This is a genomic window from Micromonospora palomenae, from assembly GCF_007829925.1.
GTDB lineage: Bacteria > Actinomycetota > Actinomycetes > Mycobacteriales > Micromonosporaceae > Micromonospora > Micromonospora purpureochromogenes.
In genome coordinates this window covers 1-57,198 of record NZ_VIXA01000001.1, presented here as the reverse complement: position 1 = coordinate 57,198, position 57,198 = coordinate 1, and the positions used below count along the sequence as shown (strand labels likewise).

The 57,198-nt window shown below is 73.4% G+C and carries 51 protein-coding genes (1 of these 51 only partly in view); 21 read left to right on the top strand and 30 right to left on the bottom strand.

Features of this window, described 5'->3' with window-relative positions; translation table 11 throughout:
• The 6 genes from FHX75_RS00255 to FHX75_RS00225 all read right to left on the bottom strand — a co-directional run.
• A protein-coding gene (locus FHX75_RS00255; RefSeq protein WP_154936083.1) for a ferrochelatase crosses the window boundary here: on the bottom strand, positions 1-519 show its 5' portion. It extends 513 nt beyond the left edge of the window; 519 of the gene's 1,032 nt are visible here — the first part of the coding sequence; its start codon is at positions 517-519; the stop codon falls past the left edge of the window.
• 70 nt (positions 520-589) lie between these two features.
• Positions 590-1,357 (bottom strand): enoyl-ACP reductase FabI, encoded by a 768-nt coding sequence (gene fabI, locus FHX75_RS00250; RefSeq protein ID WP_154936082.1) that lies wholly within the window; start codon positions 1,355-1,357, stop codon positions 590-592.
• Positions 1,358-1,397: 40 nt separating this feature from the next.
• Entirely contained in the window at positions 1,398-2,102 is a 705-nt protein-coding gene (fabG, locus tag FHX75_RS00245) for a beta-ketoacyl-ACP reductase (protein WP_154936081.1), read from the bottom strand.
• 667 nt (positions 2,103-2,769) lie between these two features.
• A complete protein-coding gene (locus FHX75_RS00235) occupies positions 2,770-3,720 on the bottom strand; it encodes a VWA domain-containing protein (RefSeq protein ID WP_154936079.1) in 951 nt (316 codons plus the stop codon).
• A complete protein-coding gene (locus FHX75_RS00230) occupies positions 3,717-4,721 on the bottom strand; it encodes a DUF58 domain-containing protein (protein WP_154938627.1) in 1,005 nt (334 codons plus the stop codon). Before FHX75_RS00230 ends, FHX75_RS00235 begins: the two co-directional genes overlap by 4 nt.
• Positions 4,700-5,821 carry an AAA family ATPase gene (locus FHX75_RS00225; RefSeq protein ID WP_154936078.1) on the bottom strand — a complete coding sequence of 374 codons (1,122 nt, stop codon included), beginning with the start codon at positions 5,819-5,821 and terminating at the stop codon, positions 4,700-4,702. Before FHX75_RS00225 ends, FHX75_RS00230 begins: the two co-directional genes overlap by 22 nt.
• A 238-nt stretch (positions 5,822-6,059) precedes the next feature.
• On the opposite strand from FHX75_RS00225, the gene FHX75_RS00220 reads away from it, so the two are divergent.
• From FHX75_RS00220 to FHX75_RS00210, 3 genes are all read left to right on the top strand, one after another.
• Complete coding sequence (locus tag FHX75_RS00220) at positions 6,060-6,290, top strand: hypothetical protein (protein ID WP_088961310.1); 231 nt, start codon at positions 6,060-6,062, stop codon at positions 6,288-6,290.
• Between the two features lie 13 nt (positions 6,291-6,303).
• Complete coding sequence (locus FHX75_RS00215) at positions 6,304-6,831, top strand: PH domain-containing protein (RefSeq protein WP_154938625.1); 528 nt, start codon at positions 6,304-6,306, stop codon at positions 6,829-6,831.
• Between the two features lie 464 nt (positions 6,832-7,295).
• Positions 7,296-8,615, top strand: a complete 1,320-nt coding sequence (locus tag FHX75_RS00210; RefSeq protein WP_154938623.1) for a PH domain-containing protein — start codon at positions 7,296-7,298, stop codon at positions 8,613-8,615.
• Between the two features lie 105 nt (positions 8,616-8,720).
• On the opposite strand, the gene FHX75_RS00205 is transcribed toward FHX75_RS00210, so the two are convergent.
• The gene (locus tag FHX75_RS00205) at positions 8,721-9,830 is read right to left on the bottom strand and encodes a phosphatase PAP2 family protein (protein ID WP_154936077.1); all 1,110 of its coding nucleotides are present in this window, start codon (positions 9,828-9,830) and stop codon (positions 8,721-8,723) included.
• 159 nt (positions 9,831-9,989) lie between these two features.
• Here FHX75_RS00205 and FHX75_RS00200 point away from each other — a divergent pair, with 159 nt between their 5' ends.
• Positions 9,990-10,394, top strand: a complete 405-nt coding sequence (locus FHX75_RS00200) for a thioesterase family protein (protein ID WP_154936076.1) — start codon at positions 9,990-9,992, stop codon at positions 10,392-10,394.
• Entirely contained in the window at positions 10,391-11,221 is an 831-nt protein-coding gene (locus tag FHX75_RS00195) for an MBL fold metallo-hydrolase (RefSeq protein WP_154936075.1), read from the top strand. The genes FHX75_RS00200 and FHX75_RS00195 overlap by 4 nt, the downstream gene beginning before the upstream one ends.
• Before the next feature lie 7 nt (positions 11,222-11,228).
• On the opposite strand, the gene FHX75_RS00190 is transcribed toward FHX75_RS00195, so the two are convergent.
• A complete protein-coding gene (locus FHX75_RS00190) occupies positions 11,229-12,161 on the bottom strand; it encodes a carbohydrate kinase family protein (protein WP_154936074.1) in 933 nt (310 codons plus the stop codon).
• Between the two features lie 337 nt (positions 12,162-12,498).
• Here FHX75_RS00190 and FHX75_RS00185 point away from each other — a divergent pair, with 337 nt between their 5' ends.
• Complete coding sequence (locus FHX75_RS00185) at positions 12,499-13,620, top strand: lytic polysaccharide monooxygenase auxiliary activity family 9 protein (RefSeq protein WP_154936073.1); 1,122 nt, start codon at positions 12,499-12,501, stop codon at positions 13,618-13,620.
• A gap of 116 nt (positions 13,621-13,736) precedes the next feature.
• Here the strand turns inward: FHX75_RS00185 and asnB are convergent, their stop codons facing one another.
• Positions 13,737-15,698: an asparagine synthase (glutamine-hydrolyzing) gene (asnB, locus tag FHX75_RS00180; protein ID WP_154936072.1), complete on the bottom strand. Its 1,962-nt coding sequence runs from the start codon at positions 15,696-15,698 to the stop codon at positions 13,737-13,739.
• A 110-nt stretch (positions 15,699-15,808) separates the two neighbouring features.
• Here asnB and FHX75_RS00175 point away from each other — a divergent pair, with 110 nt between their 5' ends.
• The 3 genes from FHX75_RS00175 (at position 15,809) to FHX75_RS30490 (ending at position 22,327) form a co-directional block, all read left to right on the top strand.
• Positions 15,809-17,290 (top strand): aminopeptidase P family protein, encoded by a 1,482-nt coding sequence (locus tag FHX75_RS00175; RefSeq protein WP_154936071.1) that lies wholly within the window; start codon positions 15,809-15,811, stop codon positions 17,288-17,290.
• Positions 17,291-17,583: 293 nt separating this feature from the next.
• Positions 17,584-19,827 (top strand): hypothetical protein, encoded by a 2,244-nt coding sequence (locus FHX75_RS31880; RefSeq protein ID WP_281290780.1) that lies wholly within the window; start codon positions 17,584-17,586, stop codon positions 19,825-19,827.
• Between the two features lie 331 nt (positions 19,828-20,158).
• On the top strand, positions 20,159-22,327 hold the full coding sequence (locus FHX75_RS30490; protein WP_170285255.1) for a hypothetical protein: 2,169 nt from the start codon (positions 20,159-20,161) through the stop codon (positions 22,325-22,327).
• A gap of 77 nt (positions 22,328-22,404) precedes the next feature.
• Here FHX75_RS30490 and pulA read toward each other — a convergent pair whose 3' ends face one another.
• From pulA to FHX75_RS00140, 5 genes are all read right to left on the bottom strand, one after another.
• A complete protein-coding gene (pulA, locus tag FHX75_RS00160) occupies positions 22,405-27,903 on the bottom strand; it encodes a pullulanase-type alpha-1,6-glucosidase (RefSeq protein WP_154936069.1) in 5,499 nt (1,832 codons plus the stop codon).
• A 162-nt stretch (positions 27,904-28,065) separates the two neighbouring features.
• Positions 28,066-28,749 (bottom strand): cellulose binding domain-containing protein, encoded by a 684-nt coding sequence (locus tag FHX75_RS00155; protein ID WP_154936068.1) that lies wholly within the window; start codon positions 28,747-28,749, stop codon positions 28,066-28,068.
• Positions 28,750-28,851: 102 nt separating this feature from the next.
• Positions 28,852-29,520, bottom strand: a complete 669-nt coding sequence (locus FHX75_RS00150; RefSeq protein WP_154936067.1) for a cellulose binding domain-containing protein — start codon at positions 29,518-29,520, stop codon at positions 28,852-28,854.
• 187 nt (positions 29,521-29,707) lie between these two features.
• Positions 29,708-30,097 carry a hypothetical protein gene (locus FHX75_RS00145; protein WP_154936066.1) on the bottom strand — a complete coding sequence of 130 codons (390 nt, stop codon included), beginning with the start codon at positions 30,095-30,097 and terminating at the stop codon, positions 29,708-29,710.
• Between the two features lie 37 nt (positions 30,098-30,134).
• Positions 30,135-30,791 (bottom strand): hypothetical protein, encoded by a 657-nt coding sequence (locus tag FHX75_RS00140; RefSeq protein ID WP_154936065.1) that lies wholly within the window; start codon positions 30,789-30,791, stop codon positions 30,135-30,137.
• A gap of 69 nt (positions 30,792-30,860) precedes the next feature.
• Between FHX75_RS00140 and FHX75_RS00135 the strand changes: the two genes are divergently transcribed.
• On the top strand, positions 30,861-31,040 hold the full coding sequence (locus FHX75_RS00135; protein WP_179806561.1) for a hypothetical protein: 180 nt from the start codon (positions 30,861-30,863) through the stop codon (positions 31,038-31,040).
• 15 nt (positions 31,041-31,055) lie between these two features.
• Here FHX75_RS00135 and FHX75_RS00130 read toward each other — a convergent pair whose 3' ends face one another.
• Complete coding sequence (locus FHX75_RS00130) at positions 31,056-31,436, bottom strand: ArsC/Spx/MgsR family protein (protein ID WP_154936063.1); 381 nt, start codon at positions 31,434-31,436, stop codon at positions 31,056-31,058.
• A 101-nt stretch (positions 31,437-31,537) separates the two neighbouring features.
• Here FHX75_RS00130 and FHX75_RS00125 point away from each other — a divergent pair, with 101 nt between their 5' ends.
• From FHX75_RS00125 to FHX75_RS00115, 3 genes are all read left to right on the top strand, one after another.
• A complete protein-coding gene (locus FHX75_RS00125; RefSeq protein ID WP_154936062.1) occupies positions 31,538-32,260 on the top strand; it encodes a dienelactone hydrolase family protein in 723 nt (240 codons plus the stop codon).
• Positions 32,261-32,452: 192 nt separating this feature from the next.
• On the top strand, positions 32,453-33,001 hold the full coding sequence (locus tag FHX75_RS00120; RefSeq protein ID WP_154936061.1) for a DUF1062 domain-containing protein: 549 nt from the start codon (positions 32,453-32,455) through the stop codon (positions 32,999-33,001).
• A 524-nt stretch (positions 33,002-33,525) separates the two neighbouring features.
• Positions 33,526-34,197, top strand: a complete 672-nt coding sequence (locus FHX75_RS00115) for a C39 family peptidase (protein WP_154936060.1) — start codon at positions 33,526-33,528, stop codon at positions 34,195-34,197.
• Between the two features lie 73 nt (positions 34,198-34,270).
• On the opposite strand, the gene FHX75_RS00110 is transcribed toward FHX75_RS00115, so the two are convergent.
• Both FHX75_RS00110 and FHX75_RS00105 read right to left on the bottom strand, forming a co-directional pair.
• Positions 34,271-34,927 (bottom strand): DedA family protein, encoded by a 657-nt coding sequence (locus tag FHX75_RS00110; RefSeq protein ID WP_154936059.1) that lies wholly within the window; start codon positions 34,925-34,927, stop codon positions 34,271-34,273.
• A gap of 125 nt (positions 34,928-35,052) precedes the next feature.
• Positions 35,053-35,412, bottom strand: coding sequence for a VOC family protein (locus FHX75_RS00105; protein ID WP_154936058.1), 360 nt, complete (start codon positions 35,410-35,412; stop codon positions 35,053-35,055).
• A gap of 160 nt (positions 35,413-35,572) precedes the next feature.
• Between FHX75_RS00105 and FHX75_RS00100 the strand changes: the two genes are divergently transcribed.
• Positions 35,573-38,425, top strand: a complete 2,853-nt coding sequence (locus tag FHX75_RS00100) for an aconitate hydratase (RefSeq protein ID WP_154936057.1) — start codon at positions 35,573-35,575, stop codon at positions 38,423-38,425.
• A 91-nt stretch (positions 38,426-38,516) separates the two neighbouring features.
• Here the strand turns inward: FHX75_RS00100 and FHX75_RS00095 are convergent, their stop codons facing one another.
• The 8 genes from FHX75_RS00095 to FHX75_RS00065 form a co-directional block, all read right to left on the bottom strand.
• Positions 38,517-39,119: a GTP-binding protein gene (locus FHX75_RS00095; protein ID WP_088961285.1), complete on the bottom strand. Its 603-nt coding sequence runs from the start codon at positions 39,117-39,119 to the stop codon at positions 38,517-38,519.
• Entirely contained in the window at positions 39,100-39,483 is a 384-nt protein-coding gene (locus tag FHX75_RS00090) for a DUF742 domain-containing protein (RefSeq protein WP_154936056.1), read from the bottom strand. The genes FHX75_RS00095 and FHX75_RS00090 overlap by 20 nt, the downstream gene beginning before the upstream one ends.
• A gap of 5 nt (positions 39,484-39,488) precedes the next feature.
• Positions 39,489-39,911 (bottom strand): roadblock/LC7 domain-containing protein, encoded by a 423-nt coding sequence (locus tag FHX75_RS00085; protein WP_088961283.1) that lies wholly within the window; start codon positions 39,909-39,911, stop codon positions 39,489-39,491.
• Positions 39,912-39,997: 86 nt separating this feature from the next.
• Positions 39,998-42,577 carry a sensor histidine kinase gene (locus FHX75_RS00080; RefSeq protein ID WP_154936055.1) on the bottom strand — a complete coding sequence of 860 codons (2,580 nt, stop codon included), beginning with the start codon at positions 42,575-42,577 and terminating at the stop codon, positions 39,998-40,000.
• Between the two features lie 91 nt (positions 42,578-42,668).
• Positions 42,669-44,282, bottom strand: coding sequence for a prenyltransferase/squalene oxidase repeat-containing protein (locus FHX75_RS00075; RefSeq protein WP_246157467.1), 1,614 nt, complete (start codon positions 44,280-44,282; stop codon positions 42,669-42,671).
• Complete coding sequence (locus FHX75_RS31330; RefSeq protein WP_246157465.1) at positions 44,279-45,181, bottom strand: terpene synthase family protein; 903 nt, start codon at positions 45,179-45,181, stop codon at positions 44,279-44,281. The genes FHX75_RS00075 and FHX75_RS31330 overlap by 4 nt, the downstream gene beginning before the upstream one ends.
• A gap of 5 nt (positions 45,182-45,186) precedes the next feature.
• A complete protein-coding gene (locus FHX75_RS00070) occupies positions 45,187-46,569 on the bottom strand; it encodes a cytochrome P450 (RefSeq protein WP_154936053.1) in 1,383 nt (460 codons plus the stop codon).
• 181 nt (positions 46,570-46,750) lie between these two features.
• Positions 46,751-47,671, bottom strand: coding sequence for a GNAT family N-acetyltransferase (locus FHX75_RS00065; RefSeq protein WP_154936052.1), 921 nt, complete (start codon positions 47,669-47,671; stop codon positions 46,751-46,753).
• Between the two features lie 84 nt (positions 47,672-47,755).
• On the opposite strand from FHX75_RS00065, the gene FHX75_RS00060 reads away from it, so the two are divergent.
• The gene (locus FHX75_RS00060; protein WP_154936051.1) at positions 47,756-48,004 is read left to right on the top strand and encodes a DUF2630 family protein; all 249 of its coding nucleotides are present in this window, start codon (positions 47,756-47,758) and stop codon (positions 48,002-48,004) included.
• 81 nt (positions 48,005-48,085) lie between these two features.
• On the opposite strand, the gene FHX75_RS00055 is transcribed toward FHX75_RS00060, so the two are convergent.
• The 4 genes from FHX75_RS00055 to FHX75_RS00040 form a co-directional block, all read right to left on the bottom strand.
• The gene (locus tag FHX75_RS00055; protein ID WP_154936050.1) at positions 48,086-49,015 is read right to left on the bottom strand and encodes a serine protein kinase RIO; all 930 of its coding nucleotides are present in this window, start codon (positions 49,013-49,015) and stop codon (positions 48,086-48,088) included.
• Between the two features lie 178 nt (positions 49,016-49,193).
• Positions 49,194-49,616, bottom strand: coding sequence for a DUF6086 family protein (locus tag FHX75_RS00050; RefSeq protein WP_246157463.1), 423 nt, complete (start codon positions 49,614-49,616; stop codon positions 49,194-49,196).
• A gap of 80 nt (positions 49,617-49,696) precedes the next feature.
• Positions 49,697-50,341 (bottom strand): HAD family hydrolase, encoded by a 645-nt coding sequence (locus FHX75_RS00045; protein WP_154936049.1) that lies wholly within the window; start codon positions 50,339-50,341, stop codon positions 49,697-49,699.
• 60 nt (positions 50,342-50,401) lie between these two features.
• The gene (locus tag FHX75_RS00040; protein WP_154936048.1) at positions 50,402-51,274 is read right to left on the bottom strand and encodes a carbon-nitrogen hydrolase family protein; all 873 of its coding nucleotides are present in this window, start codon (positions 51,272-51,274) and stop codon (positions 50,402-50,404) included.
• Between the two features lie 105 nt (positions 51,275-51,379).
• Between FHX75_RS00040 and FHX75_RS00035 the strand changes: the two genes are divergently transcribed.
• The 6 genes from FHX75_RS00035 (at position 51,380) to mug (ending at position 55,800) form a co-directional block, all read left to right on the top strand.
• A complete protein-coding gene (locus FHX75_RS00035) occupies positions 51,380-51,952 on the top strand; it encodes a TetR/AcrR family transcriptional regulator (protein ID WP_154936047.1) in 573 nt (190 codons plus the stop codon).
• Between the two features lie 108 nt (positions 51,953-52,060).
• Positions 52,061-52,975, top strand: a complete 915-nt coding sequence (locus FHX75_RS00030; protein ID WP_154938611.1) for a TIGR04222 domain-containing membrane protein — start codon at positions 52,061-52,063, stop codon at positions 52,973-52,975.
• Positions 52,972-53,790 carry an MbnB/TglH/ChrH family RiPP precursor modification enzyme gene (locus FHX75_RS00025; RefSeq protein ID WP_154936046.1) on the top strand — a complete coding sequence of 273 codons (819 nt, stop codon included), beginning with the start codon at positions 52,972-52,974 and terminating at the stop codon, positions 53,788-53,790. Before FHX75_RS00030 ends, FHX75_RS00025 begins: the two co-directional genes overlap by 4 nt.
• Entirely contained in the window at positions 53,787-54,260 is a 474-nt protein-coding gene (locus tag FHX75_RS00020; protein WP_154936045.1) for an SCO6045 C-terminal-like domain-containing protein, read from the top strand. Before FHX75_RS00025 ends, FHX75_RS00020 begins: the two co-directional genes overlap by 4 nt.
• A 47-nt stretch (positions 54,261-54,307) precedes the next feature.
• The gene (locus FHX75_RS00015; RefSeq protein WP_154936044.1) at positions 54,308-55,069 is read left to right on the top strand and encodes an SDR family oxidoreductase; all 762 of its coding nucleotides are present in this window, start codon (positions 54,308-54,310) and stop codon (positions 55,067-55,069) included.
• A gap of 167 nt (positions 55,070-55,236) precedes the next feature.
• Positions 55,237-55,800, top strand: coding sequence for a G/U mismatch-specific DNA glycosylase (mug, locus tag FHX75_RS00010; RefSeq protein WP_246157461.1), 564 nt, complete (start codon positions 55,237-55,239; stop codon positions 55,798-55,800).
• A 32-nt stretch (positions 55,801-55,832) separates the two neighbouring features.
• Here mug and FHX75_RS00005 read toward each other — a convergent pair.
• Positions 55,833-57,198: ABC transporter ATP-binding protein (locus tag FHX75_RS00005; protein ID WP_154936042.1), on the bottom strand; the 1,366-nt coding region annotated here is incomplete at its 5' end.

The window sequence follows — 57,198 nt, the reverse complement described above, 5'->3', positions numbered from 1 at the left end:
GGTGTCCCGCTTCGCCGGGTCGAGCTGGGCCAGCGCCGCCCGCACCGCGTCGACGTGCGGCTCGACGAAGCCGGGGTGGTCCCAGAACTGGCGCAGCTTCTCGATCACCGGGGCGTCCGCGCCGACGGCGGCCCGGGCCGCGGCGATGTCCTCCTGGTACTGCCTGCAGGACGAGTAGCCGCCGTACGCGCTGGTGACGAAGGCCAGCGCCCGGGTGACCCCGTCGTCGCGCATCCGCGCCACCGTGTCGGCGAGCATCGGATCCCAGTTGCGGTTACCCCAGTAGACCGGCAGGTCGACGCCGTTCGCGGCGAAGTCCGCCCGGATCGCGGCGAGCAGCTCGCGGCACTGCTGGTTGATCGGGGAGACCCCGCCGAAGTGCAGGTAGTGCTGGACGACCTCGTCGAGCCGCTCCGGCGGCACGCCCCGGCCCCGGGTCACGTTCTGCAGGAAGGGCAGCACGTCCTCGGGGCGCTCCGGGCCGCCGAAGGAGACCAACACCAATGCGTCGTACGCCATGGTCCCATTCTCCCCCGACGGCCGTGCCGGCCCGGCGGCCACCCCGCGGGCACCGGCCTGCGCCGGTGGCTCAGGCGCCGATCGCGTGGTAGCCGCCGTCGACGTGGACGATCTCGCCGGTGGTGGCCGGGAACCAGTCGGACAGCAGCGCCAGGCAGGCCCGGGCGGCCGGCTCCTGGTCGGTCAGGCTCCAGCCGAGCGGCGCGCGCTCGGTCCAGGCGTCCTCGAACTGGTCGAAGCCGGGGATCGACTTGGCGGCGATGGTACGCAGCGGGCCCGCGGCGACCAGGTTGCTGCGGATGCCCTGCTTGCCCAGGTGCAGGGCGAGGTAGCGGGAGGCGGACTCCAGGCCGGCCTTGGCCACGCCCATCCAGTCGTAGACCGGCCACGCCTTGGTGGCGTCGAAGGTGAGCCCGACCACGGCGCCGCCGGAGGACATCAGCGGCAGCGCCGCCATGGCCAGCGACTTGTACGAGTACGTGGAGACCTGCAGCGCCGTGGCCACGTCCTCCCAGGGGGCGTCGAGGAAGCCGCCGCCGAGGCAGCTCTGCGGGGCGAACCCGATCGAGTGCACCACCCCGTCCAGGCCGTCGACGTGCTCGCGCACCTTGTCGGCCAGGCCGGCCAGGTGCTCCGGGTTCGTCACGTCCAGCTCGATCACCGGGGCCGGCTCGGGCAGCCGCTTGGCGATCCGCTCGACCAGGGAGAGCCGGCCGTAGCCGGTGAGCACGACCTGCGCGCCGTTCTCCTGGGCGAGCTTCGCCACCGAGAAGGCGATCGAGGCGTCGGTGATGACACCGGTGACCAGCAGCCGCTTACCGGCGAGCAGTCCGGACATTCGGGGGTTCCTCCGTACGTTTTCTCGGGTGGGGCGGTCGTCAGTGGCCCATGCCCAGGCCGCCGTCGACCGGGATGACGGCGCCGGAGATGTAGCCGGCGGCGTCCGAGGCCAGCCAGGTGACCACACCCGCGACCTCGTCCGGCTCGGCGAACCGGCCGGCCGGGATGGCCTTGCGGTACTCGGCGCGACGCTCGTCGGGCAGCTTGGCGGTCATGTCGGTGTCGATGAAGCCGGGGGCGACCACGTTGGCGGTGATGTTGCGGCTGCCCAGCTCGCGGGTGATCGAGCGGGCCACGCCCACCAGGCCGGCCTTGCTGGCCGCGTAGTTGACCTGACCGACGCCGCCGTAGAGGCCGACCACCGAGGAGATGAAGATCATCCGGCCCCACTTCGCCCGGAGCATCTTCGTCGACGCCCGCTTGGCGCAGCGGAAGGTGCCGGTGAGGTTGGTGTCCAGCACGCCGGTGAACTGCTCCTCGGACATCCGCATCAGCAGCGTGTCGTCGGTGATGCCGGCGTTGGCGACCAGCACCTCCACCGGCCCCAGCTCCGCCTCGACGGCGGTGAAGGCCGCGTCCACCGACGCGGCGTCGGTGACGTCACACCGGACGCCGAAGAGCCCGGCCGGGGCGTCGCCGCTGCGGTGGGTCACCGCCACCCGGTCGCCCTGCTTGGCGAACGCCTGCGCGATGGCCAGGCCGATCCCCCGGTTGCCGCCGGTCACCAGCACGGTACGGGCCACGGGTCCCCCTCTGCTCAACTGATCTCTGCGTCGGTCGGAGCCTAGGCGTTACCGACAGGTAAGCGCTAACGCCCGGACCGCCCGGGACCCTGCCCGAGGGGTCCGGACGCCCTGCACGGCCCCTCCTCGCCGACCCTTCGGCCGGGTCGGTCCGGACGCTCGGCCGGGTGCGCGGCGGCAGCGTCCCCGTTGTACGATGATCGGCGTTTGCGGGTCGGCATCCGGCCCGCGTTCCGGGCCCCGCCGACCGCAGGAGGTGATCGCTGTGCGAGATAGCGATCCTCCCAGTCGTGGCCGGGCCCTCCGTCAGCCCCGCTGAGCCACGACTCAGTTGGTGAGCTGACCCAGCTCCCGCTCCCCACACCGCCCGCTCCGGCCACCGCCGGGGTGGCCGGCCCGCGCCGTCCCGCTCCAGGAACGGCCCACGGTGGAGCCGCCCGGTCACGACTTCGTGTGCGCGTCCTGCTCAACCCCTGCGGTCCGCCCCCGCACGCGCGGACCGTCCAGCCGCCACCCGGAGCCGTCCATGAGCCGTTACGTCGCCCCGCTGGGCTTCACCCTCGCCGCCGTCTGGGTGGCCGTCGTCTTCGTCCTGGCCGGCGGCGGTCACTGACCACCGCCGGCCGGTACGGCCACCCGTCCCGCCCGCTCGCACCCCGAACGGGTCTCAGAGCATCCGGGACGACCAGAGCAGGCTCAGCCCGCCGGCGCAGAGCGCGAGCAGCAGGGCCACCCCCGCGTACCACTGGGTGATCTCGCGCGGCTCGGTGCGGAACCCGATCGAGCTGCCCATGTCCTGGTAGACCTGCTTCAGCTCGGAGACCGAGGCCGCCTCGTAGAAGTAGCCCTCGGTGGTCTCGGCAAGCTGCGCCAGCGCCAGCCGGTCCACCGGCACCCGCTGCGGCTGGCCGTTGATGTCGACCTGCCCCGAGTCGGTGCCGAAGGCGATGGTCGAGACCGGCACGTTGGCCGCCTGCGCCGCCGCGGCGGCCTCCTCCACCGACCGGCCCGACGTGCGGAAGCCGTCGGAGAGCAGCACGATCCGGGCCGGCGGAATGCCGGCCGTGCCGTCGGCCGGGACCGAGCGGATCGCCTCCAGGCAGGTGAAGACCGCCTCGCCGGTGGCGGTCGCCTCGGCCAGGGTCAGCCCGTCGATCGCCGCCGTCACCGCCTCCCGGTCCTTGGTGGGGGCGACCAGCACGTTCGCCGACTTGGCGAAGGAGACCAGCCCGAGGTTGTAGCTCTCCGGCAGCTCCCCGACGAACTGCTTCGCCGCCTCCTGCGCGGCCTCCAACCGGTTCGGCGCCACGTCGTCGGCCTGCATGGACAGTGAGACGTCGATCGCCAGCATGACGGTGGCCCGCTCCAGGGGCTCCCGGGTGTCCACCGCCGGCCGGGCCATTCCCGCGGCCAGCGCCACCAGGGCGAGCAGGAACGCGGTGGCCGCGGCGTGCCGCCGCCAGCCCAGGCCCTTCGGCGCCAGGGTCCGCAACAGGTCCACGTTGGTGAACCGCATCGCGTACGCCCGGCGGTGGCGCTGCCGCCAGACGTAGAGCGCGGCGAGGGCCAGCACCGGCAGCAGGGCCAGCAGCCACCACGGTTGCAGAAAACGGATCATCGCGTCGTCCCCCGGGTGCGGGCGTGCCGCTGCGCGGCCACGAATCGCACCATGTCCAGCAGCCAGTCTCGATCGGTACGCAGGCGCAGGTGCCCGGCGCCGGCGGCGCGCAGCTCGGTGGCGATCGCCTCGCGCTGGGCGGCCGCCGCCTCGGCGTACCGCCGGCGCAGCCGGGGATCGGCGGTCTGCACCTCGTGCAGCTCCCCGGTCTCCGGGTCGACCACCGGCAGCACCCCCACGTCCGGCAGCTCCAACTCGCGCGGGTCGACCACCTCGATCGCCAGCACGTCGTGCCGGACCCGCAGCTTACGCAGCGGCCGGCCCCACTGCTGCGGCGGCGCGAGGAAGTCCGAGATCACCACCGCCAGGCCCCGCCGTCGTGGCGGGCGGTTGAGCAGGTCGATCAGCGCGCCCAGGTCGCTGCGCCCGGGTCGGACCGGGGTGTGCGCGACGGCCCGCAGCAACGCGTGCGCCTCCCGGCGACCCGAGCGGGCCGGCACCCGGGTGAGCACGCCCGGCCCGACGGGCGGCGGCGGGGCGGCGCGCCAACGGCCGGCGGGCGCCGCGGTCTCCGCGCCGGTGCCGATCACCGCGCCGATCCGGTTGCCGCCGCGCACGGTCAGGTGGGTCAGGGCGGCGGTCGCGGCGATCACCACCTCCCGCTTGAGCCAGCGCCCGGTGCCGAAGTCGAGGCTCGCCGACAGGTCCACCGCGAGCCAGGTCTCCAGCTCCCGGTCGGCCACCGTCCGCCGCACGTGCGGCATGGTGGTCCGGGCGGTGACCGGCCAGTCCATCCGGCGTACGTCGTCGCCGGGCCGGTACTCCCGCGACTCCCCCGCCTCGCTGCCCGGGCCGGGCAGCAGTCCGGCGTAGTCGCCCTGGAGCAGGCCGTCGAGCTTGCGGGTGACCAGCAGCTGCAACCGGGACAGCACCGCCTCGGTCCGCTCGCCGCCGGCGTCGGGCGGGCGCACGGGTGAGGTCACGGCCGCTGCCCGGGCCAGCCGGCGCCGGGCGGCGCGCTGACCGGCGGCACCGGGGTCGCCTGCTGGCGGGGCGCCACCGAGGGCAGCGGGATCGTCGACATGACCCGGTGCACCACATGGTCGGCGGGCACGTCGTCGGCGAGCGCGTCGTAGCTGAGCACCAGCCGGTGCCGGAGGATGTCCGGCGCGATGTCCTGCACGTCCTGGGGCAGCGCGTAGTCGCGGCCGCGCAGCAGGGCCAGCGCCCGGGTGGCCCGGACCAGGCCGAGCGAGGCGCGCGGGCTGGCGCCGTACTGGATGAGCCGGGCGACGTCGGGCATCCCGTGCTCGGCCGGGGTACGGGTGGCCAGCACCAGCCGGACCGCGTAGTCGACCAGCGCGTTGTGCACGAAGACCTGGTCGGCCTTCTGCTGCAGGGCGATCAGGTCGTCGGAGGTGAAGACCTGCGCCGGCTCCGGCGGGGCGACGCCCATCCGGTAGACGATCTCGCGCTCCTCGGCGTCGGTCGGGTAGCCGACCACGATCTTCATCAGGAAGCGGTCCCGCTGCGCCTCCGGCAGCGGGTAGACGCCCTCCTGCTCGATCGGGTTCTGGGTGGCCATCACCAGGAACGGGTTCGGCACCCGGTGCGTCTCGCCGCCGATGGAGACCTGCCGCTCGCTCATCACCTCCAGCAGCGCGGACTGCACCTTCGCCGGGGCCCGGTTGATCTCGTCGGCGAGGAGGAAGTTGACGAAGACCGGGCCCAGCTCCACGTCGAACTTCTCGCTGGACTGCCGGTAGATCCGGGTGCCCATGATGTCGGCGGGGACCAGGTCCGGGGTGAACTGCACCCGGGCGAAGTCGCCGCCGACCACCTTGGCCAGGGTCTCCACCGCCAGCGTCTTGGCCACCCCGGGTACGCCCTCCAGCAGGCAGTGACCCCGGGCGAGGAGCGCGACGAACATCCGCTCCACCATCCGGTCCTGGCCGACGATGACCCGTTTGATCTCGAACAGCGCCCGTTCCAGCAGGCTGGCATCCTCCGCCGGCGTGCTCACCGGTGTGCTCACCGGCGTGGGCGTCTCGGGGGCCGACCCGTTCGGGGTCGGGGCGTCGGGCGTGGTCGGCTGGGCCACCGGTCCTCCACAGCATGATCGGTCGTCGCGGCGTGGTGCGTACCAAGACTCCCATGCCTGGCTGAGAGCCGATGGAGGGAGAAGCCGATTTCCGCCGCGCCGTCCCGTTCGCCGAATCGCTGAACGAGGGTGGACACACAGGGGTCCGGCGCGTGTACGATTCACCCCGTCGCCGGGCGGCTCCCCCCGTGGTCGCCCGGCGCTCAAACTTCCGGCACCCCGGCCTAGACTGCCCCGGGTGACCGACTCCAGCACCGCCGACGAGGCACCGATCTGTTCGGCCCGTGGCTGTCGCGCTCCCGCCGTCTGGGCGCTGCGCTGGAACAATCCCCGCCTGCACGACCCCGAGCGGCGCAAGACCTGGTTGGCCTGCCCGCAGCACCGGACGTCCCTCGGCGACTTCCTCGACGCGCGCGGCTTCCTGCGCGAGGTCGCACCACTGCCGGGATCGCATACGCTCGAACGGTGAGCGCGCAGAGCGGATCGTCCCGGTGAACGGCGCCGAGCCACCTCAGCGTCCGGTCAGCGCCCTGGAACCCTGGCCGGACACCGTCCGGTGGCAGCGGATCTCCGGCGACCTGATCTGGGTGGAACTGCTCCGGCTCGCGATGGTGCTGGCCGTGGTGCTGGCCGGTCTCGGCCTCGGCTGGGCGCTCAGCGGTCACTGGGCCTTCGGCGTCGCGATCGGGCTGGTGCTGCTGCTCGGCACCTGGCGGGCGGTGGCGATCGTCCGGGCCGTCCACGCCTGGGGCTACGCCGAGCGCGAGAACGACCTGCTGGTCCGGCACGGGCTGCTGGTCCGGCGGCTCTCCATCGTGCCGTACTCGCGGATGCAGTTCGTCGACGTCAGCGCCGGGCCGCTGGAGCGGGCGTTCCGCCTGGCCACCGTGCAGCTGCACACCGCCGCCGCAGCCAGCGACGCCCGGGTGCCCGGCCTGCGGCCGGAGGAGGCGGCCCGGCTGCGCGACCGGCTCACCGCGCTGGGCGAAGACCGCGCGGAGGGGCTGTGAACGACGGGCCGCGCGGGCCGGAACCGGTCCGGCCCGACACCGGCCCCGCGCCGGCCCCGTCGGAGCCGTCCGCACCGGCCGGCCCACCCGGACCCGAGCCGGTCTCCAACCCACCCGGACACACCCCCGTCTCCGGCCCACCGGCGCACAGCCCGACGTCCGGCCCGCCGCTGCACGGTGCGGTCTCCGGCCCGCCGGCACACAGCCCGACGTCCGGCCCGCCGGTCCACGGCCCTACGTCCGGCCCACCGGAGCACGGTCCGACATCGGGCCACCCCGAATACGGCTCCACCTCCGGCCGACCGACGCCCGGCCCGGCACCCGGACCACCCGGACCCGGCCCGGCGCCCGCGCCGCCCGGATACGGTTCGCCGCCCGGATACGGTCCCGTGCCCGTGGGCAACGGCCCCGCGCCCGGCTCGCCCGCCCACGCCCCGCCGCCCGGCACACCCGGGTACGCCCCCGTGCCCGGCCCGGCCGGGGAGGAGCCGCGGCAGCGACTGCACCCGCTCAGCCCGGTGCTGCACGGCGCGAAGTCGCTGGTCGTGGTGATCGCGGGCCTGTCCTGGTCGACCCTGTCCCGGGTGGGCTTCGGGGTGTTCGCCGTGATGGTGGTGGTGCTGGCGCTGGGCGCGACGGTGCTGGCGGTGATCAGCTGGTGGAACACCGGCTACCACATCGTCGGGCGGGAACTGCGGGTGCACGAGGGGCTGCTCTGGCGGCGTACCCGGGCGATCCCGCTGGAGCGGTTGCAGGCCGTGGAGGTGGTACGGCCGCTGCTCGCCCAGCTCACCGGCCTGGCCGAGCTGCGGCTGGAGGTGGTGGGCGGCGGCAAGACCGAGGCGCCGCTGGCGTACCTCGGCGTGGCCGAGGCGGCGGCGTTGCGGCAGCGGCTGCTCGCCGTGGCGGGTCGGGCCGCCGGCGGGGAGGTCGCGCCGGCCGCCGAACGCGCCGGGGTGCCACCGGAGCCGGCCGGCCGGCCGCTGCACGCCGTCCGCAACACCGACCTGCTGGTCAGCCAGCTGCTCACCCCGCAGGCGTTCCTGCTCCCGTTCGGCCTGGTCTTCGTGGCGGCCCAGTTCCTCTCCGAGGGCTCCTGGTCGTTCATCGCGGTGGCCAGCACGCTGACCGCGATGGCCGGCGTGATCCTGCAACCGGTCCGCCGGGTGCTCGACGACTGGAGCTTCCGGCTGGACCGTGAGGAGGACCGCCTGCGCGTCCGCAACGGCCTGCTGGAGACCCGGGTGCAGACCGTGCCGCTGGACCGGGTGCAGACGGTCGGGGTGACCTGGCCGCTGCTCTGGCGGATGAAGGGCTGGCTGCGGCTGCGGCTGGAGGTGGCCGGCTACTCCGGTGGCGAGCAGGACGACCGGAACCGGCCGGACCGGCTGCTGCCCGTCGGCGACCTGCGTACCGGCGAGGAGATCGTCGCCGAGGTGCTGCCCGGGGTGCGGCTGACCGCCCTGCCGCTGACGCCCCCGCCGGCCCGGGCCCGCTGGCTGCGACCGCTCAGCGTGCGGGCGCTCGGCGCCGGGTTGGGCGAGCGCGTCTTCGCCGTCCGCTCCGGTCTGCTGACCCGGCAGCTGGCGATCGTGCCGTACGCCCGGATCCAGAGCGTGCGGGTGGTGCAGGGGCCGGCGCAGCGGCGGCTGCGGCTGGCGACGGTGCACGCCGACACCGCGGGCGGTTCGGGCGCCGCGGCGCACGACCGGGACCTGACCGAGGCGTGGGCGCTCGCCGCGGAGCTGATCGCCCGGGCGCACGCCGCACGGCGCCCCCGCTGACGATCCGGCGAGTGCCGCGGCCCGTTCCCCGCTGACGATCCGGCGAGTGGCGCGGCGCGTCCCCGCTGACGGTCCGGCGAGAGGCGCGCCGCGTTCGCTGCCGCCTCAGCGGGCGGCGCGCTGCTCCGCTGGCTGCCCGGCCGGCGCGCCGGCGGGCTCGGCGACGGTCGACTCGACGGCGACCGGCTCGACGGCGACCGGCTCGGCCGTGGCCGAGGAGACCGCCGCCGGGGAGGCCGTGGTCGGCGGGGCCGCCAGCTGGCGGCGGGCCCGGTGGGCCGCCCACCAGCGCTCGGCGAGCCCGACCACCAGGAAGGTCATCCCCACGTACGCCCAGCCGACCAGCACGTCGATCACGTAGTGCTCGCCGCAGTAGACCAGGGTGAAGGTCATCGCCAGCGGGTACGCCAGCAGCAGCGGCCACCACCGCTTCCGGGTGGCCCGGAGGAAGAACAGCACGACGAACAGGGCGAACGCGGTGTGCAGCGACGGCATCGCGGCGACCGGGTTGCTGGCGATCTGCCCGGCGTTGAGCAGGTTGCCGGCGCCGTGCATGCCGAACGCCTTCCAGCCCCGGGTGGAGATCCGGGCGACCTCGGTGAGCAGGCCGTTCTGCGCCGCCCACCAGGGCGGAGCGGCCGGGTAGACGAAGTAGGTGACCAGCCCGGAGGCGCAGAGGAACCCCCAGCGCCGCATGAACGCCGCCCACCGGCCCCGGTCGCGCAACCAGAGCACCGCGGCGGCGGCCAGCGCCACCACGAAGTGGGAGAAGTAGACCCAGCTGGCCAGGACGTCCCACCAGTGCACGTCGGGCCGGTAGAGGTGCTCCTGGAGCCAGACCGTCGGCACCTCGCCGCCGGTGGCCCAGCCGAACATCACCCGGTCGGCGACGATCAACTCGTAGGCGTGCGGGGTCGCCCCGTTGTCGGCGAAGCCCCGGGAGAGGTTGTACGCGGCCAGCAGCAGCACCACCGGCACCCAGTCCCGGGCGAAGTGCAGGTGGCTGCGCCACGGGCGGGACGAGTTCCAGGCGATCGTCGCCGCCCAGATCCAGACGAACGCGTACGCCGGGTCGGTCGGCAGGCCGATGGCCAGCCAGGCGACGACGAAGGCGGCGCCCCAGACCGCCATCGCGATCACGCGGCGACGCCCGCCGTCGGCGGACGCGGTCGGTCCGGTGGGGGCGGGGGGCTGGGGGTCAGTCACGACGGCCATCGCGGTCAAGGTTAACGGCGGCTCACGGGGACCACCGGGCCGGCTGCCTCCCATGCCCCGCCCGGCCACCGCGGGCCGCCGCGCCGGCCGCCCGGCGGCGGGTGGTCCGGTTCGCCGTCGTCGTGGCCGGGGCACCCGCCGAACACCTACGCTGAGCCCATGCAGGAGCAGTCGGACACCCCCTTCCCGACCGGGCTGACCGCCCGGGTCGAGCTGACCGTCACCGACGCCGACACCGCGCAGGCGGTGGGCTCCGGCGACGTGCCGGTGCTCGGCACGCCCCGGTTGCTCGCCCTCGCCGAGGCGGCCACCGTCGCGGCCACCGCCACCCACCTGCCGGCCGGCTCGACGACCGTGGGCAGCCGGGTGGAGCTGGAGCACCGCGCGGCGACGCCGGTCGGGCGGACGGTGGTGGCGCAGGCCCGGCTGGCCGAGGTCGCCGGGCGGCGGCTGGTGTTCGAGGTGACGGTCACCGACGGTGGCGAGACGGTGGCGGAGGGTCGGGTGGAGCGGGCGCTGGTCGACCGGCAGCGCTTCGTGGCGCGTGCGGCGCGGGTGTCATGACCCTCCGGTTCGTGGAGGTCGCCGACCGGGTCCACGTGCTGCGCGAGCCGGTGCTCGACGTCAACGTCACCCTGGTCGTCGGTGACGGGGAGGCGTTGCTGGTGGACAGCCTCTCCACCGCCGGGCAGGCCACCGAGCTGGCCGCGGCGGCCCGGGCGGTCACCGGCCACCCGTGGACGCTGGTCAACACCCACCACCACTACGACCACTGCTTCGGCAACGCCACCCTCGCCGCCGACCCGCCCCGCCCGGTGTACGCCCACGAGCTGGCCGCCGCCGCGCTGCGCGAGCGGCCGGACGCGCTGCGCCGGGAGGCGTACGAGGAGCTGCGGGGCGAGCGGCCGGAGTTCGCCGCCGAGGTGGCCGGAACGGAGCTGCTCGCCCCGACGCACACCGTGCTCACCGAGGCGGTGCTCGACGTCGGGGGCCGCCGGGTGGTGCTGCGTCACCCGGGGCGCGGGCACACCGACGCCGACCTGGTGGTGCACGTGCCCGACGCCGACGTGCTGGTCGCCGGGGACCTGGTGGAGCAGAGCGGGCCGCCCGCCTTCGAGGACTCGTACCCGTTGCAGTGGCCGGACGCGGTGGCCGAGCTGCTGCGGCTCACCACGCCCGCGACGGTGGTCGTGCCCGGGCACGGCGACCCGGTCGACGCCGAGTTCGTCCGGGCCCAGCACCGCCAGCTGGTCGACCTGGCCTGGCTGATCCGCGCCGCCCACACCGGCAGTGCCCCGCCGGAGCGGGTCGCCGCCGAGGCGCCCTTCGGCGCCCGACCCGCCCTGATCGCCGCCCGCCGCGGGTACGCCGAACTCAACGGCACCCCCTGACGCCGGCTCAGTCGACGAAGCGGGCCAGCACCTCGGCGCGGGTGGGCATCGACACCGCGCCGCCGGGCGACTCGCAGACCAGGCCGGCGACCCGCAGCGCGAACGCCACCCGCTGGTGCCACTCGGTCGGCTCGGCCGGCTCCCCGTCGACCAGCAGGTCGGCGATGAGCGCCGCCATCACCGAGTCGCCCGCGCCGGTGGCGTCGACCGCGCGCACCTTCGGCGCGGGCACGCGTACCGGGTCGGGGCCGGCCGCGACGATCGCGCCGTCCGCGCCGAGGGTGACCACGACGGTGCCCGCCCCCAGCTCGCGCAGGTACGCCGCGACCCCCTCGACCGGCTCGCGCGGGTAGAGCAGCGCGGCGTCGGCCTCGCTCAGCTTGACCAGGTGCGCCCCGGCGGCGAACTCCGCGACCACCTCCCGCAGCCCGTCCAGCGTCGACGGCCCGTCCAGCAGCCGGGGCCGCACGTTGGGGTCGAACACCCGCAGGCCGGTGGCGAGCGACCACGCATGCCGCGCGGCGGCGAGCACCGGCGGGCAGAGCAGCACGATCGACCCGCAGTAGAGCACGTCGGCGCCCTCGATCAGGGCCAGGTCCAGACTGTCGGCGGTGAGCAGGCCGTACGAGGGCGGCTCGCCGTAGAAGCGGAAGTCGGGCTCGGCCCCGGCATGCGTGGTGACCGCGAGGGTGGTGGGCACCCCGACGGCGACGGCGCCGGCCAGCCCAACGCCGGCGTCGGCGAGGAAGGCGCGGATCCGGCCGGCCAGCACGTCGTCGCCGAACGACCCGACGAACTCGGCCGCGCCGCCGAGCCGGGACACCCCGACGGCGACGTTGAGCGGGCCACCGCCGATCTCCTGCCGGAAGACCGGCCGGCCCTCGCACTCGGCGTCGAGCAGGTCGACCAACGCCTCACCGAGCACCACCGCGTATCCCACGTCGCCTCCCAGCGTCCGTCGCTTCGTACCAGGCTGGCACAGTGCCCGCCACGGCGGGCGCGAAGCCCCGTCTCCACGTATCGAGCAACGACTATTGCGCGGGGTCGCCGGGGCGTGGTGGGATGACGCGTGCCGGGTCGGTGCGGGGGCTGCCGCACCACCGGCGCCGAGCTGGAGCCGACGCGAGGGCACCGGTCCGCGGGACGCGGACCGAGGGCGGTGCGCGGCCATCCGGCCCTCCCGACTCCCGGGCCGCCGGCCGTGGCGCCGCGATCGTCGCATCCGCTCGTCACAGCGGGGCCGGCCGTCGCGCCGCCCCGCGGGTCAGGAGAACCTCGTGATCCGTTCCCGTACGGCCGCGCTGCTCACCGCGGCCGCCACCCTCGCCCTGGGCGCCGTCGCCCTGACCTCCGGTCCAGATCCGGCCGCCGCGCACGGCGCGGCGATGACTCCGGGCAGCCGGACCTACCTGTGCTGGAAGGACGGCCTCAGCCCGACCGGCGAGATCAGGCCGGTCAACCCGGCCTGCTCGGCGGCGGTCGCGCAGAGCGGCGCCAACTCCCTCTACAACTGGTTCAGCGTGCTCCGCTCGGACGCCGGCGGCCGGACCGTCGGCTTCATCCCCGACGGCAAGCTGTGCAGCGGCGGCAACCCCGGTTTCGCCGGGTACGACCTGGCCCGCACCGACTGGCCGGTGACCCACCTGACCGCCGGGGCGCGGCTGGACTTCCGCTACAGCAACTGGGCCCACCACCCGGGCACGTTCTACTTCTACGTCACGAAGGACAGTTGGAGCCCGACCCGACCGCTGGCCTGGAGCGACCTGGAGGAGCAGCCCTTCCTGACGGTGACCAACCCGCCGCAGCGCGGCGCGGTCGGCACCAACGACGGGCACTACTACTTCAGCGGCAACCTGCCCTCCGGCAAGAGCGGGCGGCACATCGTCTACTCCCGCTGGGTCCGCTCGGACAGCCAGGAGAACTTCTTCGGCTGCTCGGACGTCACCTTCGACGGGGGCAACGGCGAGGTGACCGGGGTCGGTTCCGGCGGTGGCACGACGCCTCCGCCGAGCCCCACCACGCCGCCGCCCGGCCCGACCACTCCCCCGCCCTCGCCCACCACCCCGCCGCCCAGTCCGACCACGCCGCCGCCGGGCGGCGACTGCATGGCGGTCTACAAGGTGCTCAACTCCTGGCCCGGCGGGTTCCAGGGCGAGGTCATGATCATGAATCACAGCGCCCGGACGTACGGCGGCTGGGTGGCCAGCTGGACGTGGCCCAGCGGTCAGTCGATCAGCAGCCTCTGGAACGGCACGGTGAGCTCCTCCGGATCGGCGGTGACGGTCGCCAACGCGGCCTGGAACGGCACGATCGCCCCCGAGGGCACCACCACGTTCGGCTTCACCGCGACCACCACCGGCGCCAACACCCTGCCCACCCTCACCTGCTCCGGCCGCTGACACCCTGACGGGCCGCTGAAACGATCAAGAGGTTTGCGTCGCCGGAGCGGACTCCGGTCGACGCAAACCTCTTGATCAACGGCGGTGGCGTGCTCGGGGCGCGCCGGGCCCGGCCGTCAGCGGACCATGGAGCCGACCACGGGCTTGGTGAGCAGGGCGGACTGGTTGCGCTGGATGCCGGGGTCGAGGGTCTTGGCCACGAAGATGGCGTGCCAGATGCAGAAGATCAGCACGGTCCACACCTTGCGGGAGTGGTCCGCCTCCTCCCGCTTGTGCTCGTCCAGCAGCCGCATCGCGTACGACAGGTCGATCAGGTCGCCCGCGCCGGAGGTGGCCAGCACGTGCCGGGCCCACTCGTACATCTCGCCGCGCAGCCAGACCCGGGTCGGGGTCGGGAAGCCCAGCTTCTTCCGGTTGACGATGGCCGGCGGCACCACGCCCTGCAACGCCTGGCGCATGGCGTACTTGGTGGCGTCCGAGCGGGGCGGGAGCTTCAGGTCGACCGGAATGCCGGCGGCCACGTCGAAGACCGCCCGGTCGAGGAAGGGCACCCGCACCTCCAGCGAGTGGGCCATCGAGATCCGGTCGGCCTTGACCAGGATGTCGCCGCGCAGCCAGGTGTAGAGGTCGACGTACTGCATCTTGGTGACGTCGTCGAGCTCGGTGCACTCGGCGTAGATCGGCGCGGTCACGTCGGTGTAGCGGACCGAGGGGTCGTAGCGGCGCAGCAGGTGCTGCTTCTCCTCCTCGGTGAACATCCGGGCGTTGCCGTAGTAGCGCTGCTCGATCGGGGTGGTGCCGCGCTCCAGGAAGCTCTTGCCCTTGACCCCCTGCGGGATCGCCTTGGAGACCGCGCGCAGGCCCTTCTGCACCCCGCCCGGCAGGCCGTTGACCGCGCCGAGGGAGAGCGGCTCCCGGTAGATCGTGTACCCGCCGAAGAACTCGTCGGCGCCCTCGCCGGAGAGGACCACCGTGACGTGCTCGGCGGCCTTCTTGGCCACGAAGTAGAGCGGCACCAGCGCCGGGTCGGCCACCGGGTCGTCCAGGTGCCAGACGATCTTCGGCAGGGCGTCGATCATGTCCTGCGGCCCGATCTTGGTCGGGATGGTGGTCACGTCGAGGTGCCGGGCCGACTCCTGGGCCACGTCGATCTCGGAGTAGCCGGGCACGTCGTACCCGACGGTGAAGGTGAGGATGTTCGGGTTGAACTCCCGGGCCAGGGCCACCACGGCGGTCGAGTCGATCCCGCTGGACAGGAACGAGCCGACCGGCACGTCCGAGCGCATGTGCATCCGGACGCTCTCCCGCAGCGTCTCCCGGATCTCCTGGTAGAGCCGCTGCTCATCGGCGACCGGGGCGGGGTGGAACACCGGCCGGTACCACCGGCGCACGTCGATGCGCCCGCCCGGGCTCCAGGTCAGGTACTCCCCCGAGCCGATCCGCCGGATCCCCTTGTGCAGGGTGCCGGGCTCCGGCACGTACTGGAGGGTCAGGTAGTGGCTCAGGTTGGCCGTGTCGATGCCGGCGTCGCCCTCGTAGTTCGAGTGCGCGAAGGGCAGCAGCGCCTTCTTCTCCGAGGCGAGGTAGAGCCCGTCGGCGGTCTCCAGGTAGTGCAGCGGCTTGATGCCGAAGTAGTCGCGGGCGCCGAAGGCACGCCGCTCCTGCCGGTCCCAGATGACGAAGGCGAACATGCCGCGCAGCCGGGTGAGCACCTGCTCGCCCCAGTAGTGGTAGCCGGCGACGATCACCTCGCCGTCGCCGGCGGTGGCGAACTGGGCCCCGTAGGTGCGCACCAGCTCGTCGCGCAGCTCGATGTAGTTGTAGATCTCACCGTTGAAGGTGAGCAGGTAGCGGCCGTCGGCGTACGGCAGCGGTTCGTGGCTGGAGGCCACGTCGATGATCGCCAGGCGCTTGTGCGCGAACACCCCGTCCGCGTACCGGCCGGAGGCGTCCCCGACCACCTCGACACCGGTCTCGTCCGGGCCGCGGTGGTGCAGGCATTCCAACGCCCCGGCGATGTTGTCGCGGTGAGCGGCGGCGTCGCCGCGCGCACTGAAGAAGGCCAGGAGTCCGCACATGGTGGTCATCTTTCCACGCGCGTGAAGCGGCCGTCGCGGCACCGCAGGCTCTTCCGGCCGGGACCGGGCGGGTACCGTCTGGACCAGCAACGAGGCGAAGGGAGCGGACCATGACCGAGGACCGGACGAGCGGAAAGCCGGCGGACGGCACCGAATCGCACGACCCGGACTTCCCGCAGGCGTTCCTGGACTTCATGCGCCAGGGCTGGCGGGACACCACGCTGCCGGTCGGCCCGCGTCCCGAGGTGCCCAACCACGCCAAGCGCCGGGCCGCGCTCTCGGCGGCCTTCCCGGGCGAGACGCTGGTCATCCCGACCGGCACCGAGAAGGCACGCGCCAACGACACCGACCACCCGTTCCGGCCGGGCAGCGACTTCGTCTACCTGACCGGCGACCACGACCCGGACAGCGTGCTCGTGCTGCGCCCGAACGGCTCCGGGCACGACGCCACGCTGTACATGCGTCCCCGCTCCTCGCGGAAGACCGACGAGTTCTTCCGCAGCCGGCACGGCGAGCTGTGGGTGGGCCGGCGACACACCCTGACGGAGAAGTCGACCGAGCTGGGCCTGCCGACCGAGGACCTCACCGGGCTGGACGCGGCGCTGGCCGGGCTGGCGCCGGGGCGTACCCGGGTGTTGCGCGGTTTTGACCCGCGGGTGGACGCGGCCGTGCGGCCCTGGGACGGCCCCCGCGCCGACGGCCAGCCGGCCCGCGACCGCGAGCTGGCCATCGCCATCTCCGAGCTGAAGCTGGTCAAGGACGAGTGGGAGATCGCCCAGCTCCAGGACGCCGTCGACGCGACCGTACGCGGCTTCGAGGACGTGGCCCGGGGGCTGCCGGCCGACCGCGGGGTCTCCGAGCGGCTGCTGGAGGGGATCTTCGCGCTGCGCGCCCGGCACGACGGCAACGACGTCGGGTACGGCTCGATCGTCGGCGCCGGCGAGCACGCCACGATCCTGCACTGGGTGCACAACCACGGCGCCACCCGCCCGGGTGAGCTGCTGCTGATGGACATGGGCGTGGAGAACCGCAACCTCTACACCGCCGACGTCACCCGGGTGCTGCCGGTCGACGGCCGGTTCACCCCGCTGCAGCGCCAGGTCTACGACGCGGTGTACGCCGCCCAGCAGGCCGGCATCGACATCATCAAGCCCGGGGTGGCGTTCCGGGAGGTCCACCTGACCGCGATGCGGGTCCTCGCCGAGGCACTCAAGGACCTCGGCCTGCTCCCGGTGAGCGTGGACGAGGCGATGGACCCGGCGTCAACGGTCTACCGCCGGTGGACGCTGCACGGCACCAGCCACATGCTCGGCATCGACGTGCACGACTGCGCCAACGCGCGCAAGGAGCACTACCGCGACGGCCCGCTCGGCGAGGGCTACGTGCTGACCGTCGAGCCGGGGCTGTACTTCCAGCCCGAGGACGAGCTGGTCCCCGAGGAGCTGCGCGGCATCGGCGTGCGGATTGAGGACGACATCCTGGTCACCGCGACCGGCGCGGTGAACCTGTCGGCCGGTCTGCCCCGCCGCTCGGACGAGGTGGAGACCTGGCTGGCCGAGCAGCGCGAGGCGGGTCCGCGCCTGCCCGGCTGACCCGGTACGACCCCCGGCGGGCCTCGCCGCCGGTGCCTGCGACGTTTCCGTCGTCGCGGCGCCGGTGGCGGGGCCCGCCGCTGTTTGCGCTGCTCACCACCTTCTTCACGACCTGCGCCCCGCTGCGCCCACCCGGCCGATGTGAGGGAAATGCGGGGTTTTCTCAGATACGTCCGCGTCGCGAGGATCCTTCTCATACGGTGTGGATTACAGGCTGCAACCTATTTGTAGCTGCTCGTGCCGCTCAGGTTGGTACGAGCCCGTCTGGTAGCAGGAAAGGGCGGAAGGCTCTGATGTCCAACGACCTAACGACTCCCGACGGCGGGGCCCCTTCGGCCCTGTCGTCGACTAGGCGACGCAAGCTGTGGGTCGCCACCGGCGTGGCCGGCCTGACCGGCGTCGTCGGCCTGGCGGCACTGGGCGGGCTGGCGGCCCGCAACGACAACTCCGACGACCCGAAGCGGGCCAGCGACTCGCAGGCGGCGCCGAAGCAGAACGTCAGCGATGCCGGCCCGGACTCCGACAAGCGTGACGACAAGGACAAGCGAAACGACGACCGGGACCGGGGCGAGGACCGCAACGACCGGGACAAGGACCGGGATCGTGACGAGCACGGTCGGGTGCGGGAGGTGCCGTGTGACGACGAGAAGCTGATCGAGGCTGTCGATCTGGCGAACCGGGATCACGGTGGCACGTTGAAGCTGGCCCCGCACTGCACCTACGAGCTGGACGGCTACGACCGCAAGTCCGGCACGGGCCTGCCGACGATCAAGCAGAAGATCACCATCAAGGGTGAGGACTCCACGATCAAGCGGGACTCCGAGCAGACGTTCCGGCTGTTCCGGGTCGCCGACGGCGGCGACCTGACCCTGAAGGACGTCACGCTCAAGGGCGGCAACGCCTCCGAGTTCAAGTACGGCAACCAGGGCCCGGGCGGACCCGGCGGCCCCGGCGGACCCGGTGGACCGGGCGGACCCGGCGGACCCGGTGGACCGGGTGGACCCGGCGGACCCGGTGGACCGGGTGGACCCGGCGGACCCGGTGGACCGGGCGGACCAGGTGTGCCCGGCGGTCCGGGTGGACCAGGCCAGATGGGCGTGCAGGTCCCCGGGCAGCCCGCCCAGGGTGCCGCAGCGGTGGCCGAGCCGGCGCAGCTGGCCCCCGCCGCGAACGGGGTCACCATGGCTCCGGTCGCGGCCCCGGGTGGCTCGCAGGGCTCCGGTGACCGCAAGGACGATGACCGCAAGGACGATGACCGCAAGGACGGTGACGCCGACGGTGGTGCGTTGCTGGTCGAGCGCGGTGGTAGCGCGCACCTGAAGAAGGTCACGCTGACCCGCAACAACGCCGAGGGCAACGGCGGCGCGATCGCCAACTTCGGCCGCGTCGACATCGAGGACAGCACGATCGAGGACAACCACGCCCGCGAGAACGGCGGCGGCATCTTCAACCTCGGCGACCTCAAGGTCAAGGGGTCCTCCGACCACGACGACCGGTTCTCCCACGGCAAGGGCGAGTCCGCCCGCGACGACAAGGACAAGGACAAGGGCGAGTCCGCCCGGGACAAGGACAAGGACGAGTCCGCCCGGGACAAGGACAAGGGCGAGTCCGCCGACGGCCGGGGTGGCTCCGCCGACGGCAAGGACCGTGACCACGACGACCGGCGCGAGTCCCGCATCGCCAACAACACCGCGGGCAAGAACGGTGGCGGCATCGCCAACGGCCGCGACAAGGACAAGGACAAGGACCACGGCAAGGACCACGGCAAGGACCACGACTCCTGGCCGCGCTTCGAGGGCCGCGACGAGGCCGGCAGCGTGGAGATCTTCAAGACCTCCATCGAGAACAACAAGGCCGGCGAAAACGGCGGCGGCGTGTTCAGCTCCGGCGGGTTCGTCAAGATCGTCCTGTCGGTCATCAAGGAGAACACCGCCTGCGACAGCGGCGGCGGCATCTACGCCCGCAACACCAACCTCGACCTCGAGAAGGTCATCGTCGCCAAGAACCACGCCGACAAGGACGGCGGCGGCATCGTCAACACCGGCGGCGAGGACAAGAAGAACAACGGTCACGACTGGAACAAGGGCAAGGACGACAAGAACAAGGACGACAAGGAGAAGGACAAGGCCACGGCCACCATCTCCGACAGCAAGATCCTCGACAACACCGCCGGCCGCTTCGGCGGCGGCATCTTCAACGGCGACACGGACGTCAAGCTCAAGGAAGGCTTCCAGGACTCGTCCAACGGCAAGGACGACAAGGACGACAAGGACGACAACGCCAGGCTCACCCTGCGCGACACCGAGGTCAAGGGCAACACCGCCCTCAACGGCGGCGGCATCTTCAACAACAAGGGCACCGTCACCCTGACCAAGACCCACGTCACCAAGAACACCGCCACCGACTCGTCCAAGAACCACCGAGTCGCCGGCGGCATCCTCAACAACGAAGGCAAGGTCAAGCTCGACGACAAGTCGACCGTGACCAACAACGACCCCACCAACTGCGCCGGCACCGTCAAGGACTGCTTCAACTGAGCCGACGCACGACCAGGGAGTCCCTTCCCGCCCCCGGCGGGAAGGGACTCCCCCACCCCTACCGGTACGCGTCGCGCCCGGAGGCCCCCGGCACGCGCTTTCGCCCTCCGCGACGCCCTTCGCCACCGGTGACACCTCTGCTGCACCGCCGTCCGTCGTGCTGTTGGCTGCACCGCCCACATACCTAATGTGGGCTTTTTTCGTATACGCCCACGAGGTGAAGAAGGTTCTCATACGTTGTTGTTCAGCAGCTACAACCGATTTGTAGCGAAGGCCGCCTCGCCGTGGCGAAGCGACCTTGTCGGGTACAAGGAGAGGGCAGAGAGCTCCGATGTCCAACTACCTTCGCAATAACGATGACGCCACCCGCGAGACAGCCTCCCCGCTTCGTCGTCGCCGGATCTGGCTCGCCACCGGCGTTGTGGGCCTGACAGGAGCGGTCAGCCTCGCAGGGGTCGCCTACGCGACCACCGGGGCCACCGGCGCCCACCGGTTGACCGACCTGAAGTGGTCCACGGCTCAGCAGCTCACGAGGGACGACGGCCAGGACCGCGACGTCGAGGAGCGGGGCGAGGACCGCAAGGACCGCGACAGGGGCGAGGACCGCAACGACCGGGACAAGGACCGGGATCGTGACGAGCACGGTCGGGTGCGGGAGGTGCCGTGTGACGACGAGAAGCTGATCGAGGCTGTCGATCTGGCGAACCGGGATCACGGTGGCACGTTGAAGCTGGCCCCGCACTGCACCTACGAGCTGGACGGCTACGACCGCAAGTCCGGCACGGGCCTGCCGACGATCAAGCAGAAGATCACCATCAAGGGTGAGGACTCCACGATCAAGCGGGACTCCGAGCAGACGTTCCGGCTGTTCCGGGTCGCCGACGGCGGCGACCTGACCCTGAAGGACGTCACGCTCAAGGGCGGCAACGCCTCCGAGTTCAAGTACGGCAACCAGGGCCCGGGCGGACCCGGCGGCCCCGGCGGACCCGGTGGACCGGGCGGACCCGGCGGACCCGGTGGACCGGGCGGACCGGGTCAGCAGGGCGGACCTGGGCAGCCGGGTCCGGGCGTCCCGGGGCAGCCGGCTGCGGCCGCGCCGCAGGGTGGCGCACCGGTGGCCCAGCCGGCGCAGCTGGCCCCCGCCGCGAACGGGGTCACCATGGCTCCGGTCGCGGCCCCGGGTGGCTCGCAGGGCTCCGGTGACCGCAAGGACGATGACCGCAAGGACGGTGACGCCGACGGTGGTGCGTTGCTGGTCGAGCGCGGTGGTAGCGCGCACCTGAAGAAGGTCACGCTGACCCGCAACAACGCCGAGGGCAACGGCGGCGCGATCGCCAACTTCGGCCGCGTCGACATCGAGGACAGCACGATCGAGGACAACCACGCCCGCGAGAACGGCGGCGGCATCTTCAACCTCGGCGACCTCAAGGTCAAGGGGTCCTCCGACCACGACGACCGGTTCTCCCACGGCAAGGGCGAGTCCGCCCGCGACGACAAGGACAAGGACAAGGGCGAGTCCGCCCGGGACAAGGACAAGGACGAGTCCGCCCGGGACAAGGACAAGGGCGAGTCCGCCGACGGCCGGGGTGGCTCCGCCGACGGCAAGGACCGTGACCACGACGACCGGCGCGAGTCCCGCATCGCCAACAACACCGCGGGCAAGAACGGTGGCGGCATCGCCAACGGCCGCGACAAGGACAAGGACAAGGACCACGGCAAGGACCACGGCAAGGACCACGACTCCTGGCCGCGCTTCGAGGGCCGCGACGAGGCCGGCAGCGTGGAGATCTTCAAGACCTCCATCGAGAACAACAAGGCCGGCGAAAACGGCGGCGGCGTGTTCAGCTCCGGCGGGTTCGTCAAGATCGTCCTGTCGGTCATCAAGGAGAACACCGCCTGCGACAGCGGCGGCGGCATCTACGCCCGCAACACCAACCTCGACCTCGAGAAGGTCATCGTCGCCAAGAACCACGCCGACAAGGACGGCGGCGGCATCGTCAACACCGGCGGCGAGGACAAGAAGAACAACGGTCACGACTGGAACAAGGGCAAGGACGACAAGAACAAGGACGACAAGGAGAAGGACAAGGCCACGGCCACCATCTCCGACAGCAAGATCCTCGACAACACCGCCGGCCGCTTCGGCGGCGGCATCTTCAACGGCGACACGGACGTCAAGCTCAAGGAAGGCTTCCAGGACTCGTCCAACGGCAAGGACGACAAGGACGACAAGGACGACAACGCCAGGCTCACCCTGCGCGACACCGAGGTCAAGGGCAACACCGCCCTCAACGGCGGCGGCATCTTCAACAACAAGGGCACCGTCACCCTGACCAAGACCCACGTCACCAAGAACACCGCCACCGACTCGTCCAAGAACCACCGAGTCGCCGGCGGCATCCTCAACAACGAAGGCAAGGTCAAGCTCGACGACAAGTCGACCGTGACCAACAACGACCCCACCAACTGCGCCGGCACCGTCAAGGACTGCTTCAACTGACCGCCGGTCAGCTCGGGATCCACACACAGGTCCGGCCCCCTGCCACCTCGGTGGCAGGGGGCCGGACCGTCATGGGGTCACTTCTGGACGAAGACCGCCACACTGCGCGCCGGCACGGTGAACGTGCCGGCCGCCCGGTCGAACGAGGCCGTCCGGAGCACCGGGTCGGCCGAGTTCACCAGCACCGGGTGCAGCGCGACATCCGCCCCCCGCAGGCCGGTCACCGTCTGCTTCGCCGTCTCCGGCGTGCCGTTGAAGACCACGGTCAGCGACTTCCACTTCCCGTCCAGCCCGCGGGCGTCCAGGGTCATGGTCAGCACGCCCGGCGTCTCGTTCTCGCCCGAGAGCGGGAAGGCGACGCGCCGCTGCACCTGGCCGGCGGTGGCCAGCCCGAACACCGGCGAGGACTCCCGGATCCGCAGCAGCTCCGCGTACCGGGCGTCGGCCAGGTTGATCGCGGCGCAGTCCGGCACCAGCTTCGGGTCGGCCAGCAGCGGCTTCGCGTACGGCCACTTGTCCTTGTTGTCCTGCTCCGGCGGGAGGCCGACGCCGAACCCGTTGCCCTGCGCGCAGTCCCACCGGATCTGGTTGAACCAGTCACCGGAGTTGTACGAGTTGCGGTCCAGCGACTTCGAGCGCAGCCGCTCGGAGCCGGTGGTGACGAAGCCCGCCCCCTGCCCGAAGGTGGTGGTCGCCAACGCCAGCACCTGCATCCGCGACCGGTCCGTCGCCGAGGTGTCCTGCGGCAGCTTGTACGCCAGCGCGTCGTACAGGATCTCGTTGTCGTGCGCGTCGACGTAGGTGACCGCCTCGCCCGGCGCGGCGGTGTAGCCGGCCGGCGAGCCGTTGTAGTCCACCTGGGCGCCGGTGACCTGCCGGCCCGACGAGTCGGTGAACCGGTAGCCCCGCAGGTTACCGGCGAGCCCCACCTTGATCAGGTCCTGGTAGTGCAGCAGCCGCGCCTTCTGCTCGGCCGCCGTCCCGTTCACGGTGTCGCCGTTGGGGTCGGTGTAGAGACCGGAGGCGAAGCCCTGGATCCGGGGGTTGCCGTCGAAGGGACCGCCGCCGCGCACCGCGTCGCGGAGCCGGTCGTTGAAGGTGGCGATGCCGGTCCCGGCCATGTTGGCCTGGGTGGCCTGCACGAACCGGGCGTCGTTGGCGACCTCGCCGAAGTTCCAGCCCTCGCCGTAGAGCAGGATCTTCTTCCCGTCCACGCCGTCACGGGCCGGGGTGAGCTGGTCCAGCGCGGCCCGCACGGCCAGGATGTTCGCCTTCGGGTGGTGACCCATCAGGTCGAACCGGAACCCGTCCACCTTGTACGCCTTGGCCCAGGTGACCAGGGAGTCCACCACCAGCTTGCCCATCATGGCGTGCTCGGGGGCGGTGTTGGCGCAGCAGGTCGAGTTGGCGACGCTGCCGTCCTCCAGCAGCCGGTGGTAGTAGCCCGGCACCACCTGGTCGAGCACCGACTTCGGGTCGGTGCCCGAGGCGGAGGTGTGGTTGTAGACCACGTCCAGCACCACGCGCAGCCCGGCGCCGTTGACCCCGGCGACCATCTGCCGGAACTCGGTGGTCCGCCTGGCCCCGGCCGGGTCGACGGCGTAGCCGCCCTCCGGCACGGTGTAGTGCAGCGGGTCGTACCCCCAGTTGTAGCCGTCCTTTTCGGCGACCTTCGCCACGCAGGCCTGCTGCTGGTCGGAGTCCGGCGGCAGCTTCGCCAGGTCGCAGTCGGGCTGCTGCTGGGCGGCCCGCTTCTCGGGGATGGTGGCGAAGTCGAACGAGGGCAGCAGGTGCAGGTAGTTGACCCCGGCGTCGCCGAGCGCCTTCAGGTGCTTCATGCCGGCCGTGTTCGGGTCGGTGAAGGCGAGGTAGGTGCCCCGCTTCTCCGCCGGCACGGTGGCGTCGGCGATCGAGAAGTCCCGTACCGACAGCTCCGAGATCTGCGCCTTCGACGCCGGCACCGCCGGCGGCTTGCGCAGGTTGGCCCAGCCGGACGGGGCCAGCGACTCCTCGGACAGGTCGACGATCTGGCTGTGCGTCGAGTCCGGCGCGAGCGCCACCGAGTACGGGTCCGTCACCGCGGCGGTGACCACCTTCTGCGCCGCCGGCTGCCAGGCCTCGACCTGGTAGCGGTAGTACTTGCCGGCCCAGGCCTTCGTGCCGCGCACCGACCAGACGCCGGTGCGGTCGTTGCGGCTCATCGCCACCGTCCTCGGCTCGGCCGTGGGCGAGTCGAAGAGCTGCAGCGACACCGTCCGGGCGGTGGGCGCCCAGACGGCGAGGGTGGGCACCCGGCCGGCGAAGGTGGCGCCCAGCCGGGCGTCGGTGGCCCGGGCGTAGACGTCGTCGAGCACGCCCGGGATCTGCACGCCGGTCGCGCCGAGCAGCACGCCCTCGGCGTCGCGCTCGGTCACCACCAGCTGCCCGCGCAGCGCCGCCGGGACCTTGGCCAGGTCGGCCCGGTCCAGCGTGAAGGTGCGGTACGACCACAGGTGCGGGAAGGCCGCACGCTGGGCCTCGGTGAGCCCGTTGCGCTGCGCCCGCAGCGGCAGTGAGGTGTACGTCCCGGCCAGCTCGCCGTCGGCGATGCTCAGCCCGCCCGCCGGGGCGGCCACCAGGGCGTACTGCTTGCCGTCGGTCGGAGGAGTCAGCCAGGCGACGGTGGACCGGTCGATCCAGTGCGCCTTCTGCTTGGTGATGTCCAGGTCCCGGGCGGGGCCGGAGGAGGTGGGCGGCAGCAGCCGGCCCTTCACCCCGGCGAGCAGCCAGACCTCACGCCCGGCGCTGGCGAAGTCCAGCCGCTGGTCGTCAGGCTGATCCTTGGTGTCGCCGGAGTGGATGATGTAGCTCAGCCCGGTCGCGCCGGCGGCCAGCGGCACCCGGAAGACCGCGCCGTAGGCGTCGATCTTCTCCGGCTTGAGCGGGTTGGACCAGTCGGTGGGGTTGGCGGCGCCGTCCCAGAGGTGCAGACCCCAGCCGGCGTAGTCGTTGTCGGCCTTGCGCCAGTGGATGACCGCGGTGCTCTCGTCGACCGCCGGGTCGGGCTCGCCGGTGGCGGCCTGCCGGGTCGGGTAGAGCGTCGGGTCGCCCTGCTTGACCCAGACCTCGCCGGTCTGCGTCACGTCGATCGTGCGGTCGTTCGCGACGTCCTTGTTGCCGTTCTTGTCGACGACCAGGAAGCCGACCGACTTCGCGCCCGGCTTGAGCTTGACCCAGGCGAACCGGCCGTAGGAGTCCTCACCGGCGAACGGCTGCCCCTTGGGCCACTCGGTGGCGTACGCCGGGTCGATGTCACCCCAGGTGTAGAGGCCCCAGTCGTCGTACCCGCCGGCGGGACGCTGGTAGTGCACGACCGCCCAGTCCCGGGCGGCGCTCTGCGCCGGGGTGCCGACCACGCCGGTGGCGCGGGTGCCGGCGGTCCGCCCCTTGCCGTCGCGGACGACGGCCTTGTACTCGACCTTCGTCCCGCCGGGCAGGCCGGTCAGGTCGTGGTGGACGGTGTACGGGGCGGTGTGCGCGCTGCCCAGCAGCGTCCACCTGCCGCCGGGCACCCGGGCGGCGAAGGTGACGGTGGCCAGCGGGTCGCCGGTGACCTGGGCGGTGACGGTGGCCCGGGTGGCGACCGGGTCGGCGCCGGGCGCGCTGAGGGTGATGCCCGGCGCGGCGGTGGCCTGCGGGATGGGGCGACCGGCCTTGAGTACCACGGCCGCCATCGGCGGCACGGTCAGGCCGAGCTTGCCGTCCGCGCCGGCGGTGGCGGTGGCCGCGCCGCCGTAGACGCCGGTGAAGGCGGTGCCGGCGGACCAGGTGTCGACGGAGACGGACTGCGTGGTGGCGGCGTTGTTCACGGCCACCACGTACTCGGTGCGGTCGGCCGGGGCGATCCGGGAGAAGGCGAAGACGCCGGCGCCGTCGGCCGCGTACCGGGTGACCTGGATGCCGTCGCGCAGCGCCGGGTGGGCCTGGCGCAGCGTGCCCAGCTCGGCGATGGTGCGGTAGAGCGGGTGGCCGGTGTCGTACTGGTCGTCGGCGTGGGTGCGGGTGGTGCCGATCAGGTCGTCGTCGAGGTAGTCCGCCACCTTGGTGGCGAACATGTCCTGCCGGGCGTCCTTGTCGCCGCCGGGGCCGGTGAAGCCCTGCTCGTCGCCGGAGTACACGACCGGCTGGCCCCGGGTGAGGAACATCAGCTGGTGGGCGAGCTGGTCGCGGCGCAGCTGGGTGGCGTCGTCGCCGCCGGAGGCGGCGATGAAGGAGCCGATCCGGCCCATGTCGTGGTTGCCGAGGAAGGTGGTCAGCCGGTTGGCGCCGGTGTCCCGGGCGGCGTACAGGTCGTCGCGGGCGTACACGTCGGCGAGGGCCTTGGCGGAGCCGTCGGCGGCGGTGTAGCCGCGCGCGGCCTCCTGGAAGGAGAAGTCCAGGGTGGCCGGCAGGCCACCGCGCCGTACGTAGGTCGAGGTGACCTCCTGGTCGGCGCTGTAGACCTCGCCGAACATGAAGAAGTCCTTCTTGCCGGCGGCGTCGGCGGCCCGCTTGATGCCCCGGCTGAACTGCGGCCAGAAGTCGAGGTTGACGTGCTTGACGGTGTCGAGCCGGAAGCCGTCGACGCCGGTGCTGGCGATCCAGTCACCGTAGGCCTTGGTCAGCCCCTGCACCACCTCGGGACGCTCCGTCCACAGGTCGTCCAGGCCGAAGAAGTCGCCGTACTCGCTGTTCTCGCCGGCGAAGGTCGAGTCACCGCGGTTGTGGTACATGGTCGGGTCGTTCAACCAGGCCGGCACCTTCACCTTGGCGTCCGCCGGGGTGGCGAAGGTCGGGGTGTACGGGCCCGCGTCCGCGGTTACCGCCGGGAAGTCCCGGGTGCCGTCGGCGTAGTTGCGGTCCTCGAAGGCGCGCCCCTGCGCGTCGGTGTACGGCGAGGTCTTCTTGTCGACGTACGCGTACTTGTCCTCGCCGTACTTGATGACATCGGCGGTGTGGTTGACGATGACGTCAAGGTAGACCTTGATGCCGCGCTGGTGGGCGAGCTTGACCAGCTTCCGCATCTCCTCGTTGGTGCCGAAGTGCGGGTCGACCTGGGTGAAGTCGGTGATCCAGTAGCCGTGGTAGCCGGCCGAGATGTCCGCGCCGCTGCCCTGCACGGGGCGGTTCTTGAAGATCGGCGCGAGCCAGATGGCGGTCGTTCCCAGGCCCTGGATGTAGTCCAGCTTGTCGATGACGCCCTTGAGGTCGCCACCGTGGTAGAAGCCCTTGTCCTTCGGGTCCAGGCCGGTGCGCAGGCGGTCGCCGGTGAGCCCGCCGGAGTCGTTGCGCTTGTCGCCGTTGGCGAACCGGTCCGGCAGTACGAAGTAGAACTGCTCGGCGCGGCCCGTGCCGGCGCCGGCCTTCAGCAGGGCCTCGGTCGAGGGCTCGGCGCCCCACTGGGCGGCGCCGGCCGCGGCCAGGGTGTCGACGGTGGGGGTCCGGTCGGTGGCGTCCGCGCCGAGCTGGTTGACGGCGACCGGGACGCCGACGAGGGCGAGGGTGAGGGTGGAGACCAAGGCGAGCAGTGCCTTGCGAGATATCGGCGGGGGTTTCATCGACGGCCTTCCTCTGGTCGCTGATTCGCCCGCACGCTAGCTCTTGCCGAAACATTCTGCAATACCTTGCAAACATGGTCGCAACAAAGCAGCCTCCTTGCGAAACGTGCCGTCGTTCCGGCGCGCGGGAAGGTCACCCCGCGCCACCGGACAGCGGGCGGGTCAGAGGCCGGCGCAGGCGGCGCCGTCGACGGCGCATTCGCTCGGGCGGGTGTTCTCGCCGGTGTGTTCGAGGTGGAACCGCAGCGCCACGGACGCGCCGCCGTCGAGGTCCACCCCGCTGGCGTACGTGAAGACGCCGTCGGACATCCGGGAGGTGCCCTGCGGCGCACCCTCCACCCAGGAGCTGGCCACGCGACTGCCGGCCGGCAGCACCAGGCGCACCGTCCAGGGGCGGGGACCGGCGGCCGCGTTGGCGAGCAGCACCTCGCCGATGAAGCCGCCGTCGAAGGAGTTCACCACCCGGTACCGCCCGGTGACCGGCGACGGCGGCGGAGGCGGCGGGGTCGACTCCGGTCGCGCGTCCCGTCCCGCGGCGGAGGACGCCGGGTGCCCGCTGGGCGTCGGACCGGGCGGCGGATCGCTGCGGCGCGGGGTGAGCTGCGGGGCGCCCGGGGCGGGCAGGGCGACCGGGGCCCGCGACGGCGGACTCGACGGCAGGTCGGGCAGCGCCACGGTGGCGGGCAGGTCAGCCGGGCGGGCGGTCTCCGGCTCGCGGCCGCGGGACGCCGCCAACGCGACGACCAGCAGCACCACCATCACCACGACCCCGGTGGCCACCAGCAGCCAGGGCGACGAGGCGAGCGCCGTGGCGGCCCGGGACGAGCGGCGACGCGTGCCGGACATGCCCCTCCCTCATCCGTGCCGTTCGGCGAGCGTAGCCATCATCGGCAGGGCCGGAAAGTCTGCGCGCCGGCACTGTCCTGATGGTACGGACGCGTCCAGTGCTCAGCCGATGGTGCAGTCCGCCCCGTTGACGGTGCACTGGCCCGGACGGTCACCGGTGCCGGTCCGGCCGAACGTCATGGACACCACGGCGCTCTCCCCCGCCGACAGGGGCCTGGTGCCGCTCAGCACGAACCAGCCACTGCCCTGGGTACGCACCGACAGCCCCGAGTCCGACGACGCCCGGATCGACTTGACGTTGCCCGTGAACAGCAGCTCCACCTGCCACTCGCGAGCCCCGCCGGTGGTGTTGCGCACCGTCAACCGGGCGGAGAACGAGTCCCGGTCGCTGGAGGTGGCCTGGTAGTCCGCGCTCACCCGGCCGGAGCCGGCGGCCGGTGCGCGGGTCGTCGGCGTCGCGGCCGGCCGGCGGGTGCTGGCCCGCGGCGACGGGGTGGCGCTGGCCGTCCGCGACGGGGTGGCGTCCACGGCGACCAGCGGGGTGTCGGCGGGCGGCGTCGCGGACGACGTCACGGAGGGCATCCTCGGCAGGTACATCGGCGGCGCCGGCTCCGGCGCCGCCGGGTGCTCCGGTCCGCGGAAGGAGAGCAGGGCGAACACCAGCAGGACGGCGAGCAGACCGACGCCGAGCAGCACGACGATCCACGGCATCGACGCCAGCACGGCGGGTGCGGATCGCGCCCCCGGCCGTGGGGCCGAGTGGTCGGACATGGGGTCCCCCTTGTCGGAGCAGACGCGCCAGCCTAGCCAGCAAAGATGTCGGACAGCAGAGGGCCCGCCCGGTACGGTCCGTCCGGCCGGTACGGGTCGGAAAACGGCTGGCCGCACGAGACCGATTCGGGTCCGGTCGGGTCAGCCCCGGACCGACGCCGCCCACCGAACGGCCGCCCGACAGTCGTCACGCCGCGCGGATGACGGTGCAGATGGCCGGACCGTCCTCGGTGGTGCGCAGCAGGTAGCGGTACCGCTCGCCCGGCACCGCCCGACCCTGGCTGTCCAGGAACTCCCACTGCACGGCCACCTCGGTCAGCAGCGCGGAGACCGGCTGCACGTCCTCGATCAGCGCGTTCGCCGCGACCAGCTCCCGTTCCTGGTAGTCCGGGGCGGCGCCGACGAAGGAGAGCGCGACGGCGGCCAGCGTGCTGAAGGAGAAGCTGTACGTGTCGGCAACCACCAGCCCGGGCAGGGCGTAGCAGCCGGCGAGGGCGGGTACGTCGCCGGCGGTGAGCGCCACGCCGTACCGGTCGAAGAAGTCGGTCAGCGTGTCGAGATCGGTGGAGGCTCTCACGGCGTCACCAATTGCCGCCGACGGGCGCCGGCAAACCTCAGCGCGGCGGGATGTGCACCTCGATCTCGGCGCCGAGCTTGGCCCGACCGGCCAGGTCAAGGTCGTCGCCGCTCCAGAACCGACCCGGGTCGTACCAATTCGGACGGCGGCCGGCCGGCAGCAGCCCCATCGCCTCGTAGGTCACCGCCACCACCTCGGCGCAGTACGCGGTCTCCAGCGCCCGGTCCGACACCGGCACCGCGGAGCGGTCCCAGCGGCCCGGCAGCCGCACCTGCGGCACCCGGCCCCGCGCCCAGCGCCAGGCGAGCTGGGCGGTGGAGGGGAAGGGTGTGCCGTCGAGCCGGGCGACGGTACGCAGCACCGCCTGCTCCATCGCCGCGTCGGCCGGCGGGTCGAGCTGGCGCAACCAGGCCCGCTGCCCGTACCGGTTGGCCCAGACGCAGACCGCGTCGCGCAGGTCGTGCAGCTGCACGCCGCGCTGGTGGCTGCCGGTCCACATGTCCGGCAGCGAGCGGCCCAGCTCGGCGTGCCACATCAGGGGCGGCATGTCGTCCAGCACCACGGCCATGCCGACGTGGTTGACCGGGCTGTTCGTGGTGAGCTGGATGGCGCGGTCGGGCACGCTCCGGCCGCGGAACACCCACACGTCTCCGGTACGGGTCAGGTCGACGGCCTCGTCCAGGCTGATGCTCATGCCGTCGCCCCGGTGTTTCGCTCGCTGCGGTCGCTCATGGGCCACTACCCTAGGCCGATGCGGCAACGGATGCGGTGGTGGAAGGTACTCGGTCTGGCCGGCCTGGCCGGCGTCGCGGCGTCCGGCGTGGTCATCGCCCGCGCCGAGCGGCGCCGCCGGTCGTACACGCCGGAGGAGATCCGGGACCGGCTGCGCGAGCGGCACGCGCAGGCCGCGGGGAACGGCACGCCAGCCGGCGAGCAGGCCTGACCCGGCGGGCGCGGCTCAGCGCTCGGGCTCGGCCCCGGCGCGGCGCAGCGCCTCGTCGAGCGCTCCGGGGGTACGCCCGAGCACCGCGCTGCCGTCGTCGAGCAGCAGGATCGGCCGCTGGATGAGCTCCGGATGCGCCACCATCGCCTCGATCCAGCGGGGCTCGGTGGCGTCGTCGCGGGGCCAGTCGGCCATGCCCCGCGCCACCGCGGCCGGCTCCCCGGTGCGGCAGATGTCCCACGCGCGCGCCTCGAGCCGGCGCAGCACCTCGGTCAACTCGGCCACGCTCGGCGGCTGCTCCAGGTACGCCCGCAGCCGGTACGGCACCCGCGCCTCGTCGAGGGTGGTGCGGGCGCAGGTGGACTTCGAGCAGGACGGGTTGTGCCAGATCTCCATGACCGACATGGTGACAGACCACCTGCCGACCTGTCCCAATTCATCCATAGTGGATGGTGGACGGGGCATCGGAGCAGGGGCTTGGCGGCTACCATCCCGGCATGGCGACGCCCTTCGACCGGACACCGTTCGTCCTGTCCCCGCCGGCCGCCCCCGTCGACCGGCACGGCCAGGTGGACCTGCACCTGCCGGCGGGTGACGGACCCCGGCCCGCCGTGGTGCTGGTCCACGGCGCACCGCTGCCACCCGGCGCGTCCGATCCGCGCGACTGGCTCCTCTACCGCGGATACGGTGCCCTCCTGGCCGAGCAGGGCCTCGTCGCCGCGGTCGTCAGCTACCGGGTGGACGAGCTGACGGGCTTCCCGGCCGCGGCCGAGGACGTCGCGGCGGCCGTCGCGCAGGTCCGCGCCGATCCCCGGGTCGACGCCGACCGGCTGGTGCTCTGGTTCTTCTCCGGCGGCGGCCTGCTGCTGGGCGACTGGCTGCGCGCCGCGCCGTCGTGGCTGCGCGGGCTGGTCGGCACCTATCCGCTGCTGGAGCCGCTGCCCGGTTGGGAGGTCGAGGCCCGGTTCCACCCGGTCGACGCCGTGGCGTCCGCCGGCGACCTGCCGATCCTGCTGGTCCGGGCGGGTCGGGACATGCCGCCGGTGCTGGCCGGGATCGAGGCGTTCACCTCGGCGGCGGCGGCGAGTGGCCGTTCCGTGCGGGTCCTCGACGTACCCGACGGACGGCACGGCTTCGACGCACTGGACCACACCGATCAGTCCCGGGACGCCGTGCGCGCGGCCCGCGACGCGGTGGTCGCGCTGCTGCGCGACGCCTAGCGCCGGGGCGCTCGAAACCGGTGGCGCGGCGCCGCGGTGCGCCGTTACCGTGCTGCCGAACCACGTCGTCCAGTCGAAGGACGTGCCGTTGTACACCCTGTGAGACCTCCCGAGCGCTGATCTGTCGCGCGTCGCGCATGTGCGCCGCGCTCCTTCTTGCTGCGGACTTCTCACTGAAATCGGTGTACTTCTGTGCTCGAAAACTGGATAGTCGTGCCCACCTGCCTGCCGCTCATTCGCCGCCGATGCCACGCGTGCGCGTCCGAGCGCTTCCGGGCGAGCGGCAAATTTCGCGTCAACGCCAACCACAAGCTCCTCGACGCCTGGCTCCTCGCGCTCTGCACCGCTTGCGGGGAGACTACGAAGCTCGCGGTCCTGGAACGGATGACCGTCCGCTCCATCCGACCTGAGCTGCTTGACCGGCTGCATGACAACGACCCTGGCCTGACAGCTGAGCTGCTCCAGGATCCGGTCGTGCAGCGCCGTAACCGCATCGCCCTCGACTGGGACGACGCCTGGCGCCTCGTCACCGGCGGATCGGATCACCTGGACCGCGAGGTGGTCGACGTCTCGGTCCGCTTTGCGGCGCGGATCCCTGTCCGGCCGGTGCGACTGATCGCTGACGGTTGCGGTCTCTCGCGGGCCGAGGTCGAGAGACTGATAACGGAGGGGAAGGTCGTTTCGGCGGTCCGGCTGAGCGGCAAGCTCTCCGGCGACTTCACCTTCACGCTGAAGCGCTGAACCCTCCTCGGGCTCACGGGCCTGTCCGGCATGATCCGCCGGACAGGCCCGGCCGGCCGGATCGGCGTGGGCGGTGGGGGCCGGTGGTCGACCGCCGACACCTCGACCGAGGTCGTCACCCGCTCCTCCGGATCGGCGCCGGATGTCCGGATTCGGGGGGCGCTCGCGTGCCTGAATGTCGGGTTTGCCCTGCGGTGTCGGGTGGTCGGGGCAGGCCGGGTGGTGGAATGGTCGGCGGGGCGGGGTCGTTGTACATGGCATACGGCGCTTGGCCCCCCGGCCGGACGGTGAACCGGCAAGTCAGGCCCGGTGGAATGCCGGCCCGCACCGGTTGGTTACATCCCCCGGCACCATGGGCCTCGGGCCTGTGGAATGCGCAGCCCGCCGGGCTGGTTACATCCCCCCGGACACCCGAGCAGAGCCCCTTTGTGCGGCCGCCGGGCATCCCCCTTCTTTGACTTCCTTTCACGCGCAGCCGTCCCCCGGCGGTGTGTGCGTGTCCCCCGATCGAAAGGTGCACCCTCATGCGTACCGATCTGATCCGCAAGACCGTTCTGACCGCTGCCGGCATCGCCGCGACCGCCGGTGGGATCGCCGGCCCGGCCCTCGCCGCGCACGCCGCCCCCACCCAGGGCGCCACCGCCTCGATGCAGACCGACCGGGGCAACGACCGTAAGCCGCACGGCGAGCGGGAGCTCAACGTGCGCTACGAGGCCCAGCCGAACTTCTACTACTGCGGCCCCTCGGCCACCCGCAACGCCCTGTCCGTGCAGGGCAAGGACATCGACGTCGACGCCGTGGCCAAGGAAATGGGCACCACCGAGGCCGGCACCAACAGCATCAACGACATCACCCCGGTACTGAACAAGGAGACCGGCAAGAAGGTCTACCGCTCGGTCGAGATCCGCGACAGCAAGGCCGACCGCAAGCAGACCGACAAGCTGCGCGCCGACGTCATCCGCACCATCGACGACGGCCGGGCCGTGGTCGCCAACATCGCCGGCACCGCCACCGACACCGACGGCACCACCCACTCCTTCGAAGGCGGGCACTACATCAGCGTCATCGGCTACCGCGACGGCGGCAAGACCGTCACCATCGCCGACTCGGCCAACCCCGACCAGGCCTCCTACCGGATGAGCATCGACAACCTCGCCGACTGGATCGCCACCCGCGGCTACTCCACCGCCTCCTGACCCACCGCACCACCGACAAGGGCCGGCCCCACCCGGGGCCGGCCCTTTCGTCGTCTCTGGTGGTGGCGGCGGGTCAGCCGTCGCGGCCGGCCCGGACCGGCTCGGCCGGCTCCGACGCGGGCTCCTGGTCCAGCTGCCGGGCCCGGCGCCGCAGCCACCAGGTGCTGCCCAGCCCGGCGAGTACCGCGAGCACCAGGCCCGCCCAGGAGATGTCCTTGAGCCAGTGCTCGGCGGCCCGGCCGACGGTGTAGAGCAGGTACGTCGTGCCGAAGGCCCAGACCAGCCCGCCGGCCGCGTTGGCGACCAGGAACCGGCGGTACGGCACGTGCAGCGCGCCCGCGAGGGGCCCGGCCAGGATCCGCAGCAGCGCGACGAACCGGCCGAAGAAGACCGCCCAGACGCCGTGCCGGGCGAAGCTCTGCTCGGCCCGGGCGAGCTGCGCGGGGCCGAGGTGTCGGGGGAAGCGCCGCCCCAACCGGGCCAGCAGCGGACGGCCGCCGCGCCGGCCCACCGCGTACCCGATGGAGTCGCCGACGATGGCGCCGAACGCCGCGGCGCAGGCCACCCACTCCGGCTCGACCACCCCGGCGGCGGCCAGCAGGGCGGAGCTGACCAGCACGATCTCGCCGGGGAGCGGGACACCCATGCTCTCGACACCGATCACCCCGGCGACGATCAGATAGACCGCGACCGGGGGCAGCGCGGAGAGCCAGTGCTGTACGTCGACCACCCGCCACCCCTTCCGATCCGACCCCGAACCCTACCCGCGCCGCCGCGGCCGGGTGGGGTGCTCGGCGGCTCGACCGTCCCGCTCACCCCCGTCGGAGCGGGACGGCCGGTGCGGATCGGCGGCGGTCAGCCGGTGATCGGGGCGACGAACTCCAGCCGGTTGCCGTGCGGGTCCTCGGTGTGGAACCGCCGCATCCCGGGCAGCTCGTCGTCACCCCAGGTGACCGGGTGTCCGGCGGCGGCCAGCCGGGCGGCGAGGTCGTCCAGGTCGGGGCGGAGCAGGGCCGGGTGCGCCTTGCGGGCGGGGCGGAAGCCGTCCTCGACGCCCAGGTGCAGCTCCGCGCCGTACCCGGTGAACCAGCAACCACCGCGGGCGGCGAGGGCCGGCGGTTTGGGCTTCTCGACCAGGCCGAGCAGGCCGGCGTAGAAGGCCCGGGAGGCCTCCTCGGAGCCGCGTGGGCAGGCGAGCAGGACGTGATGGATCATGGTGGCACCTCCTCGTCCCGAACCCTGGCACGAGGTTGCGCGAATAGCAAGACGGACGTACGGTTTTGTTGACGACGAGAATCGGCGGTAAGTGTCACCTAACCTGGGCGGCGCTCCGACCGGTGCGACAGACTGCTCAGGACTACTCACGGTCGCTGGTGTGAAGGAGTACGACGTGGCGAGCCTCGACACCTTCGGTGCGAAGACCCAGCTACGCGTCGGAGACGCGAGCTACGAGATTTTCAGGATTGACAAGGTGGAGGGCCACGACCGGCTGCCCTACAGCTTGAAGGTCCTGCTGGAGAACCTGCTGCGGACCGAGGACGGCGCGAACATCACCGCCGACCACATCCGCCAGCTCGGCGGCTGGGACCCGACCGCCGACCCCAGCGTGGAGATCCAGTTCACCCCGGCGCGGGTGCTCATGCAGGACTTCACCGGCGTGCCCTGCGTCGTGGACCTGGCCACCATGCGGGAGGCCGTCCGCGACCTCGGCGGCGACGCCACCAAGGTCAACCCGCTCGCCCCGGCCGAGCTGGTCATCGACCACTCCGTCATCGCCGACCTGTTCGGCCGCGAGGACGCCTTCGCGCGCAACGTCGAGCTGGAGTACGAGCGCAACAAGGAGCGCTACCAGTTCCTGCGCTGGGGCCAGACCGCGTTCAACGAGTTCAAGGTCGTCCCGCCGGGCACCGGCATCGTGCACCAGGTCAACATCGAGTACCTGGCCCGCACGGTGATGGAGCGCAACGGCCAGGCGTACCCGGACACCGTGGTCGGCACCGACTCGCACACCACCATGGTCAACGGCCTGGGCGTGCTGGGCTGGGGCGTCGGCGGCATCGAGGCCGAGGCCGCGATGCTCGGCCAGCCGGTCAGCATGCTGATCCCGCGGGTCGTCGGCTTCAAGCTGCACGGCGAGATGCCGGCCGGCACCACCGCCACCGACCTGGTGCTGACCATCACCGAGATGCTGCGCAAGCACGGCGTGGTCGGCAAGTTCGTCGAGTTCTACGGCCCCGGCGTCAGCGCCGTGCCGCTGGCCAACCGGGCCACCATCGGCAACATGTCCCCGGAGTACGGCTCGACCGTGGCGATCTTCCCGATCGACGCCGAGACCGTTCGCTACCTGGAGCTGACCGGACGCGACCCGCAGCAGGTCGCGCTCGTCGAGGCGTACGCCAAGGAGCAGGGCCTCTGGCACGACCCGGAGCGCGAGCCGGAGTACTCCGAGCGGCTGGAGCTGGACCTCTCCACCATCGAGCCGTCGCTGGCCGGCCCGAAGCGCCCGCAGGACCGAGTGCCGCTGGGCAGCGCCAAGACGCTGTTCCGCTCCGCGCTGACCGACTACGTCGCCGACGACTCCGCCGGTGAGCGTGACCTCAAGCCGGGCGTCGCCCGCGAGCAGCTGCCGCGCGGCGCCAACGGCCCGGCCGACGAGGCCAGCGCCGAGTCCTTCCCGGCCAGCGACCCGCCGGCCAACGAGTTCAGCGACCCGGCCGACGAGCCGCGCGACCTGGAGACCGCCGCGGCCGGCGCCGGCGGGCGCGCCACCAACCCGGTCCGGGTGACCAGCGCCGACGGCGTCGAGTACGAGCTGGACCACGGCGCCGTGGTGATCGCCGCCATCACCTCCTGCACCAACACCTCCAACCCGCAGGTGATGATCGGCGCGGCGCTGCTCGCCCGCAACGCGGTCGACAAGGGCCTCACCCGCAAGCCGTGGGTGAAGACCACCCTGGCGCCGGGCTCCAAGGTCGTCATGGACTACTACGACCGCGCCGGCCTCACGCCCTACCTGGACAAGCTCGGCTTCAACCTGGTCGGCTACGGCTGCACCACCTGCATCGGCAACTCCGGCCCGCTGCCGGAGGAGGTCTCCGCCGCGGTCAACGAGGGCGACCTCGCCGTCGTCTCGGTGCTGTCCGGCAACCGGAACTTCGAGGGCCGGATCAACCCGGACGTCAAGATGAACTACCTGGCGTCCCCGCCGCTGGTGGTCGCGTACGCGCTGGCCGGCACGATGGACATCGACCTGGCCAACGAGCCGCTCGGCGAGGACAGCGAGGGCAACCCCGTCTTCCTGCGCGACATCTGGCCGAACAGCGCCGAGATCCAGGACGTCATCGCCCAGGCGATCGGCGCCACCGGCTTCAGCGCCGCGTACGCCGACGTCTTCGCCGGCGACGAGCGCTGGCAGTCGCTGCCCACCCCGACCGGTGACACCTTCGCCTGGGCGGGCGATTCCACCTACGTCCGCAAGCCCCCGTACTTCGAGGGCATGCAGCGGGAGCCGAAGGCCGTCGTGGACATCAGCGACGCCCGGGTGCTGGCCAAGCTGGGTGACTCGGTGACCACCGACCACATCTCCCCGGCCGGCTCGATCAAGGCCGACTCCCCCGCCGGCAAGTACCTCGCCGAGCACGGCGTGCCGCGCCACGAGTTCAACTCGTACGGCTCGCGCCGGGGCAACCACGAGGTGATGATCCGGGGCACCTTCGCCAACATCCGGCTGCGCAACCAGCTGGTCCCGGGCGTCGAGGGCGGCTTCACGGTCAACCACCTGACCGGCGAGCAGACCTCGATCTACGACGCCTCGATGGCGTACCAGGAGGCGGGCGTCCCGCTGGTCATCCTGGCCGGCAAGGAGTACGGCTCCGGTTCGTCGCGCGACTGGGCGGCCAAGGGCACCATGCTGCTCGGCGTCAAGGCGGTCATCGCCGAGTCGTACGAGCGGATCCACCGCTCCAACCTGATCGGCATGGGCGTGCTGCCGCTGCAGTTCCCGGTGGACACCACCGCGGAGTCGCTCGGCCTCACCGGCACGGAGACCTTCTCCATCACCGGCGTGACCGCGCTCAACGACGGCGACACCCCGCGCACGGTGCAGGTCACCACCGACACCGGCGTGGAGTTCGACGCCGTGGTCCGGATCGACACCCCGGGCGAGGCGGACTACTACCGGCACGGCGGCATCCTGCAGTACGTGCTGCGCCGGATGATCGCGAGCTGACGTACCACGACGACAGGGCCCCTTCCCGCGCTGGCGGGGAGGGGCCCTGTGTCGTCGGTGCGGGTGCCCGGCGCTCGCGGCGCGGGGGCGGTCAGTCCTCCCGGCGGCGGGCCTCCCGGGTCTTCATGGCGTGCTCCATGAGCGTGACCAGCACGTCCCGGCTGGACTCCCGCTGCCGGGCGTCGCAGAGCAGCACCGGCACGCCCGGGTCCAGGTTGAGCGCCGCCTGCACCTCGTCCAACTGGTAGCGCCGGGCGTCCTCGAAGCAGTTCACCGCCACCACGAACGGGGTGCCCCGCTCCTCGAAGTAGTCGATCGAGGGGAAGCAGTCCGCCAGCCGGCGGGTGTCCGCCAGCACCACCGCCCCGATCGCGCCCAGGGCCAGCTCGTCCCAGACGAACCAGAACCGGTCCTGGCCGGGGGTGCCGAAGAGGTAGAGCACCAGGTCGTCGCTGATGGTGATCCGGCCGAAGTCCATCGCCACCGTGGTGGTGGTCTTGTCCTCCACACCGGACAGGTCGTCGACCCCGATGCCGGTCTCGGTCAGCACCTCCTCGGTGCGCAGCGGCCTGGTCTCGCTCACCGAGCCGACCATGGTGGTCTTGCCCGCGCCGAAGCCGCCGGCGATCAGGATCTTGATCGCGGTGGGCAGCGGCGGCGCTCCCGCCGGCCGGTCAGAGTGCCCGTAGTCCATTGATCACCGCCTCGAAGACGCTTTCGTCAGGTAGGCCGGCGCTGCCGCGCGGCGGCCGCACCATCACCAGTTCGCGGGCCATCAGGTCGCCCAGGAGGACCCGGACGGTCCCCACCGGCAGGTCCAGATGGGCGGCGACCTCCGCCACGGACTGCATCCGCTGGCAGAGCGCGACGATCGCCAGGTGCTCCGGGCCCAGCCCGGACTCCGCGCCGGCATCCGCGCGGGTCGCCGTCACCAGGGAGATGAGGTCGAACGTGCCGGTGACCGGGCGGGCCCGGCCGCGGGTGACCGCGTACGGCCGGACCACCGGCCCGGCGTGGTCGTCCACCCACCTGTCCTCGGAACCGCCCTCGACCCTCATCGCCGCTACTTCCCGCCGGCCGGCTGGTCGAGCCCCCGGGTCGGCGACGCGACGAACTTGCCCACCCGGGTCACCAGCATCGCCATCTCGTAGGCGATCAGACCGACGTCGGCGTCCTCGGCGGCGAGCACCGCCAGGCAGGCGTTGCGCCCGGCCGCCGTCACGAACAGGAACGACGACTGCATCTCGATGATGGTCTGCTGGACCTGCCCGCCGCCGAATCGCTTGCCCGCGCCCCGGGCCAGGCTCTGGATCCCGGCCGCCATCGCCGCCAGGTGCTCACCGTCGTCCCGGCTCAGCCCCCTCGACGAGGCCATCAGCAGGCCGTCGGAGGAGAGCGCCACGGCGTGTTCGGCCTGCTTGACCCGACCGACCAGATCGTCCAGCAGCCACGTCAGGTCGGCACTCGAAGCCGTCTTCTGCCCCACTCGTCGTCCTCTTCTCCCCCGGCTGGTGTCGCCGTACGTCGGTGTTGCCGTGCCCCGTCGCGCGGTTGCTTCTCCTCGCGCCGCCGTCAGGTCGCCTGACCGTCCCCGTTCTCCGGCCCGTTGCCGGACCGCGCCCCGGTGGCGGCGCCTCCCAGCAGGCGGGCGGCATCGGTCCGGCCACGCCGGGTGCCCGTCTGGTAGGAGCTCATCATCTTGCGCACCTGCTCCGGCACGCGCGCCGCCTGCTCGTCGGGCTCGTCGTCGGTCGCCGCCTGCTCAGCGCGCAGCTCCGGCACGATGTTGGCCTGCCGTACCCGCACCGGCAGGCCGGAATCCGTCACCCGGCCGTCCGCGCCGGCCGGCGTCCGGTCGTCCGTGCCGGCGGGCGTCCGGTCGTCCGCGCCGGCGGGCGTCCGGTCGTCCGTGCCGGCGGGCGCCCGGTCCTCGGTGGTCGCTTCCGGCACGGCCGCGTCGACCGGCGTCGGGACGGCCACGGGCCGCTGCGGCGCGGCGGTCCGGGCCACGGTGGTCGGCAGGCCGGTCGGCACGGTGGGAGCGGTCAGAGCACCCTGTCCCGCCCCGGTCCGGGACCGGGTGGGCAGCCCCGACGTGGACGGCGACGGTGCGGTCCCGGCCCGGACCGGCAGCGCCGGAGTGCTCACCGGATCGCCGTCCGCGGCGGTGTCGCTGCCTGCCGCCGGCGCCCCGGCCGGCGTGCTCTCGGCGGCGGCGACCGGCGGCACCGACCCGGTACCGACCGGGAAGCCGCCGGAGGTGTTCGCGTCCTGGCCGGTCTCCACCAGGTCGAGGGGGATCAGCACGATGGCGGTGGTGCCGCCGTACGCGGACTCCTTGAGCTGCACCTTCACCCCGTGCCGCTCGGTCAGCCGGCTGACCACGTAGAGGCCCAGGCGGGACGCGTTGGCCAGGTTCAGCTCGGAGCGGTCCGCGATGCGGTCGTTGGCGGCGGCCAGGTCCTCCTCGGTCATGCCGAGGCCGCGGTCCTCGATCTCGAGGGCGAAGCCGTTGGCGACCAGCTGGCCCCGCACCTCCACCGAGGTGTGCGGCGGGGAGAAGGCGAGCCCGTTCTCGATCAGCTCGGCCAGCAGGTGGATCACGTCACCGACCGCCCGACCGGCGAGCGAGACGGGCCCCAGCGGCAGCACGTTGACCCGGGTGTAGTCCTCGACCTCAGCGACCGCGCCGCGCACCACGTCCACCATGGGCACGTTGCGTCGCCAGGCACGGCCCGGGGTCGACCCGGAGAGCACGATCAGGTTCTCGGCGTTGCGCCGCATCCGGGTGGCCAGGTGGTCCACCCGGAACAGGTCCTCCAGCTCCTCCGCGTCCTGCTCGCGGCGCTCCATCGCGTCGAGCAGGGTGAGCTGGCGATGGACCAGGGCCTGGGTGCGCCGGGCCAGGCTGAGGAAGACCTCGCGGACGTTGCGGCGCAGCTCGGCCTGCTCGACCGCGGTCCGCACGGCGGTCTCCTGCACCACGTTGAACGCCTTGCCGACCTGGCCGATCTCGTCGTCGCCGAACTCCAGCGGTGGCGCCTCGGTGGCGACGTCGACCTGCTCGCCGTGCCCGAGCCGCTCCACGACGCCGGGCAGCCGCTCGTTGGCCAGCCGGAAGGCGGCCTCGCGCAGTCGTTCGAGCTGCCGGACCAGGGCGCGGGCGGTGGTGATCGAGACGATCACCGAGGCGATGACGGCGATCAGGCCGAGGCCGGCGGCGAGCACCATCCGGACGATCACCCAGATCGCCACCGGGGTGGCCCGGTCGACCAGCGCGTCGCCGCTGGCCAGCACCGTGGCCTCCTGCTCCTGCAGTGCCGGGGCGATGGCGGCCTGCCAGTCGTCGGCCTCGACGGGCAGTGGCGCGTTGGGGCGGCCGTCCCGGACCAGCCGGTCCTCCATCGACCGCAGCCGGACGAAGGACTGCCCGTCGGTCATCCGCACGTAGCGTTCGCGGTCGGCGTCGGGCAGCTCGGCCAGCGCCTCGCCGGCGAGGAACCGTTGCGCGCCGACCAGGTGGGCGAACTGGGCGTACTCCCGGTCGCTGATCCGGCCGGCGGCGGCCACCCCGGCGAAGAGGGCGTCCTCCTGGGACATCAGCTCCCGCACCCGGACCAGCTGGGTGAGCGTGGCGGTGTCCTTGGCGATCTGCTCGTCGTCCAGTTTGCCGAGGGAGGCGTACACCCGGAACAGCGAGTCGAGCACCCCGGTGTACGAGTCGACGGCGCCGGCCCGGTCGACGGCGCGGGTGGCCACTGCGTCCCGCACCGCGCCCAGGGCGTCCAGCCGGGTGACCACCTCGTCGATCCGCTCCACCAGCTCGTCGCTGGAGGCGAGCCGGGCCCGCGAGCTGCGGGCCGACTCGGCGAAGTCGGCGGCCCGCTCCTCGCTGCGCCGGCGCTGCTCGCGCAGCTGCTCCGCCTGCTCCTGGCTCGGGCGGCCGAGGTAGGCCGCCGACATCCGGCGTTCCCGCTGGAGTTCGGTGAGCAGCGACTCACTCGGCTCGGCGACCTGCGCGTCGAGCGTCTGCACGCCGAGCACGTTGAGACCGTCGCGCAGGGTCACCCAGGCCGCGAAAGCCCAGAGCGCGGCCAGCGAGACCAGCAGGGCCACAACCTTGGTGCGCAGACTTGCACTGCGGGAACCCATCACACCCGTCCCTCGCCGGTCCTGATTCACGTTTCGGATCGGCCGAATAGCGCGACCCCGGCCCCGGCGCACGCTAGCAGTGTCCGGAAGTTCACTCAAGCAGTGCAGACCAGGGGTCTGTCGGGGTATGGGCGCCATCGCGCAGTCGGTCGCCCGCCGCCTTGCGCGCGGCGATCACGGCCGCCCGTACGATCTGTCCAGGATGGTACAGGTCCTTGTCGTGCCACAGTGGAGGGCGGTCGCCTTCATCGTCCATAACGGACAGTCGGCCGGCCGCTGCCGCCACGGCCGCGTCGAGCGAGGGCGAGGGCCGCCCCGCCAGGACCGCGAGCAGGCCGTACGCGGTCTCCTCCGCCGTGCCGGCCCATCGCCCCCAGGAGCCGTCCGGCTGCTGACTGCCGAGCACCCAGCCGACCGCCCGCTCCACCGCCGGCCGGGCCGACGGACCGCCGTGGTCGCGCAGGGCGAGCACCGCGCAGCAGGTGGCGTAGTAGGGCGAGGCGTGCCAGCGGTCGGACCACCGGCCGTCGGCCTCCTGCCGGTCGAGCAGCCAGCCGGTGAGCCGGCGCACCACCCCCGCCGCCCGGGGGCCACCGTCGCCGAGTTGCCGGCCCAGCGCCTCCAGCACGTGCGCGTTGGTGGTCACCGACGCGCCGTTCTCCCCCTGCCAGGTGCAGAAGTGCTCCCCGGTGTCGTACCCGGCCAGGCACGCCGGGTCGGCCGGCTGGCCCAGCCGCGCCAGCGCGTACAGGGTGACCGCGGTGGTGTCGGCGTCGGTGGGCAGGCCCGGCCCGGTGGCGGCGCCGTCCGGGCCGAGCGCGGCCCGCAGCTCGGCGAGGATCCCGGCCGGCACCGACAGGGGTACGCCGACCCGGGCCAGGGTGGCGAGCACCCAGGAGCGTTCGAAGACGGTGATCGGGGTGGCGCAGGGCACCGGGCCCCCGTGGCCGGCGATCGACTGGCCCAGGTAGTCCACGCTGGCTGGTGGGCTCCCGTCGGGGCCGCCGAGCCAGGCGGCGGTGGCGGCCGGGGAGGCGCCGACCGCGCCCGACCCGGTGGGGGTCACCGTGGGCAGCCGCCGCGCCGCCGGGCCGAGCACCTCCAGCGCGTGCAACAGCTTCGGCGGCATCGGACGGCCGGACCGGGCGAGCAGGCGTACCCGGTCGAGGCGCTGCGAGTCCATGCCGGCCGGCAGCGGCGGCGGGCCGGCGGGGCGCCGGTCGGCGAGCGCCGCCGGCGGCTCGGCCAGCCGGTCGCCGATCCGCTCGACCAGCGCCGGGACGATCAGGTCAGCGGCCGGCAGGTCCGGCACGGGATACGTCGCCGGGCCGGCCGCCCGGTCGTACAGCAGGCGCAGCGCCCGGTCCACGGCGTTGCGCACGCCGTCGTGGGACCAGCCGACGGGGGCGTCCCGCTCCAGCGCGGCGAGCAGCCCCTCGACGGCGCTCAGCGTGGGCACCAGGGCGTAGCCCTCCGGCCCGCCCCAGCCGCCGTCCGGACGCTGCCCGGCGAGCAGGAAGCGGATCCGCTCGGCGTGCTGCGGCAGCCAGGGCGCCAGGGAGACCAGCCGGCCGGTCTCGTACGGCGACGCCGACGTACGGCCCGCCGGACGGACGGTCAGCCCGGCGACCAGCTCGCCCGCCGCCATCGCGTACCCGGGATCCTCCGGCGGTGCGGCGTCCCGGGCCAGCGCCTCCGTGCTCACGCCACCCCCCAGAAGTCGGTCGACCGGTAGAAGCCGCTGGTGTAGCCGAGCTGCCGGGTCAGGTAGGCCGCCTCCCGGGGGCAGTCGGCGCGCAGCTCGTCGAGGAGGTCGGTGGCCCGCGCGAGAAGGCCGGTCAGCTCCCGCTCGACCACGGCCCGGTCCTCGACCAGCATGATTGCGTTGAGGTCGCCCCAGCGCAGGTCCCGCTCGTAGGTGGCCAGGTCGTTGACCAGCCGCAGGGCGCGTTGCACCGCGTCGCTGGCGGCGACCAGCCGATCGAGCCGGTCGGGTGCGTCCGGGTCGCCGGTGGAGATCCAGTGCCCCACGTTCACCACCGTGCAGGCCAGGTTGTCGGCGTTGGCCAGGTAGTCGGCGAGCGACGGCAGCGGCAGCCGGCCGTCGCGGCCGGCCGTGCGCCAGTGCCATTCCCGCCGCATCGCCTCCAGCGTCCGGCGCACCGCCTCCCGCCACGCCCCGCCCAGCGTCGCGAAGGCCGGCGCGGCGGCCAGGTCGGCGCGGAACTCGGCGAGGAACCGGCCCAGCGGGTCGTCCACCGTCGCGGGCGCCCCGGCGGCGACCGCGAGCTGCCGGCGCACCAGCTGGTCGACTTCGGCGGCGGAGGTGGCCAGGTGGTCCACCTGCCAGTCCAGCGCGAACCCCCAGAGCACCGCCCGGTTGGTCAAGCGCAGCTCGGCGGCGTCGCACTCGGGGGCGCTGAACGCGATGGCCAGGGCGACGCTGCTGGCCAGGGCCGCGTCGAAGGGCCCGGCGGCGAAGAGGGCCGGATGGGCGGCCAGGCAGCGTTGCAGGTCCCGCTGGCCCTGCGCGGCGAGGGCGCAGATCCGTCCGTGCCCGGCGGCCTCCCGCAGCTCGTCGATCGCCCGTACGTCAGGTGCCACGGTCGTCAGGCCAGGGCCGGTTGTCGGTGCGGGGTGAGCATCAGCGGCACCGGCCCCCCGGCGCGCAGGGACGCGGCGAGCTGCGGTGCCGGCATCCCGGGCTCGCAGAGCCGGTACCGGAACCGGCTGAACAGGGTCGCCAGGATCAGCGTCGCCTCCAGCTGGAACAGGTACTGCCCGATGCACTGGTGGGCGCCGCCGCCGAACGGGAAGTAGGCGTAGCGGTGCGCGCGCCGGGGCGCGTCGGGGGCGAAGCGCTCCGGGTCGAAGACCTCCGGGCGGTCCCAGAACCGGGCCAGCCGCTGGGTGACGTAGGGGCTGAGGGCGATCGTCGCGCCGGCGGAGATCCGGGTGCCGCCGATGACGTCGTCGGCTACCGCCGTCCGCGGGACCAGCCAGCCCGACGGATAGGCGCGGAGCAGCTCGTCCAGCACCATCCGGGTGTAGCGCAGCTCGCCGACCTGCTCCCGGGTGACCACGTCGCCGGGGCCGACCACCCGGTCGATCTCCTCGTAGAGCCGGGCGGCGACGTCGGGCACCTGCTCCAGCAGCGGGAAGAGCCAGGTGAGCACCGTGTACGTGGTCTCGGTGGTGGTGGCGAAGGTGGACACCACGTCGTCGCGGACCCGCCGCTCGTCCAGCTTGTTGCCGTCGGCGTCCCTGGCCCGGGCCAGCGCGGCGAGGATGTCGTCGCCGCCCTCGGGGTTGGCGCGCTCGGCGCGGACCAGCGGGAGCAGGATCTCGTCGATGTTCCGCACGGCCCGACGGAAGGCCCGGTCGCCGGGCATCGGCACGGCGTCCGGCAGGAACGGGGCGAGCAGCCGGAACCGCAGCGCGGTCGCGACGGTGTTCTGCTCGACGACCACCCGCCTGGCGTCGGCAGTGTCGATCTTGGCGCCGAAGAAGACCCGGCTGACGGCCGCGCAGATGATCCGGGAGACCTCGGCGGCCGCGTCGACCGGCGTGCCGTCGCGCGCCGGGCCGGCCAGCTCGGCCACGGCGTCGCTGATCGCCCGGCTCATGTCGGCCACGGCGGCGTCGAGCCGCTTCGGGGTGAAGTGCGGCTGGAGCCGCCGCCGGCTCGCCTCCCACTTCGGACCCTCCGAGAGAATGCCGTCGCCGCCCAGCTTCCGGACCGACCGCCACAGCATGCTGTCGCCGGCCCGGGTGTAGTTCGCGGCGTTGTCCCGCAGCACGTGCTGGACGTGCGCCGGCTCGGTGACCAGGTACGGCCGGATGGTGCCCAGGTTCAGCCGGACGACCTGCCCGGGCGTCGCGTCGGCGAGGCCGACCAGGGTGCCCAGCGGGTCGCGGAGCAGCTTGGGCAACGTGCGACGCAGGGTGGCGACGTGCGGCTTGCGGTGAACCGGGGCGGTCGACTCAGTCATGGCTCACCTGCACGGGCCCTCCTCCGGTGCCGCACCGCCTCGCGCTGCGTGGTGCCGTGGTGATGGCGCGTGACGATTGCGGTGAGCATGTCACTGATGAAAAGGCTTTTCCAGATTTTGCGTCCGGAGAAATTCTCACAGTCAACGAAGGCCGTCCACTGTGCACGGTCCTTACCGGACGTCAGCCCGGCAGATCGCGCAGGTAGCGCCACTCGGCGGCCACCGGCCGGTAACCTAATCCGCGGTTCAGCGTGAGCATCGGCACATTGCCGGCGTCGTTGCTGGTGTACGCGTACCGTAGCCCGGCCGCCCGGGCGCGGCTCAGCGAGCGGTGCTTGACCGCGCGGGCCAGCCCCCGGCCCCGGTGCCCGCGCCGGGTGCCGGTCATCCCCGACCGGTAGCGGGTCCGGCCGTCGGTGAGCGCGAAGCCGAACGCGAGCACCTCCCCGTCCCGGACGGCCACCGTGGTCAGGTCCCGGTCCAGGTCGGGGCGCTCCCAGTAGGCGGTCCGCCAGTCGGCGTAGCTGATCTCGTCCATCGTCACCTCGCCCGGCTCGTCCCGGGAGGCGTCGAGGTCGGCCAGGTAGAGCGGGTGCGGGTCGGGCAGCTCGGCCGCGGCGAGCAGCCGCACCCCGGCCGGCAGCGCCGGGGCCGACGGCAGCTCCGCCTCGGCCAGGTCCAGCAGCAGGAACTCGGCCCGCCGTCCGCGCCGGTAGCCGCGCCGCTCGGCGAAGCCGGTGCTGGCCGGATCGTCGGCCACCTGCGCGTACGCGGCCACCGCCCCCAGCTCGGCGAGCCGCCGCTCGGCGGCGACGAGCAGCGCGGTGCCCGCACCCCCGCCACGCCGCTGCGGGTGCACCGAGAGGTTGGCGAAGCCCAGCCCCGGATCCGCGCTCTCGTGCAGCAGCCCGGTCCGCGCCGCCCCGACCACCGTCCCGGCGCTCTCGGCGACCAGCACGCCGAACCGCTCGACGGCCGGCGCGCCGGTGAGGCGCCAACTCAGCCACTCCTCGGTCATCATCTGGTACGGCGCGGCGGCGGCCAGCACCTCGGCGACCGCCGGCACGTCGGCGGGACGCAGCGGGCGTACGACAGGGGCCATGGTGGGGGAACCTACCCCGACGCGGCGCCGTCCGGGGGGTGCGAATCCGGGCGCGCCGGGGCGCCCTGTGCCAGGCTCAGGGGCATGGACGACACCACCATCCTGAACCGGATCTCGGAACTCGTCGACGAGGAGCACCGGCTGCGCTCCGCGGCGCAGGCCAACGAGTCCGGCACCGACGACGAGGCGCGCGAGCGGCTGCGCGCGTTGGAGGAGTCCCTGGACCAGTGCTGGGACCTGCTGCGCCGCCGCCGGGCGGCCCGACGGGCGCACGGCGACCCGGAAGCCCAGGGCGAGCGCCCGATCCCGGAGGTCGAGCGCTACCTCCAGTAGCGCGGCCCGCCGGGCGGCGACCCCGGCGGACGAGGCGGGTACGCCCCGGACGGCCACCGGACCGTCCGGGGCGTACCCGGATCAGCGGATCCCCGCCTCGCGCAGCAGCAGACCGGTCAGCTCGGCCGGGTCGACCTCGGCCGCCGGCATTCCCCGCGCGGCGAACCAGGCGCCCACCACCTTCACGTCCCGGGCCAGGAACTCCGGCCCTTGCGGATTGGCCACCACGTCGACCACCTGCGGCAGGTCGATCATGACGAGACGCCCCCGGTGCACCAGCAGGTTGTACGGCGACAGGTCGCCGTGGGCGTACCCGGCGCGGGCCAGCACGACCAGCGCGTCCACCATCTGCTCCCACAGCGAGCGCAGCTCGCCCGCCTCGGGGCGCAGCTGGGCCAGCCGGGGCGCCGCCGCGCCCTCGTCGGCGTCGCCGACGAACTCCAGCATCAGCTCGGTGCCGATCAACTGGACCGGGTAGGGCACGGCGATCCGCCCGGAGTCCGCGCCGATCTCCCAGAGCCGGCTGAGGGCGGCGAACTCGGCCGCGGCCCACTGCCCGGCGATCATCTGCCGGCCGAACGCGGTACGCCCGGCCATCGCCCGGTTCTCCCGGGACCGCCGCACCCGGCGCCCCTCCAGGTAGCCGGCATCGCGGTGGAAGAGCCGGTGCTGGGCGTCCCGGTAGCGCTTGACGGCCAGCAGGCAGGACCGGTCGGTGTCCGGCACCGCGCGGCGGACGAGGTGGACGTCCGCCTCCTTGCCGGTCTTGAGCACACCGAGCTCGGTGTCCCGGGCGGCCAGCTCGGTGACCAGCCACTCGGGGTGAGGTTCGGGGCCGTGGACGGCCTCGTCCCAGGAGGACCAGCGGTCCTCGGGCTCGGGCTCGTCGTCGGGCTCGACGAGGGCCGGCTCGACGTGCCGGCCGTGCTTCAGGAAGTGTGGTTCGTCGTCGTCGAAGCGGCTCTTGCCGCGGCCACGGCGCTGCGGCGCCGGGAGGTCGTGTTCGCGCACGGAAGTGGTGATCCCTTGATCGAGGCTGATGGAGGCAGGTGGAACGACCCTGCAAAGACGGCCATGACCGACCTCCTTCTCCTCGACCGGGCTCGACCCGGCTGCGCACCCGCGCGGCCCCATGCTGGCCGACGCCCGATCCGGCGGCAACCGAATTACCGGACCCGGTGGCACCCGTTCAGTGGGGCATCGCCCGGGCGTGACTCTCGGCCAGGCCCACGAGGCGCTGCCGGTCGCCGTCTGGGTCGAACGCGTCGCGATTGAGCGAGACATCCTGGTTGTCCCGTGCGATCGGCCGCCCGAGCGCCGCCACGTCACGGCCGCTGCGCTGGACCATCACGAGCGCGGCGGGGAGGTATCCCACAAGCATCGCCGTGAGGATGGGGTGGTTCGTCGACAGGTACCGCGCGGTCAGCACGTCGACGAACGCCGCGAAGGTGTCCGGGTCGATCTCGTACTCGTCCCGTCCGGTGTCCGGCCCGACGCCTGACGGACATCCGGCGACCGGCACCATCGCTTCGGTCATGCGGGCGAACAGCTGCGCGACGGTGTGGGACGGATTCCACAACACGAGATCGCCGACCTGGAAGTACTGACTCACCGCGCCATGATTCCAGGCCGGACAGGTGCCGTGGCACCTGATCGCGGCCGACCACCGTCCGATGCTTCTCGAACCCGCTCTCAGGCGGCGAGCACCGTGGCGACGGCGGCGATCAGCGAGTCGACGGTGCGGGTCGGGGCGAACCGGTTGTCCGGCCAGGTACGCCCCCGGTGCAGCCAGACGCTGGGCAGGCCGACGGCGGCGGCCCCGCCGATGTCCGCCTCCGGGCTGTCCCCCACCACCCACGCCCCGCGCAGCGGCATCCGGGCCCGCTGGGCGGCGAGCGCGAAGATCCTCGGATTGGGCTTGCTGACCCCGGCCTCCTCCGAGATCACCCAGTCGGCGACGTACCGGTCCAGCCCGGTCCCCCGGATCTTGGCGTCCTGCTGGCGGACCGAGCCGTTGGTGACCACCACCGGCACCCAGCCGGCGTCGTCGGCGATCCGCAGCGCGCAGGCGACCAACGGGTCGAGGCGGGTGTTCGCCACCACCCCGTCGTGCAGCTCCTCGACCAGGTCGATGGAGGGGATGCGCAGCGCGTACCGGTCGCGGATGGCGTCGGCGACGTCCCACCGGTCGGTGAGCCCGTCGGCGTCGATGGAGAGCAGCCAGTCGATGTCGGTGTGAGGCGCGCCGATGCTGTCCAGGAACCGCTCACCCCAGGCGCGGAACGGACCCGCCCGGTCGAGCAGGGTGTTGTCCAGATCGAGCAGGAGCAGCGGCACGCGGGCACCTTACGGGAGAGGGGGTCGCCGTCGACAGGGCCGGGCGGTCGGCGACGTCCGTCAGGCCGGCAGCGCCGTTCGGGGGAGCCCCTGGTCGGCGGGCCGGTCGGCGAGCATCGAGTGGGCCGAGCGGGTGGCCGCCAGCGCGGCCGGGTCCAGGGTGGCGACCAGCACGGCCTCACCGTCGTCGGCGCCGCGCACCAGCGGCCGCCCCTCCGGGTCGTAGACCGCCGCGCCACCGTTGAACCGCCACGGGTCGGCACCCCCGACGGCGTTGGCGAAGACGACGTACATGGTGTTGTCCAGGGCCCGGGCGGCGTAGTAGAGGTCGCGCCGGTGCGCCGACCCGGCGAGGTAGCCGCTCGGGCAGAGGTAGCCGTGCGCGCCGTCGGCCGCGGCGGCCCGGGCGTGCTCCGGGAAGCACCCGTCGTAGCAGATGCCCAGCCCGAGCCGCCAGTCGTCGACCAGCAGGGTGGCGCCCCGCCGGCCGGCGTCGAACAGCTCCCGCTCGCCGCCCCAGAGCTGCTGCTTGTCGTACCCGACCCGGATCGCGCCGGTCGGGTCGGCGACCAGGGCGGAGATGGTCCGGCGGCCGTCCGGGTGGCGGACCGCGGCGCCGACGACCAGGGTGATCCCGTTGTCGCGGGCGGCGGCCCGCAGCGGGTCGAGCCGGGGGTCGTCGACCGCGCCGTCACCGGTCGCGGCCACGTCCGTGCCGGCCGGATCGGCGGCCAGCGTCGGCGGATGGTACGCCGGCAGGAACAGCTCCGGCAGCACAGCGACCCGGGCGCCGGCACCGGCGGCCCGGGCGGCCAGGCCGGCGGCGACCCGCGCGTTGCCGGGCACGTCGCCGGGGACCGGGTCGGCCTGCACGGCGGCGACGGTCAGTGGGGCGGACGGAAGGGGGGCGGAGGCGACCGGGGGCGTCGTCACCCGCCGATCCTAACCGGATCGCCCGCGCCGGCTCGTCCCACCACGCAAGATCCCAAGCCGTACGTACGGTTTGCGTAACGCAGGGTCAGCTGGAACGATCGACCCGTGCCCAGAGTAAGTCAGGACCAGCTCGACGCGCGCCGACAGGAGATCCTCGCCGCGGCGCGGGCCTGTTTCGCCCGGCACGGCTACGAGGGAGCCACCGTGCGCCGGCTGGAGGAGGCCACCGGGCTGTCCCGGGGCGCCATCTTCCACCACTTCCGGGACAAGGACTCGCTCTTCCTCGCCGTGGCCGAGGACGACGCGGCGGCCATGGTGGAGACCGTGGCCCGCAACGGCCTCGTCCAGGTCATGCGGGACCTGCTGGCCCGGGCGATCTCCCCCGACACCACCGGCTGGCTGGGCAGCCAGCTGGAGGTCTCCCGCCGGCTGCGCACCGACCCGGCGTTCGCCCGCCGCTGGGCCGAGCGCTCGGCCGCCATCGCCGAGGCCACCCGGGACCGGCTGGTCCGGCAGCGGGAGGCCGGGGTGCTGCGCGAGGACGTCCCGATCGACGTGCTGGCCCAGTTCCTGGAGCTGGCGTACGACGGCCTGGTGCTGCACCTGGCGATGGGCCGACCGGCCGGCGACCTGGGCCCGGTGCTGGACCTGGTCGAGGAGGCCGTGCGCCGGCGCTGACCGCCGGACGTATCGGCTTGGTAACTCGCCCCGCACGGCGGTCGGCGCGTGGCGGCCCTGCTCCACAATGAGGCCGCGGTCCCCTCGCGTGACAGGAGCAGAGCCATGATGCTGGCGGCCGACACCTGGGGCATTTCCGGCCCGACGTTCCTCCGGTTCTATCTGCTGGCGGCCCTGGTGGTCGTCGTCGGCTCGATCGTCTACCGGTCCCGGATCCTCGCCGGGCAGCCGGCGGCCGGGGCCGGCCAGCTCGGGCCGCAGCAGGTCGCGTACCTCAACGGCGGCGACCAGCTCGCCATCTGGACGGCGCTCGGCGGCCTGCGCGGCTGCGGCGCGGTCGGGGTGGGTCCCGACCGGCGCCTCGCCACCGGCGGTCCCCTGCCCAGCGGCGTCACCCCGCTGGACCAGGCGGTCCACCACGCCGCCCGCAACCACCTGCACACCCGGGAGCTGGCCCGCGACCAGCGGGTGTCCCGCGCCCTCACCGAGCTGCGCGAGGGCCTGCAGCGGCAGGGCCTGGCGCTGCACCCCGAGCAGCGCGCCACGGCCCGGCGCGGCGCGTGGCTGGTGCTCGCCCTGATGGCGCTCGGCGCGGCCCGGATCGCCGCCGGGCTGGCCAACGACCGACCGGTCGGCTTCCTGCTGCTCGCCGTCCTCGCCCTGATCGTCCCGCTGGTGCTGCTCGCCCGGGTGCCGTGGCGGACCCGGGCGGCCGACGCCGCGCTGCGCGAGCTGCGCCGGAGCAACATCCACCTCTCCCCCGCGTCCGCACCCGCCTACGCCACCTACGGCGCGGCCGGGGCGGCCATGGGGGTCGCTCTGTTCGGCACCGCCTCGCTCTGGGCCCTGGACCCGGGCTTCGCCGAGCAGGCGGAGATCCAGCGGCAGGCGTTCAACAGCAGCGGTGGCACCGGCGGCAGCTCCTGCGGTGGTGGCGGCGGCGGCAGCTCCTGCGGTGGCGGCGGCGGCAGCTCCTGCGGTGGCGGCGGCGGCTGCGGCGGCGGCGGTGGGTGCGGCGGATGACCGGACCGAGCGGGGTGGGCATCGGCTGGCGGCCGGAGATCGCCGGGTTCGTCGCCGAGCTGCCCGGGCTGCGCTTCGTCGAGGTGGTGGCCGAGTCGGTCCCGTCGACCGGCCCGCTCCCGCCGGGGCTGGGCGAGCTGCGCGGGCGCGACGTCACGGTCGTACCGCACGGGGTGCGGCTCTCCCTCGGCGGCGCGGAACCGGTCGACCCGGCCCGGGTGGCCCACCTGGCCCGGGTCGCGGAACTCCTCGACGCGCCGCTGGTCAGCGAGCACATCGCGTTCGTCCGGGCCGGCGGCCTGGAGGCCGGCCACCTGCTGCCGCTGCCGCGCACCCGGGAGGCGGTGGCCGCGGTGGTGGCCAACGTCCGGCGGGCGCAGGCGCAGCTGCCGGTGCCGATCGCGCTGGAGCCGATCGCCGCGCTCTTCGACTGGCCCGACGACGAGCTGGACGAGGCGGACTTCCTCACCGAGATCCTGGACGCCACCGGGGCGACGCTGCTGCTCGACGTCGCCAACGTTCACGCCAACGCCCGCAACCGGGGCGGCGACGCGCTCGCCCTGCTCGACCGGCTCCCGCTGGACCGGGTCGCCTACGTGCACGTGGCCGGCGGTGCCGAGCGGGGCGGTTTCTACCACGACACGCACACCGACCCGGTGCCGCCGGAGGTGCTCGACCTGGTCGGCGCGCTCTGCGCCCGCCGCCGGCCCCCGGCGCTGCTGCTGGAACGCGACGGGCACTACCCGCCCGCGCCCGCCCTGCGGGCCGAGCTGGACGCGCTCGCCGCCGCCTCCGGATTCCCGGTGGTCACGTGAGCGACCGGACGGCCCCCGGTCCGCCCGGCGGCGAACTGGCTGCCCGGCAGGCGGCGCTGGTGGCGGCGCTGGTCGCCGGGGCGCCGCTGCCGGCCGGCTTCGCGCCCGGGCCGGTGCGGGCCGCCCGGATCGCCCTGCTCGGCAAGCGGGCCGGCGAGGTGGCCCGGCACTGGCCGCTGCTCGCCGCCGCCCTCGACGACGCCTGGTGGGACACCTTCCGCGAGTGGGCGGCCGACCGCCCCACCAACGGTTCGCTGCGCGACGGCTGGGACCTGGCCCGCACGCTGCGCGAGCGGGGCACGCTGCCCCCGCTCGGCGCGGAGGAGCTGGTCGCCCGCGAGGCGGGCAGCCGCTACGACGGGCACCACCCGCCGCGACCTCGCCGGCTGCCGGCCGTCGCCCGCGCCGGCGGCGCCGTCGCGGTGCAGCTCGCCGGTCGGGTACGCCTGCTGCGCCCCGCCCGGCGCTGACCGCCCACCCGGTGTGGCCGGTAGGCGGGTACGGCAGGATCGGCGGTATGGATCTCGGACTCACCGACCGGGTGTACGTGCTGACCGGCGCCTCCCGCGGCCTGGGCTTCGCCACCGCCGAGTGCCTCGTGGCCGACGGCGCGCGGGTGGTCCTCTCGGCCCGCGCCCCGGAGCGCGTCGCCGAGGCCGTCGAGCGGCTCGGCGGTCCCGGGCACGCCATCGGGCTCACCGCCGACCTGGCCGACCCGGAGACGCCGCAGCGGCTCGTGGTGGCGGCGTGGGAGCACTTCGGCCGGCTGGACGGCGCGCTGGTCTCGGTCGGCGGCCCGCCCCGCGGCACCGCCGCCCAGGCGACCGACGAGCAGTGGCGGCAGTCCTTCGAGACGGTCTTCCTCGGCAGCGTCCGCGCCGCCCGTACGGTGGCCGGCGCGCTCACCGACGGCGGTGCGATCGGGCTGGTGCTCTCCACCTCGGCCCGCGGCCCGGTGCCGGGCCTCGGCATCTCCAACGGCCTGCGCCCCGGCCTGGCCGGGGTGGCCAAGGACATGGCCGACGAGTACGGCCCGCGCGGCGTGCGGGTGCTCGGCCTGCTGCCCGGACGGATCATGACCGACCGCAACCGGGAACTCCTCGCCGCCACCGGGGACGCCGAGGCGGCCCGGGCCGAGGCAGAGGCCGGCATCCCGCTGCGGCGCATCGGTGGCCCGGCGGAGTTCGGCCGGGTCGCCGCGTTCCTGCTCTCCCCCGCCGCGAGCTACGTCACCGGGGTCACCGTGCCGGTCGACGGCGGCGCGCTGCGCGGCCTGTGAGCCCCGCCGACCGCTCCGACGATCCGGCCGGTGCCCGGCCGGGTCGGCCGGCTGCCCGGGCCGGATCCGGGCCACGGGGCTCCCAGTCCGGCCGACGGCCGGGGCCGACGTCCGGTCGGCCGCCCACCGGTGCGCAGCCGGACGAAATGCCAAGGGCCTCCGGTGCGATGCGGGGGGCCTCCGGCGCGGGACGGCCGACGAAGGACGAGCTGGCCGCAGCGGCCGACCGGACCATTCCGGACCTGATCGCGCCCGGGCTGGACGTGCTCTTCGTCGGCATCAACCCCGGGCTCTGGTCGGCGGCCACCGGCTGGCACTTCGCCCGACCCGGCAACCGCTTCTGGCCGGCGCTGCACCGGGGCGGCTTCACCCCGCGCCAGCTGCACCCGAGCGAACAGGCCCAGCTCCCCGGCCTCGGCCTGGGCATCACCAACATGGTGGCCCGGGCCAGCGCCCGCGCCGACGAGCTGACCCCGGCGGAGCTGGTGACCGGGGCGGAGATCCTGACCGGCAAGGTCGCCCACTACCGGCCGGCCTGGGTGGCGGTGGTCGGGGTGACGGCGTACCGGATCGGGTTCGCCCGGCCGAAGGCCGGTTTCGGCCCGCAGCCGGAGACGCTGGCCGGGGCCCGGCTCTGGGTGCTGCCCAACCCGAGCGGCCTGAACGCGCACTTCACCCCGGAGACGCTCGGGGCGGCCTTCGGGGAGCTGCGGGCGGCCACCGCCGGCTAGTTGGCCGCCGCCGGCTAGTTGGACGCCGCCGGCTAGTTGGACGCCGCTGGCGGCAGCGCCTCCTGGGCGACGTACGTGCCCAGCGGCACCGTGGTGATCACCGGCTCGGGCTCCGTCGCCGCGTACGGCGCCGGCGAGTCGGCGACCGCGAACTGGGTGCGGTACAGCTCGGCGTAGAGCCCGCCGACCGCGACCAGCTCCTCGTGCCGGCCCCGCTCCACGATCCGGCCGTCGTCGAGGACCAGGATCTGGTCGGCGTCGCGGACGGTGGAGAGCCGGTGCGCGATGACCAGCGCGGTACGCCCGGTCAGCGCGACCGCCAGCGCCCGCTGCACCGCGGCCTCGCTCTCCGAGTCCAGGTGGGCGGTGGCCTCGTCGAGAATCACGATCGACGGCGCCTTGAGCAGCAGCCGGGCGATGGCGATGCGCTGCTTCTCGCCGCCGGAGAAGCGGTAGCCGCGCTCACCGACCATCGTCTCCAGCCCCTCGGGCAGCGCCCGGACCAGGTCGGCGACCTGCGCGCCGGCCAGCGCCGCCCAGATCTCGTCGTCGGTGGCGTCCGGCTTGGCGTAGCGCAGGTTCTCGGCGATCGTCTCGTGGAACAGGTGCGAGTCCTGCGTGACCACGCCGATCTCGTCGCGCAGCGAGGCGAGGGTGGCGTCGCGGACGTCCACGCCGCCGACCCGCACCTCGCCGTCGGTGACGTCGTAGATCCGGGAGATCAGCATGGACAGCGTCGACTTGCCGGCGCCGGAGGGCCCGACCAGGGCCACCATCTGACCCGGCTCGACGGCGAACGACACGCCCTTGAGCACCGGCTCGTTGACCGTGCGGTCCAGGGTCGCGACCTCCTCCAGCGAGGCCAGCGACACCTCGGCGGCGGCCGGGTAGCGGAACCGCACGTCGCGGAACTCGACCCGCCCGTTGCCGCGCGGCACCGGCACCGCGTCCGGCTTCTCCTCGATGCCGGGGCGCAGGTCCAGCACCTCGAAGACCCGGTCGAAGGAGACCAGCGCGCTCATCACGTCCACCCGGACGTTGGACAGCGCGGTCAGCGGGCCGTAGAGGCGGGTGAGCAGCAGCGCGAGGGTGACCACCGTGCCGGCGCTGACCGCGCCGGTGACCGCGAGCCAGCCGCCGAGCCCGTAGGTCAGCGCCTGGGCCAGCGAGGCGACCAGCAGCATCGCCACGAAGAACGTCCGCGAGTACATGGCCGACTGGATGCCGATGTCGCGGACCCGCTCGGCCCGGCCGGCGAAGCGGCGGGCCTCGATCTCGGGCGAGCCGAAGAGCTTGACCAGCAGCGCCCCGGCCACGCCGAACCGCTCGGTCATCGTCGCGTTCATCTTGGCGTCGAGGTTGTACGACTCCCGGGTGATCTCGGCCAGCCGCTTCCCG

Coding starts and splice junctions, on each gene's coding strand:
- fabI (WP_154936082.1), bottom strand. CDS start 1,357: ATGTCCGGACTGCTCGCCGGTAAGCGGCTGCTGGTCACCGGTGTCATC.
- FHX75_RS00235 (WP_154936079.1), bottom strand. CDS start 3,720: ATGATCCGTTTTCTGCAACCGTGGTGGCTGCTGGCCCTGCTGCCGGTG.
- FHX75_RS00205 (WP_154936077.1), bottom strand. CDS start 9,830: ATGGCCGTCGTGACTGACCCCCAGCCCCCCGCCCCCACCGGACCGACC.
- FHX75_RS00200 (WP_154936076.1), top strand. CDS start 9,990: ATGCAGGAGCAGTCGGACACCCCCTTCCCGACCGGGCTGACCGCCCGG.
- FHX75_RS00195 (WP_154936075.1), top strand. CDS start 10,391: ATGACCCTCCGGTTCGTGGAGGTCGCCGACCGGGTCCACGTGCTGCGC.
- asnB (WP_154936072.1), bottom strand. CDS start 15,698: ATGTGCGGACTCCTGGCCTTCTTCAGTGCGCGCGGCGACGCCGCCGCT.
- FHX75_RS00175 (WP_154936071.1), top strand. CDS start 15,809: ATGACCGAGGACCGGACGAGCGGAAAGCCGGCGGACGGCACCGAATCG.
- FHX75_RS31880 (WP_281290780.1), top strand. CDS start 17,584: ATGTCCAACGACCTAACGACTCCCGACGGCGGGGCCCCTTCGGCCCTG.
- FHX75_RS30490 (WP_170285255.1), top strand. CDS start 20,159: ATGTCCAACTACCTTCGCAATAACGATGACGCCACCCGCGAGACAGCC.
- pulA (WP_154936069.1), bottom strand. CDS start 27,903: ATGAAACCCCCGCCGATATCTCGCAAGGCACTGCTCGCCTTGGTCTCC.
- FHX75_RS00155 (WP_154936068.1), bottom strand. CDS start 28,749: ATGTCCGGCACGCGTCGCCGCTCGTCCCGGGCCGCCACGGCGCTCGCC.
- FHX75_RS00150 (WP_154936067.1), bottom strand. CDS start 29,520: ATGTCCGACCACTCGGCCCCACGGCCGGGGGCGCGATCCGCACCCGCC.
- FHX75_RS00140 (WP_154936065.1), bottom strand. CDS start 30,791: ATGAGCATCAGCCTGGACGAGGCCGTCGACCTGACCCGTACCGGAGAC.
- FHX75_RS00135 (WP_179806561.1), top strand. CDS start 30,861: ATGCGGTGGTGGAAGGTACTCGGTCTGGCCGGCCTGGCCGGCGTCGCG.
- FHX75_RS00130 (WP_154936063.1), bottom strand. CDS start 31,436: ATGGAGATCTGGCACAACCCGTCCTGCTCGAAGTCCACCTGCGCCCGC.
- FHX75_RS00125 (WP_154936062.1), top strand. CDS start 31,538: ATGGCGACGCCCTTCGACCGGACACCGTTCGTCCTGTCCCCGCCGGCC.
- FHX75_RS00115 (WP_154936060.1), top strand. CDS start 33,526: ATGCGTACCGATCTGATCCGCAAGACCGTTCTGACCGCTGCCGGCATC.
- FHX75_RS00105 (WP_154936058.1), bottom strand. CDS start 35,412: ATGATCCATCACGTCCTGCTCGCCTGCCCACGCGGCTCCGAGGAGGCC.
- FHX75_RS00095 (WP_088961285.1), bottom strand. CDS start 39,119: ATGGACTACGGGCACTCTGACCGGCCGGCGGGAGCGCCGCCGCTGCCC.
- FHX75_RS00090 (WP_154936056.1), bottom strand. CDS start 39,483: ATGAGGGTCGAGGGCGGTTCCGAGGACAGGTGGGTGGACGACCACGCC.
- FHX75_RS00080 (WP_154936055.1), bottom strand. CDS start 42,577: ATGGGTTCCCGCAGTGCAAGTCTGCGCACCAAGGTTGTGGCCCTGCTG.
- FHX75_RS00070 (WP_154936053.1), bottom strand. CDS start 46,569: ATGACTGAGTCGACCGCCCCGGTTCACCGCAAGCCGCACGTCGCCACC.
- FHX75_RS00065 (WP_154936052.1), bottom strand. CDS start 47,671: ATGGCCCCTGTCGTACGCCCGCTGCGTCCCGCCGACGTGCCGGCGGTC.
- FHX75_RS00060 (WP_154936051.1), top strand. CDS start 47,756: ATGGACGACACCACCATCCTGAACCGGATCTCGGAACTCGTCGACGAG.
- FHX75_RS00030 (WP_154938611.1), top strand. CDS start 52,061: ATGCTGGCGGCCGACACCTGGGGCATTTCCGGCCCGACGTTCCTCCGG.
- FHX75_RS00025 (WP_154936046.1), top strand. CDS start 52,972: ATGACCGGACCGAGCGGGGTGGGCATCGGCTGGCGGCCGGAGATCGCC.
- FHX75_RS00015 (WP_154936044.1), top strand. CDS start 54,308: ATGGATCTCGGACTCACCGACCGGGTGTACGTGCTGACCGGCGCCTCC.
- mug (WP_246157461.1), top strand. CDS start 55,237: ATGCGGGGGGCCTCCGGCGCGGGACGGCCGACGAAGGACGAGCTGGCC.